The sequence below is a fragment of the Streptomyces sp. CNX435 genome (assembly GCF_059570575.1).
This window is the reverse complement of sequence record NZ_JCANTA010000012.1, coordinates 56279-113383: the sequence shown is the minus strand read 5'-3', so window position 1 is coordinate 113383 and position 57105 is coordinate 56279. Positions and strand designations below refer to the sequence as shown.

General features: G+C 72.9%; 52 protein-coding genes and 3 pseudogenes (1 of these 55 running past the window's edge). 31 read left to right on the top strand and 24 right to left on the bottom strand.

The annotated features are described in order from the left end of the window. Nucleotides 1-710 carry the final stretch of a sensor histidine kinase gene (locus T328_RS20770; RefSeq protein ID WP_496497610.1) on the top strand. 733 nt of this gene lie to the left of the window's left edge, so only the last 710 of its 1443 coding nucleotides appear in the window; its start codon lies beyond the left edge, outside the window; the stop codon is at nucleotides 708-710. A 161-nt stretch (nucleotides 711-871) separates the two neighbouring features. Here T328_RS20770 and T328_RS20765 read toward each other — a convergent pair whose 3' ends face one another. Continuing rightward, nucleotides 872-1402, bottom strand: coding sequence for an SUKH-3 domain-containing protein (locus tag T328_RS20765; RefSeq protein ID WP_496497609.1), 531 nt, complete (start codon nucleotides 1400-1402; stop codon nucleotides 872-874). A gap of 3 nt (nucleotides 1403-1405) precedes the next feature. Continuing rightward, nucleotides 1406-1909: a YwqJ-related putative deaminase gene (locus T328_RS20760; protein WP_496497608.1), complete on the bottom strand. Its 504-nt coding sequence runs from the start codon at nucleotides 1907-1909 to the stop codon at nucleotides 1406-1408. A 399-nt stretch (nucleotides 1910-2308) separates the two neighbouring features. Between T328_RS20760 and T328_RS20755 the strand changes: the two genes are divergently transcribed. From T328_RS20755 to T328_RS20740, 4 genes are all read left to right on the top strand, one after another. Further along, nucleotides 2309-3292: an HNH endonuclease gene (locus tag T328_RS20755; protein ID WP_496497607.1), complete on the top strand. Its 984-nt coding sequence runs from the start codon at nucleotides 2309-2311 to the stop codon at nucleotides 3290-3292. 7 nt (nucleotides 3293-3299) lie between these two features. Then, nucleotides 3300-6224 (top strand): SUKH-4 family immunity protein, encoded by a 2925-nt coding sequence (locus T328_RS20750; RefSeq protein WP_496497606.1) that lies wholly within the window; start codon nucleotides 3300-3302, stop codon nucleotides 6222-6224. 210 nt (nucleotides 6225-6434) lie between these two features. Then, nucleotides 6435-7409 (top strand): hypothetical protein, encoded by a 975-nt coding sequence (locus tag T328_RS20745; RefSeq protein WP_496497605.1) that lies wholly within the window; start codon nucleotides 6435-6437, stop codon nucleotides 7407-7409. Between the two features lie 357 nt (nucleotides 7410-7766). Next, on the top strand, nucleotides 7767-8396 hold the full coding sequence (locus tag T328_RS20740) for a hypothetical protein (protein WP_496497604.1): 630 nt from the start codon (nucleotides 7767-7769) through the stop codon (nucleotides 8394-8396). 204 nt (nucleotides 8397-8600) lie between these two features. Here T328_RS20740 and T328_RS20735 read toward each other — a convergent pair whose 3' ends face one another. Continuing rightward, on the bottom strand, nucleotides 8601-11186 hold the full coding sequence (locus tag T328_RS20735) for an ABC transporter permease (RefSeq protein WP_496497603.1): 2586 nt from the start codon (nucleotides 11184-11186) through the stop codon (nucleotides 8601-8603). 1 nt (nucleotide 11187) lies between these two features. Next, nucleotides 11188-11952 (bottom strand): ABC transporter ATP-binding protein, encoded by a 765-nt coding sequence (locus tag T328_RS20730; protein WP_496497602.1) that lies wholly within the window; start codon nucleotides 11950-11952, stop codon nucleotides 11188-11190. A 621-nt stretch (nucleotides 11953-12573) separates the two neighbouring features. Here T328_RS20730 and mfd point away from each other — a divergent pair. Both mfd and T328_RS20720 read left to right on the top strand, forming a co-directional pair. Next, nucleotides 12574-16200: a transcription-repair coupling factor gene (gene mfd, locus T328_RS20725; protein ID WP_496497601.1), complete on the top strand. Its 3627-nt coding sequence runs from the start codon at nucleotides 12574-12576 to the stop codon at nucleotides 16198-16200. Between the two features lie 125 nt (nucleotides 16201-16325). Continuing rightward, complete coding sequence (locus T328_RS20720; RefSeq protein WP_496497600.1) at nucleotides 16326-16898, top strand: class I SAM-dependent methyltransferase; 573 nt, start codon at nucleotides 16326-16328, stop codon at nucleotides 16896-16898. 96 nt (nucleotides 16899-16994) lie between these two features. Here the strand turns inward: T328_RS20720 and T328_RS20715 are convergent, their stop codons facing one another. After that, nucleotides 16995-17168, bottom strand: coding sequence for a hypothetical protein (locus T328_RS20715; protein ID WP_496497599.1), 174 nt, complete (start codon nucleotides 17166-17168; stop codon nucleotides 16995-16997). Nucleotides 17169-17201: 33 nt separating this feature from the next. Further along, complete coding sequence (locus tag T328_RS20710) at nucleotides 17202-17786, bottom strand: TetR/AcrR family transcriptional regulator (protein WP_496497598.1); 585 nt, start codon at nucleotides 17784-17786, stop codon at nucleotides 17202-17204. A gap of 99 nt (nucleotides 17787-17885) precedes the next feature. Between T328_RS20710 and T328_RS20705 the strand changes: the two genes are divergently transcribed. Together T328_RS20705 and T328_RS20700 are read left to right on the top strand one after the other, a co-directional pair. Beyond that, entirely contained in the window at nucleotides 17886-18809 is a 924-nt protein-coding gene (locus T328_RS20705; protein WP_496497597.1) for an SCO6745 family protein, read from the top strand. 69 nt (nucleotides 18810-18878) lie between these two features. Then, entirely contained in the window at nucleotides 18879-19640 is a 762-nt protein-coding gene (locus T328_RS20700) for an N-acetyltransferase (protein WP_496497596.1), read from the top strand. A gap of 86 nt (nucleotides 19641-19726) precedes the next feature. Here the strand turns inward: T328_RS20700 and T328_RS20695 are convergent, their stop codons facing one another. Continuing rightward, a complete protein-coding gene (locus T328_RS20695; protein WP_496497595.1) occupies nucleotides 19727-20215 on the bottom strand; it encodes a DinB family protein in 489 nt (162 codons plus the stop codon). 140 nt (nucleotides 20216-20355) lie between these two features. Between T328_RS20695 and T328_RS20690 the strand changes: the two genes are divergently transcribed. From T328_RS20690 to T328_RS20680, 3 genes are all read left to right on the top strand, one after another. Continuing rightward, nucleotides 20356-21549 carry an epoxide hydrolase family protein gene (locus tag T328_RS20690; RefSeq protein WP_496497594.1) on the top strand — a complete coding sequence of 398 codons (1194 nt, stop codon included), beginning with the start codon at nucleotides 20356-20358 and terminating at the stop codon, nucleotides 21547-21549. A 115-nt stretch (nucleotides 21550-21664) separates the two neighbouring features. Further along, entirely contained in the window at nucleotides 21665-22294 is a 630-nt protein-coding gene (locus T328_RS20685) for an HAD family hydrolase (protein WP_496497593.1), read from the top strand. A gap of 136 nt (nucleotides 22295-22430) precedes the next feature. Continuing rightward, nucleotides 22431-22997 (top strand): hypothetical protein, encoded by a 567-nt coding sequence (locus tag T328_RS20680; protein ID WP_496497592.1) that lies wholly within the window; start codon nucleotides 22431-22433, stop codon nucleotides 22995-22997. Between the two features lie 7 nt (nucleotides 22998-23004). Here the strand turns inward: T328_RS20680 and T328_RS20675 are convergent, their stop codons facing one another. The 9 genes from T328_RS20675 to T328_RS20635 all read right to left on the bottom strand — a co-directional run bounded on the left by T328_RS20675 (nucleotide 23005) and on the right by T328_RS20635 (nucleotide 30748). Then, a complete protein-coding gene (locus T328_RS20675) occupies nucleotides 23005-23508 on the bottom strand; it encodes an ATP-binding protein (RefSeq protein ID WP_496497591.1) in 504 nt (167 codons plus the stop codon). Nucleotides 23509-23859: 351 nt separating this feature from the next. Further along, nucleotides 23860-24504 (bottom strand): ATP-binding cassette domain-containing protein, encoded by a 645-nt coding sequence (locus T328_RS20670; protein ID WP_496497699.1) that lies wholly within the window; start codon nucleotides 24502-24504, stop codon nucleotides 23860-23862. Further along, nucleotides 24456-25745 (bottom strand): hypothetical protein, encoded by a 1290-nt coding sequence (locus tag T328_RS20665; protein ID WP_496497590.1) that lies wholly within the window; start codon nucleotides 25743-25745, stop codon nucleotides 24456-24458. The genes T328_RS20670 and T328_RS20665 overlap by 49 nt, the downstream gene beginning before the upstream one ends. A gap of 183 nt (nucleotides 25746-25928) precedes the next feature. Further along, nucleotides 25929-26336, bottom strand: coding sequence for a lasso peptide biosynthesis B2 protein (locus T328_RS20660; RefSeq protein WP_496497698.1), 408 nt, complete (start codon nucleotides 26334-26336; stop codon nucleotides 25929-25931). A gap of 5 nt (nucleotides 26337-26341) precedes the next feature. After that, nucleotides 26342-26629 (bottom strand): PqqD family protein, encoded by a 288-nt coding sequence (locus T328_RS20655; RefSeq protein WP_496497589.1) that lies wholly within the window; start codon nucleotides 26627-26629, stop codon nucleotides 26342-26344. After that, the gene (locus T328_RS20650; RefSeq protein WP_496497588.1) at nucleotides 26623-28350 is read right to left on the bottom strand and encodes an asparagine synthase-related protein; all 1728 of its coding nucleotides are present in this window, start codon (nucleotides 28348-28350) and stop codon (nucleotides 26623-26625) included. Before T328_RS20650 ends, T328_RS20655 begins: the two co-directional genes overlap by 7 nt. A gap of 107 nt (nucleotides 28351-28457) precedes the next feature. Continuing rightward, nucleotides 28458-28628 (bottom strand): hypothetical protein, encoded by a 171-nt coding sequence (locus T328_RS20645; protein WP_496497587.1) that lies wholly within the window; start codon nucleotides 28626-28628, stop codon nucleotides 28458-28460. Nucleotides 28629-28767: 139 nt separating this feature from the next. After that, nucleotides 28768-29961: a M20 family metallopeptidase gene (locus T328_RS20640; protein ID WP_496497586.1), complete on the bottom strand. Its 1194-nt coding sequence runs from the start codon at nucleotides 29959-29961 to the stop codon at nucleotides 28768-28770. 16 nt (nucleotides 29962-29977) lie between these two features. Continuing rightward, nucleotides 29978-30748, bottom strand: coding sequence for an XRE family transcriptional regulator (locus tag T328_RS20635; RefSeq protein ID WP_496497585.1), 771 nt, complete (start codon nucleotides 30746-30748; stop codon nucleotides 29978-29980). A 442-nt stretch (nucleotides 30749-31190) separates the two neighbouring features. Between T328_RS20635 and T328_RS20630 the strand changes: the two genes are divergently transcribed. From T328_RS20630 to T328_RS20590, 9 genes and pseudogenes are all read left to right on the top strand, one after another. Next, nucleotides 31191-32036 carry a helix-turn-helix domain-containing protein gene (locus T328_RS20630; RefSeq protein WP_496497584.1) on the top strand — a complete coding sequence of 282 codons (846 nt, stop codon included), beginning with the start codon at nucleotides 31191-31193 and terminating at the stop codon, nucleotides 32034-32036. Beyond that, nucleotides 32033-32278, top strand: coding sequence for a DUF397 domain-containing protein (locus T328_RS20625; RefSeq protein ID WP_496497583.1), 246 nt, complete (start codon nucleotides 32033-32035; stop codon nucleotides 32276-32278). The genes T328_RS20630 and T328_RS20625 overlap by 4 nt, the downstream gene beginning before the upstream one ends. A gap of 99 nt (nucleotides 32279-32377) precedes the next feature. After that, a complete protein-coding gene (locus T328_RS20620) occupies nucleotides 32378-33376 on the top strand; it encodes an ArsR/SmtB family transcription factor (RefSeq protein ID WP_496497582.1) in 999 nt (332 codons plus the stop codon). Nucleotides 33377-33620: 244 nt separating this feature from the next. Beyond that, nucleotides 33621-34346 (top strand): annotated as a pseudogene (locus T328_RS20615) (beta-L-arabinofuranosidase domain-containing protein); the annotation flags it as partial. After that, nucleotides 34238-34489, top strand: a pseudogene (locus T328_RS20610) (hypothetical protein); the annotation flags it as partial. The pseudogenes T328_RS20615 and T328_RS20610, both read left to right, overlap by 109 nt. Before the next feature lie 96 nt (nucleotides 34490-34585). Continuing rightward, a complete protein-coding gene (locus T328_RS20605) occupies nucleotides 34586-34801 on the top strand; it encodes a hypothetical protein (protein ID WP_496497706.1) in 216 nt (71 codons plus the stop codon). Between the two features lie 98 nt (nucleotides 34802-34899). Then, the gene (locus T328_RS20600; RefSeq protein ID WP_496497581.1) at nucleotides 34900-35628 is read left to right on the top strand and encodes a hypothetical protein; all 729 of its coding nucleotides are present in this window, start codon (nucleotides 34900-34902) and stop codon (nucleotides 35626-35628) included. A 51-nt stretch (nucleotides 35629-35679) separates the two neighbouring features. Beyond that, on the top strand, nucleotides 35680-36765 hold the full coding sequence (locus tag T328_RS20595; RefSeq protein WP_496497580.1) for a family 43 glycosylhydrolase: 1086 nt from the start codon (nucleotides 35680-35682) through the stop codon (nucleotides 36763-36765). A 98-nt stretch (nucleotides 36766-36863) separates the two neighbouring features. After that, nucleotides 36864-38261, top strand: coding sequence for a DUF6055 domain-containing protein (locus tag T328_RS20590; protein WP_496497579.1), 1398 nt, complete (start codon nucleotides 36864-36866; stop codon nucleotides 38259-38261). Between the two features lie 112 nt (nucleotides 38262-38373). Here T328_RS20590 and T328_RS20585 read toward each other — a convergent pair whose 3' ends face one another. Further along, nucleotides 38374-38523, bottom strand: a complete 150-nt coding sequence (locus T328_RS20585) for an ArsR family transcriptional regulator (protein ID WP_496497578.1) — start codon at nucleotides 38521-38523, stop codon at nucleotides 38374-38376. A gap of 23 nt (nucleotides 38524-38546) precedes the next feature. Then, nucleotides 38547-39878: an RNA-guided endonuclease InsQ/TnpB family protein gene (locus tag T328_RS20580; RefSeq protein ID WP_496497577.1), complete on the bottom strand. Its 1332-nt coding sequence runs from the start codon at nucleotides 39876-39878 to the stop codon at nucleotides 38547-38549. Here T328_RS20580 and T328_RS20575 point away from each other — a divergent pair. The 3 genes from T328_RS20575 to T328_RS20565 all read left to right on the top strand — a co-directional run bounded on the left by T328_RS20575 (nucleotide 39865) and on the right by T328_RS20565 (nucleotide 42568). After that, entirely contained in the window at nucleotides 39865-40032 is a 168-nt protein-coding gene (locus tag T328_RS20575; RefSeq protein ID WP_496497576.1) for an Arc family DNA-binding protein, read from the top strand. The two genes, T328_RS20580 and T328_RS20575, sit on opposite strands and share 14 nt — an antisense overlap. Nucleotides 40033-40152: 120 nt before the next feature. Beyond that, on the top strand, nucleotides 40153-41643 hold the full coding sequence (locus T328_RS20570) for a family 43 glycosylhydrolase (RefSeq protein WP_496497575.1): 1491 nt from the start codon (nucleotides 40153-40155) through the stop codon (nucleotides 41641-41643). Between the two features lie 97 nt (nucleotides 41644-41740). Beyond that, nucleotides 41741-42568, top strand: coding sequence for an HNH endonuclease family protein (locus tag T328_RS20565; RefSeq protein WP_496497574.1), 828 nt, complete (start codon nucleotides 41741-41743; stop codon nucleotides 42566-42568). Between the two features lie 7 nt (nucleotides 42569-42575). Here T328_RS20565 and T328_RS20560 read toward each other — a convergent pair whose 3' ends face one another. Then, entirely contained in the window at nucleotides 42576-44117 is a 1542-nt protein-coding gene (locus tag T328_RS20560; protein ID WP_496497573.1) for an MFS transporter, read from the bottom strand. 202 nt (nucleotides 44118-44319) lie between these two features. Between T328_RS20560 and T328_RS20555 the strand changes: the two genes are divergently transcribed. Beyond that, the gene (locus tag T328_RS20555) at nucleotides 44320-45246 is read left to right on the top strand and encodes an RNA polymerase sigma-70 factor (RefSeq protein ID WP_496497572.1); all 927 of its coding nucleotides are present in this window, start codon (nucleotides 44320-44322) and stop codon (nucleotides 45244-45246) included. 491 nt (nucleotides 45247-45737) lie between these two features. Here T328_RS20555 and T328_RS20550 read toward each other — a convergent pair whose 3' ends face one another. The 3 genes and pseudogenes from T328_RS20550 to T328_RS20540 all read right to left on the bottom strand — a co-directional run bounded on the left by T328_RS20550 (nucleotide 45738) and on the right by T328_RS20540 (nucleotide 47424). Continuing rightward, nucleotides 45738-46532, bottom strand: a complete 795-nt coding sequence (locus T328_RS20550; RefSeq protein ID WP_496497571.1) for an SAM-dependent methyltransferase — start codon at nucleotides 46530-46532, stop codon at nucleotides 45738-45740. Nucleotides 46533-46558: 26 nt separating this feature from the next. Then, nucleotides 46559-46764 (bottom strand): annotated as a pseudogene (locus tag T328_RS20545) (IS5/IS1182 family transposase); the annotation flags it as partial. Nucleotides 46765-46800: 36 nt separating this feature from the next. After that, complete coding sequence (locus T328_RS20540) at nucleotides 46801-47424, bottom strand: TetR/AcrR family transcriptional regulator (RefSeq protein WP_496497570.1); 624 nt, start codon at nucleotides 47422-47424, stop codon at nucleotides 46801-46803. Between the two features lie 92 nt (nucleotides 47425-47516). Between T328_RS20540 and T328_RS20535 the strand changes: the two genes are divergently transcribed. From T328_RS20535 to T328_RS20520, 4 genes are all read left to right on the top strand, one after another. Continuing rightward, nucleotides 47517-48644, top strand: a complete 1128-nt coding sequence (locus T328_RS20535) for a Gfo/Idh/MocA family protein (protein WP_496497569.1) — start codon at nucleotides 47517-47519, stop codon at nucleotides 48642-48644. A gap of 184 nt (nucleotides 48645-48828) precedes the next feature. Further along, on the top strand, nucleotides 48829-49971 hold the full coding sequence (locus T328_RS20530) for a DUF6183 family protein (protein ID WP_496497568.1): 1143 nt from the start codon (nucleotides 48829-48831) through the stop codon (nucleotides 49969-49971). Nucleotides 49972-50140: 169 nt separating this feature from the next. Further along, nucleotides 50141-51169 (top strand): glycosyltransferase, encoded by a 1029-nt coding sequence (locus T328_RS20525; RefSeq protein ID WP_496497567.1) that lies wholly within the window; start codon nucleotides 50141-50143, stop codon nucleotides 51167-51169. Between the two features lie 3 nt (nucleotides 51170-51172). Continuing rightward, entirely contained in the window at nucleotides 51173-52564 is a 1392-nt protein-coding gene (locus T328_RS20520; RefSeq protein WP_496497566.1) for a polysialyltransferase family glycosyltransferase, read from the top strand. A 72-nt stretch (nucleotides 52565-52636) separates the two neighbouring features. On the opposite strand, the gene T328_RS20515 is transcribed toward T328_RS20520, so the two are convergent. Then, nucleotides 52637-53767: an acyltransferase gene (locus tag T328_RS20515; protein WP_496497565.1), complete on the bottom strand. Its 1131-nt coding sequence runs from the start codon at nucleotides 53765-53767 to the stop codon at nucleotides 52637-52639. 158 nt (nucleotides 53768-53925) lie between these two features. Between T328_RS20515 and T328_RS20510 the strand changes: the two genes are divergently transcribed. Next, the gene (locus T328_RS20510; RefSeq protein WP_496497564.1) at nucleotides 53926-54579 is read left to right on the top strand and encodes a SurA N-terminal domain-containing protein; all 654 of its coding nucleotides are present in this window, start codon (nucleotides 53926-53928) and stop codon (nucleotides 54577-54579) included. A gap of 91 nt (nucleotides 54580-54670) precedes the next feature. After that, nucleotides 54671-55708 (top strand): nucleoside triphosphate pyrophosphohydrolase, encoded by a 1038-nt coding sequence (locus T328_RS20505; RefSeq protein WP_496497563.1) that lies wholly within the window; start codon nucleotides 54671-54673, stop codon nucleotides 55706-55708. Here the strand turns inward: T328_RS20505 and T328_RS20500 are convergent. Then, nucleotides 55695-56930 carry a cytochrome P450 family protein gene (locus tag T328_RS20500; protein ID WP_496497562.1) on the bottom strand — a complete coding sequence of 412 codons (1236 nt, stop codon included), beginning with the start codon at nucleotides 56928-56930 and terminating at the stop codon, nucleotides 55695-55697. The two genes, T328_RS20505 and T328_RS20500, sit on opposite strands and share 14 nt — an antisense overlap. Between the last annotated feature and the right edge of the window lie 175 nt (nucleotides 56931-57105).

Sequence of the window (57105 nt, the reverse complement as noted above, 5' to 3'; positions counted from 1 at the left end):
AGAAGGCGGCGCGGAACGCGGCGCTGGTCGGGGATATGGGGCGGCAGGCGCTGACGGAGCTGCGGGAGATGCTGGGCGTGCTGCGGATGCCGGCGGGGTCGGTGCCGGTGCCGGTGTCGGGGGGCGGGGTTGTGGGCGGGTCTTCTTCTTCGCCGTCGGCTGCCGGGGCTGCCGGTGTCGGTGCGGCGGCCGGGGTGGGTGCGGAGCGTGCTTCCTCCGGTGCGGTCGCCGCCGCGGCGGGCCGGGCCGGGGGTACGGGTACGGGTGCGGACGGCGGTGGCGCCCGGGGGGCGGCGTCGGGTGCGGGGGAGGGTGTGGGGACGGGGCTGGGCGACGTGGAGTCGCTCGTGGGCGAGTCCCGTGTCGCGGGCATGGCGGTGGACTTCGCGGTGGAGGGTGACCCGGGCCCGTATGCCGCCGAGGTGGAGCAGACGGTCTACCGGGTCGTGCAGGAGGCGTTGACCAATGTCCACAAGCACGCCCCGGGCGCCAAGGCCCGGGTGCTGCTTGCGCACCGTGTCGCGGAGGTGGCGGTGCTGGTGACCAACGGTCCGTCCGATGGTGCGCTGCAGAGCGCCGGGCTGCCGAGCGGCGGCAACGGTCTGGTGGGCATGCGGGAGCGTGTGACGGGCCTGGGTGGCGGCTTCGTCTCGGGTCCGACGGAGGGCGGCGGCTTCCGCGTCTCGGCGGTTCTTCCCAGTGGGACGTAGCACCGGCTGAGGCGGCGGCGAAGCCGGGTGCCATGCCTGTCCCGTACGGTGTGCCTGGCCGGTGCGGATGCGCTGCGTCTGGCCTCCGGTGGTGGGGGCCGCGGGGCCGAGCGCCCGCTACGACCCCGCGCCCGTACGGGCGTCCGCGCCGCCGTCCGCTCCTATCCCGCCTCCGGCGTCAGCCGCTGCGGCTCCAGCCCTGTCACCAGCGTCACCAGCGTTTCGTCGACGCTGCGGCCCAGGAACCAGTCCCCGGTGTGGTCCAGCGCGTACCCGCGGCCGTCCGCGTCGACGGCGAGCACCGCCTGTGCCGTGCTGCCGTCGGGGGCCAGTTCGGCGCCGAGCGGGCACAGCTCGGTCTGCAGCGCCCGGCCCAGGTCTGCGAGGGTCCGGGTCAGGTGGAGGCCGTGCATGGGGTCGACGTGCAGGTCGGCGGGGCCCAGTTGGCGGCCGGGGCCTTCGCCGACGACGCGTAGACCGCCGAATTCCGCCCACGCCTCGACCGCCGCGGGGAACACCGCGTGCAGATGGCCGCCGGGTGACACGTGTGCCCGTAGCGCGTCGGCCCAGCTTTCGGCCTGCACTATGTCCCATCGGCCCGGTTCCCAGCCGGCCGCGCGCAGTGCGCTGTCGACTTCGACGGGGAAGCGCGTGTGGTGCGCGGCCGGGTCGCGCGGGTCCGTGGGGACCACGGTTCAGTCCCTGGCGTGCGCGTCGCCGACGGTGCGCACGCCGAAGTGGGTGAGGAGGGCGGTGCAGGAGCGGCACGGTGGTGCGTACCGCCCGTGCAGGGGGTCGCCGTCCTCGCGGATGTGCCGGGCGGTGATCTTGGCGTTTTTCAGGGCTCGCCGGGCCTCTCCCGCGGACAGTGGTCTGCGCGCGGCGCGTTTGCCGCGGCCGGCTTCGACGGCGGCGAGGTGCCGCGAGAGCAGCACGGCTTCGGGGCAGCGTCCGGTGAACCGCTCGCGGCGGCTGCTGGTGAGCGTGTCGAGGAAGTCCTGGACGAGCGGGTGGAGCAGGGGGCCCTGGTCGGCCCGGCCCGCCGTGCAGGTCAGGGTCTGGCCGCGGACCGAGAGGGCGGCGCCGACGGCCGGCAGGACGCCGTCGCGCCGCCTGGTGAGGCGGGGCGCGCCGTCGCCGGGCGCCGCGTCGCGCCAGTCGGCGCGGGGGTCGGCCGCCGGGCCCGTCCCCGTTCCCATGTCCGTTTCCATGTGTCCGTACGGTGTGTCCGTGTCGCCGAAGGGGCTGCCCATACCGCCGTATGGATCGCCGCTGGCGAGCGGATCTGCTGTGTCTGAGCGTGCGTGCATAGCGGTAAGAGCCTCCCCCGTGAAACTCCGCTGTCTCGCGTCGTCCAGCTTGCCACATACGTACGACACGCCACCCGGGATGCCTTCTGTACCGGCGTGTGCACGCCCCGTGTGGTGCTCCGGCGCTACTGCGGTGCTGCTCGGTTGCTGCTTCGGTGCTGGGCAAGTCCGTCATTGCGGAGCAGATCACGCCGCTTGCCGGGGCGCTGTCTGACCAGGGCGGGACCGGCGGCCACGGCACCCCATAGGCTGTGTTTCGACGGAGACCAACGGCAGGGGGCATACGCGATGACGTCAGGTCGGCGAGGAACGACCGCCGCACCGCCGAACGCGGCATACGCCGGGCAGGTCGTGAACTTCCCGGACCCCGTCCGGGCTGCCAGACACCCCCGTGGCGTTCGGGTCGACGCCGACGGTTATCCGGACTTCTCCCCGTACGCGCGGGCGGCGGCGGAGATCGCCGAGCCGCCGGAGGGCTTCGGCATCGACGAGCTGCGGCTGACGGACTACGTGTCGGCGAACGCGGCGCTGCGCGCGCAGGGCCACGAGCTGTGGTCGACGCTGCCGCCGTCGGCGACGCCGCACGGCTGGACGTGGCATCACGTCGCCGGGACGCGCCGGATGGAGCTGGTGCCGGCCGATGTGAAGGCGCTGCTGCGCCACCATGGCGGGCTGGCCACCGCGGCCGTTGACCAGGACAAGCGGGGCACCCGTCCGTTGCAGGAGACGCGGCCGGTGCACTTCACGCTGCCGCGTGACGGTGCGGCGGTCACGGAGGAGCAGGTCCTGGGCATCGAGGAGGATCTCGGTTACGGGCTGCCGGGGGCGTACCGCGACTTCCTGAAGGCGGCGGGGGGCTGTGCGCCGGTCGGTGCGGCGCTGGATCCGGAGCTGGGGCTGCTGGTGGACCAGCCGTTCTTCACGGTGCGGGACGAGGCGGCGGTCAACGATCTGGTCTACGTCAACAAGTGTCTGCGGGACCATCTGACGAAGGACTATCTGGGCGTGGCGTTCCTGCAGGGTGGGGTGCTGGCGCTGAAGACGAAGGGCCGCAGGCGCGGCAGTGTGTGGTTCTGCCCGTACGACGACGCGCGGGACCAGGGCGACGCGGGCTGGTCGATCGAGGAGCGGGTGGAGCGGCTGCTGCTGTTCTGCGGGGAGGACTTCGACGCTTTCCTGGACCGGCTGGTCGGCGGCCCGCCGGAGCTGGAGACCGTGGCGAATCTGATGGTGGACGGCGGCTTCGCGCGCGCCGTGCCGGTGGAGGGGTGAAGGCGTAGTGGTCACCTTCGCACAGGCGCAGGAGCGCGCCGACTCGTGGATCAATGGTGGCGTGCCGGAGCAGCGGCGGCGCGAGGTCAAGGTGCGGGAGTTCGAGCTGGGCTTCGTGGCCTGGGCCGAGATCCCGGCCGGCGGGGGAGAGCCGGAGGGTTCGGGGGCGCGGCTGGTCATCGCCCGTGACTCGGGCGATACGACGCTGTGGCCGGCGTTGCCGGTCGGTGAGGTGATCCGGCGCTACGAGGAGGAGTACGGCGGCGAGGAGGCGGTGGCGCCGCGGGGGGCGCAGCCGGGTGAGCGGGTCGATCTGGGGGCGACGTCGTTCCTGTTGACGCCGCCGGAGTGGCTGCAGGAGGCGGCGGATCAGATCGGGATTCCGCGCCGTGGCGGCTCGGGTTCTTCTGGGTCTGCGGGTTCTGCGGGGTCTTCGGGGTCGAGGGGTAGGCACGCGGGGCCGTCGGGTGAGCCGGGCGGTGCCTCGGTGCCGTCGGGCTCCGGTGCGGGTGCGAGTTCCGGTTCGCCGTACGGATCGGGGTCTTCCGGTACGCCGTCGGCGCCGGGCGGGTCCGGTTCGCCGTACGCGGCGGGCGGCCCGGGTGCGTCGGCGGCGCCGTCCGGCTCGGTGGGTCCGCGGGTGGACCCGACCGCGCCCGCGGCGGCGGCGCCGGCGGCGACGCCGTGGAACGACACCAACTCGCGCGGCGGCGACGACGCGGCCTCCGTGCCGCTGCCGGAGACGGTCCTGTCGGCGCAGCTTCCGGACACCCCGCCGCCGAGCGGCCCGTACCCGCCCCCGCCCGGCTCGGGCGGCTACCCCGGCGTGCCGGGCGGCGCCCCGGGCGCCCCCGGCGGCCTGCACTCGGGCGCGGGCGCCCCGCCCGCCCCCGGCTCCGGCAACTACCCCGGCGCCCCGGGCACCCCGTCCGGCGCTCCGGGCGCTCCGGCGCCCGCCCCCGGCGCGCCGGCGCAGCCCGGCCCGCCCTCGGCCCCCGGTGCTCCGCCGGCCCCCGGCGGTACGCCATCCCCGGGCCCCGGCGCCCCGCCGGCGCCCGGCTCCGGTGGCTACCCGGGCGCGCCGGGCACCCCGCCCGCCGCGCCGGCGCCGGGAGCCCCAGGTGTCCCAGGCCCAGGCACGCCGGGAGCCCCCGGTGCACCTGGCGCCCCAAGCGCCCCCGGCGCTCCGCCCGCTCCGGGCGGCGGCCCCGTGCCGCCCCCCGGCGCCCCGGTGCCGCCCGGCCCGCCCTCGGCGCCCGGCGCCCCGGGAGGCCCCGGCGCACCCGGTGCACCCGGTGCACCCGGAGCCCCCGGCGCTCAGAGCGCCGCTCCCGCCGCCCCGCCCCCCGCCGGCGGGTCCGGCGGCGGGGCCGCCGACATCGCCGAGCAGGCCACCAGCAAGGCCACCCCGCTCGCGCCCCCGCCCAAGGGCAAGCGGAACCCCGCCGGGCAGGGCGTACCGCCGCCGCCCGGCGCCCCCGGTACGCCCGGGGCCGGGCGCGGCACCGGGTCCTCGGCGCCGCCTCCGCCGTCGGCGCCCGGCGCCCCGGGCGCCGGCAACGCGTACATTCCGACCCAACTCGTGTCGCAGGTCGACCCGGGCGCCGCGCCGGGCGGCGCACCCGCGCCCCCCGGCGCCCCGGGCGCCCCCGGAATGCCTGCAGCTCCCGGCGCGCCCGGAATGCCTGCAGCTCCCGGAGCACCCGGCGCCCCCGGCGCACCTGGAGCACCCGGCGCCCCCGGCGCACCCCCGCCCCCCGCCGCCGGCCTGGCCCCGCCCCCCGGCGCCCCGGGCGCCCCCGGCGCGCCTCCGGGAGCCCCCGGAGCCGCCCCCTTCCCGCCGGGCGCCCCCGCCCCCGGAGCCCCCGGCATGCCGCCCCCCGCCCCCGTCGGCCAGAACCCGGCCGGACCCCCGCCCCCCGGCTACGGCTATCCGCCCCCGGGCGTCCCCACCGTCGGCCCCGGCTACCTCGCCGTTCTCCGCTACCGCGCCCAGGACGGCTCCGAACAGCAGGTCATGCGCCGCTCCGCGCCCGGCACCCCGCACCCCGAGTGGCAGATCCTGCACGAGCTGCGCGGCATGGGCGTACCCCCGCAGCAGGTCCTGGAGCTGCACACCGAGCTGGAGCCCTGCGATCTGCCCGGCGGCTACTGCTCGCGCATGATCCGCGAGACCTGGCCGCAAGTGCGGCTGAGCCACACCGCCTCCTACGGCCGGGACCACGCCTCCCGCCAACTGGGCATGCAGCAGCTCATCGAGCACCAGGGCGAGCTGCACCAGGTCGCCGACGGTCCGGCCCGCCCGCGTCCGCAGCGCGTGCCGCTGCCGCCGCCCGGGCAGGTCCCGGTGCTGCCGCCGCTGCCGCCGGAGGCGCTGGGGCACGAGCTGTACCAGGCGTTCGGCCCGCAGGGCGTGTTCCGCTACGACCAGCGTGCCGTGGCCCGCCAGGGCGTGCCGGATATCGTGGGGCAGACCCTCGTCTGGGCGGGGCTGCCGATGGACTTCGGCCCGTTCTTCTGGGGGCAGGCCCAGCCCGGCCGGCCGGTGCCGACGCTGGCGGAGCTGGCGGCGGAGCGGGGCGTGCAGCCGGCGTCGGACGCCGGTTCGTACCTCGTCATGGGCAACGACTTCGGTCGGCAGCTCTGCGTGCAGTACGGCACGGCGCACATCGTCGCCGTGCCGCTGGAGGCGGCTCCCGGCGGCGGCAGTGCGCCGCCGCAGTTCGTGAACACGGGGCTGCCGGAGTTCGTGCGCTGCCTGGCGCTGCTCGGCCAGATGTGGCGGCTGCGCTTCGGGCTCACCCCGGACCAGGCGGGCCGCTGGACGGTCGACTTCCAGTCGCAGCTGGTGGCGATCGACCCGGCGGCGCTGGAGGGTCCCGACCACTGGTGGTCGGTCGTCCTCGAACAGCTCTGGGACGGCCTTCTGTAGTAAGACTCGTCAGTACGACTTATCCGTAGTACGACTCGGCCGCGGTACGACTCGTCCGCGAAACGGCCCCACCGGCCTCCCGGTGGGGTCGTTTTTTATGTTCTTCAACCGATGACCACCTGAAAGGGGCAGGTGTCTGATTGGACCGATTCGCGCGGGTCCTGAAGGATGAGCGCCGACAGTCGGCCGGGGACGAGAGGAGCTCATCACATGGGCGCCGTGAAGACGTCGACTCGGGGCTTCGACACCGTACGCGGTGGTCGCGGCTACCGCGTCGACCAAGTGGACGCCGCGGTGACCCGCGTGGGCGAGGAGCGCGACTCCGCCTGGGAGCGGGCCGCCCGCCTCACCGTCCTGGAGCGCGAGCTGAGCCAGGAACTCGACCGGCTCTCCGGTGAGCTGGCGCAGGTCAAGGAGCAGACGTACGCGGAACTGGGCGTCCGCGCGCAGGAGATCCTGCACCTCGCCCAGGACGAGGCCGCCGAACTCCGCGGCACCGCCGCGGAGGAGCTGCGCCGGGCGCGCGCCGAGATGCGCCGGTACGTCGAGGAGACCACCGCCGACACCCGCCGGGCGGCCCTGGCGCTGCGCGAGGAGGCCGAGGCCCGGCTGCGCGGCGCCATCGGCGCGGCCGAGCAGGAGGCCGCCGACCTCCTCGCCGCCGCGCACGCGGCGGTCGAGGACACCGCGGGCGAGGCGGCGGCGGCCCTGGCGGAGGTGAAGCGCCGCACGGCGGCGATGCTCGACGACGCCCGCCACGAATGCGGTTCCGCGGCGCGGCAGCTGGACGAGGAGGTACGCGAACGCCGGCACGCCATCGACGCCGTCCTCGACACCCGCACCCGCAGTGCCGAGGCCCACCTCGCCGAGCAGCAGGCGGCGCACGCCGAGGCGCAGGCGTACGCGCGCCGCTGCGGCGACGAGGCGGAGGCGCAAGGTGCGGAGCTGGTGGCGGAGGCGGTGCGGCAGGCGGAGCAGATCGAACGCGACACGCAGCGCGCGCTGCGCGACGCGGACGTCCGCCGCGAGGAGCTGACGGCGCACATGGAGCACGTCCGCGCGACGCTCACGGCGATGACCGGCCGCGCCCCCGCCGCCGACCCGGACCCGGACCCGGACCCGGAAGCGGCCACGGGCACGGGTACGGGCACGGTCCCCGGCCCCTCGCCGCACGCGGACGACTAGGGCACCGGACGACTGGCGCCCGCGGTCCGGGTCCACGCCCCGGAGCGTCCACCACGGTCCACGCCCCCGGCACCGCAACGCCGACCCGCGGTCCACCCCCTCTGCCCCCACGAGGCAGGCACCCGAGCCTGGAGCACGAGACGCGCACACCCCGTCGCAGTGCACGCATCGTCAAGAAAGTGTGCTCAGAGCGTCAATGACATTCCGCGACGCGGGGTGCAACCGTGGGTCGGGACACGAATATGCGTGCGCGGCACCGCTCGTGTCCTTCACGCATACCTGTCGTGCCCCGACCCGCGGGAGACCGCGCGGCACCGCGCATTTCCGAAAGGCATCACCGAAGTGAACCGAACTCGCATGACAGTGCTGGCGCTGGTCAGCTCCGCCGCGCTTGCCCTTGCGGGCTGCTCTGACGACGACTCCTCCGCGGCGGATCGGGAGTCCGAGACCTCGCAGGGCGTCTCCCCCGAGCCGGAGTCGGGGCCGGAGGGCATCGAGGAGGAGAGCCCGGCCGCCGCGCCGAAGGAGGTCGAGGTGACGCCGCCGGGTACGAAGCTGAAGATCGGCGAGACCGCGGTCGTCCCGTACGACGGGGCGGGCGCCGACGGCCACGTCGGGATCACCGTGACCGGTGTGTCGGACGTGGACAAGGCGGCCTTCGACGCGGCCCTCGGGGAGAACGGCGACGCGGACATCACGCCGTTCTGCGTCGAGTACACGATCGAGAACGCGGACGGCAGCGACCTCGGCGGCTCGTACCCGCCGAACCTGCGGGGCACCACCGCGGACGGCGGCGACCCGGGGGCGACGGTCTTCGGCGCGGACGTCGAGGGCTGCGAGGAGGGCCAGGCGCCCGACGAGTTCGCCGAGGCCGGCGCCACGTACGAGACGAAGCGGGTGCAGGGCGCCGGGCCGGGCGCCGCCGTCGCCGGCGCCTCGTACAACGAGGACGACTACGAGGACGAGCCGATCGTCTGGACGCCGTAGCCGGCGCCTCTCCGCAGGCCGCACTCCGCGGCCCGCTCTCGCGGCCCGCTCTCCACCGACCGCTCTCCACCGACCGCCCGTGACCGCTGCCCCCGTACCGGTCACGGGCCGCCCGTGACCGGCACCCCCGTACCGGGAACGGGCACGGGGCCCGGCGACGCCCACCAAGGTCCGCCGGGCCCCCCTTTCCACCGCGTACCGCCGCTACTCGGTCGCGATGGCGTTCAGGACGTTCATCCGGCCCGCCCGGAACGCCGGCACCAGCGCCGCGAACAGCCCGACGATCGCCGAGCCCGCGAACACCACCCCGATCGTCGGCCAGGGGATGTCCAGCACCTTCAGGCCCTCCAGCGCCAGCAGTTGCTGCGCCGCGGTCCCCCACGCCATCCCGAGCCCGAGCCCGAGCAGCGCGCCGAACAGGGCGATCACCACGGACTCCAGCCGGATCATCCGGCGCAGCTGCCGGCGCGACAGCCCGATGGCCCGCACCAGCCCGATCTCCCGGGTGCGCTCGATCACCGACAGGGCGAGGGTGTTGACGACGCCGAGGACCGCCACGATGATCGCCAGCGCCAGCAGCCCGTTGACGAGGTTGAGCATCTGGCCCACCTGGTCCTTCAGCTCCTGCTTGAAGTCGGTCTGGTCCCGGACCTTGTACTGCGGGTACGGGTCCATCGCCTTCTTCAGCGCCGCGTACGCGGCCTCCTCCTGGCCGTCCGCCGCCTTGCCGAACATGATCTCGTTGCGCGGCATGTCGCCCGGCTTGATGTGGTCGTTCGCCGTGCCCAGGCTCAGGTACGCCGCACCCGAGTCGAGCGTCGTGTCGGAGGTGGTGATCGCGCGCAGCGTCAGCTTCGCCGTGCCGCCGTCCTCGAAGTCGGCGGTGAGGGTGTCGCCCACCTTCAGCCCGTGTTCCTTCGCGAAGTCCTCGCCGACGGACATGCTGTTCTTCTTGTACGCGTCGGACAGTTCGCCGTGCACGGTCTCTGTACGGAGGTCCTGCGCGTACGTCTTGTTCGCGGCGGTCAGGCTGTACTCCTTCTCCGTCTCGCCGTCCGGCGTCGTCAGGTCGGCGCCCAGCGCCTTGTAGTGCGTGACGTGCTCCATGTGCGGGGCCTCGTCGAGGACCTTCGCCGCCTCCGGCACGATCGGCTGGCCCATGTCGGACTGGATGATGAAGTCCGCGCCCACCGACTTGTCCAGCTCCTCCGTCGCCGAGGCGACCATGGAGGACCCGACCACCGACAGGCACGCGACCAACGCAAGACCGATCATCAGCGCCGAGGCGGTCGCCCCGGTACGGCGCGGGTTGCGCAGTGCGTTGCGCTCCGCCATCCGGCCCACCGGACCGAAGATCCGCAGCACGCCGGCCGCGAGGGCCCGTACCAGCAGCCCGGCCAGCACCGGCGCGAAGACGATGAAGCCCAGCAGGGACAGCAGCACGCCGCCCGCGAGGTACATCGCGCCGTCCGCGGCCTCGCCGGCCCGAGCGGTGAGGAACAGCAGCCCGCCGCCGGCCAGGGTGAGGACCAGGCCCAGCGCGGTCCGTACGGCACCGGCCCGGCGGTCGCCCGGCGTGCCGGCCTCGCGCAGCGCGGCCATCGGGGAGACCTTGCCGGCCCGGCGGGCCGGCAGCCACGCCGCGAGGACGGTGACGACGACGCCGAGGACGATGCCGGTGATCGGGGTGGCGGCGTTGATCGTGAGGTCGGAGGTGTCGAGTTCCATGCCGACCGCGCCCATGAGCTTCATCAGCCCGACGGCGATGCCGATGCCCGCGCCGACGCCGAGGACGGAGCCGACGACGCCGAGGAGCAGCGCCTCGACGAGCACGGAGCGGTTGACCTGGCGGCGGCCGGCGCCGATGGCCCGTAGCAGACCCAGCTCGCGGGTGCGCTGGGCGACGAGCATGGAGAAGGTGTTGACGATGAGGAAGATGCCGACGAGGACGGCGATGCCGGCGAAGCCGAGCATGGCGTACTTCATGACGTCGAGGAAGCCGCCGAGGTCGTCCTTGTTCTCCTCGACGACCTCGTCCTTCGTCTGCACCTTGATGGGGTCGGTGAAGTCGGCGGCGACCTTCTTGACGTTGGCCTTCAGCTCGTCGTTGGTCACGCCGGCGGCGGCGGTGACGTTGATCGAGGAGTAGACGCCTTCCTTGCCGAGGAGCTTCTTCTGCGCGGTCGCGTTGTCGAAGTAGACGACTGTCGCCCCGGGGTTGGTCATCTTGAAGGTGGCGATGCCGACGACCTCGGAGCTGAACGAGCCGGGGTCGGCGATCGTACGGATCTTGTCGCCGATCTCCACGCCGTGCTTGTCGGCGGCGTCGGCGTCGATGACGACCTCGGTGGGGCCGCGCGGCTCGTGGCCGGTGGTGATCTCGGCGGTCGTCAGCTCCCGCCGGTCCCAGTTGGTGCCGATGGTGGGGGCGCCGGTGTCGGAGCCGAGGTTGTCGTTGTCGGCGTCGGCGACGGTGATGGCGTCGTTGGACACCTCGCCGTCCGCGGACTCGACGCCGTCGACCTTCTCGACGCGCGCCAGGTCCGCGGCCGGCAGCGTCGGCTGCGGCTTGCGGCCCCATTCGTTGTCGTCGTTGTTCGCCGCCTTGGGGCTGACGCGCACGTCGGAGGCGGAGGCGTTGAACAGCCGGTCGAAGGTGGTGGTCATGGTGTCGGAGAAGACGAGCGTGCCGCACACGAACGCCACCGACAGCACGACGGCGACGGCGGAGAGCGCCATACGTCCCTTGTGGGAGAAGAAGTTGCGCATCGAGGTCTTGACGACGGTCATCTCACGCCACCCGGCCCCGGGTGTCGAAGGACTTCATGCGGTCGAGGACCTGCTCGGAGGTGGGGTTCCACATCTCGTCGACGATGCGGCCGTCGGCGAGGTAGAGGACGCGGTCGGCGTAGCCGGCGGCGACCGGGTCGTGGGTGACCATCACGATCGTCTGGCCCAGCTCGTCCACGGAGCGGCGCAGGAAGCCGAGGACCTCGGCGCCGGAGCGGGAGTCGAGGTTGCCGGTCGGCTCGTCGCCGAAGATGATCTCGGGCCGGGAGGCGAGCGCCCGGGCCACGGCGACGCGCTGCTGCTGGCCGCCGGAGAGCTGGCTCGGGCGGTGCTTGACCCGGTCGGCGAGGCCCACGGTCTCCACCACGCGGCGCAGCCATTCGCGGTCGGGCTTGCGGCCGGCGATGTCCATGGGCAGCGTGATGTTCTCGATGGCGTTGAGGGTGGGCAGGAGGTTGAACGCCTGGAAGATGAAGCCCACGCGGTCGCGCCGCAGCTGGGTCAGCTTCTTGTCCTTCAGCCCGGTGATCTCGGTCTCGTCGATCCAGATGCGGCCCGCCGTCACCGTGTCGAGGCCGGCGAGGCAGTGCATGAGGGTCGACTTGCCGGAGCCTGAGGGCCCCATGATGGCGGTGAACTGGCCCCGGGCGATGTCCACATCGACATTGTCGAGAGCGAGGACCCGCGTCTCCCCCGAGCCGTACGCCTTGGTCACCTGTCGCGCTCGTGCGGCGACGGCCGTGCGCGTCGCTACAGCCGTGGTCACTGTGGTGTCTCCTTCGTCTGCGGATTCGTCTGCGGAACCTGTCCGTCGTGCTTATGAGTCTGGTGAGCGGGAGCCGTGAAATCCCTGGTGCCTGGCGCCGTATCCGGTGTGGGGGTATCCCCACCTCCGTACTGGGGAAGGACCCCCGCCGGCCCCCCGTTATCCCGCTGGCTTCCCGCCGTCGACCGGCCTGACCAGGCTAGAAAGCGCGGCGGCCGGTCCCGTCGGCCGCGCGGAGGGCCCGGCCCCTGCTTTCGGGCCCCGGCGGGCCCTTAGGGGGGTGCGGGGGTGGTACGGGGCGGGGGTCGGGGTTCCGCGGCGGTAGCTGCGGGTTCCGGCTCGGGGGCGGGGCGTGGGGGTACGGCACGGGGCGGGGCGGGTCCGGCGGCGCGGGGGAGCGGGGCCGGCGGATGCGGCGGGGCCGGCGGGGGCGGGTCGGTGGTGGCCGATGTGGGCCGCCGCGGCAGCGGGGTGTCGGCGCGGCGTCGTACGCTGGAGACCCCCGGGGCGTTCGCCGTCTCGGGCCGTTCGCGTTGCCCATGCGAGCTGCCTGCCAAGCCAGCCCTCTGCCAGCCAGCCCTCTGCCCAGTCACCAGCTCACACCCGGAGCGGATTGTCCCCATGAGCCTGCACGGCCTGCTCGACGCCGTCGTCCGCGACCCCGCCCTCGCCGAGGCGGTGACGGCCGCCGACGGCGGCGCCCGGCCCCAGGTCGACCTCGTCGGCCCGCCCGCTGCCCGCCCCTTCGCGCTCGCGGCGCTGGCCGCCCGTACCCGGCGGCCCGTGCTGGCGGTCACCGCCACCGGACGCGAGGCCGAGGACCTGGCCGCCGCCCTGCGCTCGCTGATGCCGCCGGGCCGCGAGGACGCCGTCGTGGAGTACCCGGCGTGGGAGACCCTGCCGCACGAGCGGCTGTCACCCCGCTCCGACACCGTCGGCCGCCGCCTCGCCGTGCTCCGCCGGCTGGCGCACCCGGATCCGGACGACCCGGCCACCGGCCCCGTCTCCGTCGTCGTCGCGCCCGTACGCTCCGTGCTGCAGCCCCAGGTCAAGGGGCTCGGCGAGCTTCGGCCGGTGGCGCTGCGCAGCGGCCAGACCGCCGACCTGGAGGAGACGGTGCAGGCGCTGGGGGCGGCCGCGTACAGCCGGGTGGAGCTGGTGGAGAAGCGCGGCGAGTTCGCGGTGCGCGGCGGGATCCTCGACGTGTTCCCGCCCACCGAGGAGCATCCCCTGCGGGTGGAGTTCTGGGGCGACGACATCGAGGAGATCCGCTACTTCAAGGTCGCCGACCAGCGCTCCCTGGAGGTCGCCGAGCACGGCCTGTGGGCGCCGCCCTGCCGCGAGCTGCTGCTGACCGCGTCGGTACGGGCCCGGGCCGCCGACCTCGCCGTACGGCACCCGCAGCTCGGCGAGCTGCTCGGGAAGATCGCCGAGGGCATCGCGGTGGAGGGCATGGAGTCCCTGGCGCCCGTCCTCGTCGACGACATGGAGCTGCTGCTCGACGTGCTGCCGTCCGGCAGCATGGCGGTGTCCTGCGACCCCGAGCGGGTGCGCACCCGCGCCGCGGACCTGGTCGCCACCTCGCAGGAGTTCCTCCAGGCGTCGTGGGCCGCGTCGGCGGGTGGGGGTACCTCCCATGCCGAAGGCTATGGGGGAGGCGAGGCGCCGATCGACCTGGAGCTGCTGGGCCGGGCGTCGCTGTGGGGCATCGCCGACGTCCGCGAACACGCGCGCGACCTGGGCATGATGTGGTGGTCGGTCAGTCCCTTCTCCGCCGACGCGGAGCTGGAGGACGAGTCCCCTGGGCCCTGGGGGCCCGGGGAGGCCCCATCGCTGGAGCTGGGGCTGCACGCCCCGGAGGTCTACCGCGGCGACACCGCCCGCGCGCTCGCCGACACCAAGGGCTGGCTCGCCGACGGCTGGCGCGTGGTCTATCTCACCGAGGGCCACGGCCCCGCGCAGCGCACCGCCGAGGTGCTCGGCGGCGAGGGCATCGCCGCCCGCCTCGACGCGGACCTCGGCCCGGACGCGCTCGCGCCGTCCGTCGTGCACGTCTCGTGCGGCGAGCTGGACCACGGCTTCGTCGCCCCGGACCTGAAGCTCGCGGTCCTCACCGAGACCGACCTGTCCGGGCAGAAGACCGCCGGCCGCGACGGCGCGCGGATGCCCGCGCGGCGGCGCAAGCAGATCGACCCGCTGACGCTGCAGGCCGGCGACTACATCGTGCACGAGCAGCACGGCGTCGGCCGCTACCTGGAGATGGTGCAGCGCACGGTCCAGGGCGCCACCCGCGAGTACCTGCTGGTGGAGTACGCCCCCGCCAAGCGCGGCCAGCCCGGCGACCGGCTGTACATCCCCACCGACCAGCTCGACCAGGTCACCAAGTACGTCGGTGGCGAGGCCCCCACGCTGCACCGCCTCGGCGGCTCCGACTGGGCGAAGACCAAGTCCCGGGCGAAGAAGGCCGTCAAGGAGATCGCCGCCGACCTCATCAGGCTGTACTCCGCGCGCATGGCCGCCCCCGGCCACGCCTTCGCGGGGGACACCCCCTGGCAGCGCGAGCTGGAGGACGCCTTCCCGTACGTGGAGACGCCCGACCAGCTGTCCACCATCACCGAAGTGAAGGAGGACATGGAGAAGCCGGTGCCGATGGACCGCCTCGTCTGCGGCGACGTCGGGTACGGCAAGACGGAGATCGCGGTGCGCGCCGCGTTCAAGGCGGTCCAGGACGGCAAGCAGGCCGCCGTCCTCGTACCGACGACGCTGCTGGTGCAGCAGCACATGGGCACGTTCTCCGAGCGGTACGCGCAGTTCCCCGTGGTGGTCCGGGCGCTGTCCCGGTTCCAGACGGACGCCGAGGCCAGGGCCGTGGTCGACGGGCTGCGCGAGGGATCCGTCGACATCGTCATCGGCACGCACCGGCTGTTCTCGTCCGACACCCGGTTCAAGGACCTGGGCCTGGTCATCGTGGACGAGGAGCAGCGCTTCGGGGTGGAGCACAAGGAGCAGCTGAAGAAGCTGCGCGCCAACGTCGACGTGCTGACGATGTCCGCCACCCCCATCCCGCGCACGCTGGAGATGGCGGTCACCGGCATCCGGGAGATGTCGACGATCACCACGCCGCCGGAGGAGCGGCACCCGGTGCTGACCTTCGTCGGCCCGTACGAGGAGAAGCAGATCGGCGCCGCCATCCGCCGCGAACTGCTGCGCGAGGGCCAGGTCTTCTACATCCACAACCGGGTGGAGTCCATCGACCGCGCCGCCTCCCGGCTGCGGCAGGCCGTGCCGGAGGCGCGGGTCGCCACGGCGCACGGGCAGATGTCGGAGTCGGCGCTGGAGCAGGTGGTCGTCGACTTCTGGGAGAAGAAGTTCGACGTGCTGGTCTCCACGACGATCGTCGAGAACGGCATCGACATCTCCAACGCCAACACCCTCATCGTCGAACGCGGCGACACTTTCGGCCTCTCCCAGCTGCACCAGCTGCGCGGCCGGGTCGGCCGTGGCCGCGAGCGGGGCTACGCGTACTTCCTGTACCCGCCCGAGAAGCCGCTGACGGAGACCGCGCACGAACGGCTCGCCACGATCGCCCAGCACACGGAGATGGGCGCCGGCATGTACGTGGCGATGAAGGACCTGGAGATCCGCGGCGCGGGCAACCTGCTGGGCGGCGAGCAGTCGGGGCACATCGCGGGCGTCGGCTTCGACCTGTACGTCCGGATGGTCGGCGAGGCCGTCGCCGACTACCGCGCGACCCTGGAGGGTGCCGACGGAAAGGCAGCGGAGGCGCCGCCGCCGGAGGTCAAGATCGAGCTGCCGGTCGACGCCCACGTCCCGCACGACTACGCTCCGGGCGAACGGCTGCGCCTCCAGGCGTACCGCGCGATCGCCTCCGCCACCGCGGAGGACGACGTCCGTGCGGTCCGCGAGGAGCTGACCGACCGCTACGGCCCGCTGCCGGAGCCGGTGGAGAACCTGCTGCTGGTCGCCGGCCTGCGCATGCTGGCCCGCGCCTGCGGCGTCGCGGACGTCACGCTGCAGGGCTCGCGCATCCGCTTCAGCCCGGTGACGCTGCGGGAGTCGCAGGAGCTGCGGCTGAAGCGGCTGTACCCGGGCGCGGTGGTGAAGCCGGCGCTGAACCAGATCCTGGTGGACCGCCCGAAGCCGAAGCAGCTCGGCGCGCAGCCGCTGAAGGGCCGCGAACTGCTGGCGTGGGTGGGGGAACTGCTGACGACGGTCCTGGACTCGTAGCCGCGGCGAACGACATGGAGCGCTATCGCCGGGTGCGGAAGTACGCGCCCGGCGTGACACCGGTCTCGCGCCGGAAAGCCGCGACGAACGCGCTGACGGTGCCGCGGCTCTCTAGCGTTGCCGTCATGAACAGCAACCACGCAGAGCTGTGCGCGAGCCCGGAGTGGGCCGCGCACCTCCAGAAGGACGTGCTTCCCGACGCAGTCGCCCGTGCTGAGTTGGGGAGGGATCTGCTTGAGGTCGGGCCCGGGCCCGGTGCCGCGACCGAGTGGCTGCGCACCCGGGTCGACCGTCTCGTGGCCGTCGAGGTCGAGGCCGGGGCGGCCGCACGCCTTGCCGACCGCTATGCCGGGACGAACGTCGTGGTCCGCCACGGGAACGGGACCGCGCTGGAGTTCGGCGACGGCTCCTTCGACTCCGCGGCGTCGTTCACGATGCTGCACCATGTGCCGACGGCGGCGCTTCAGAACCGCCTGCTCGCGGAGATCCTGCGCGTCCTGCGGCCGGGCGGCGTACTCGTCGGCGCCGACAGCCTGCCGAGCACGTCGCTGCACGAGTTCCACGAGGGCGACACCTACAACCCGGTGGAACCGGCGGCGTTCCTGGTGCGCCTGCAGACCTTGGGCTACGTCGACATCAGCCTCCGCGTGGGGGACCGCCTGACCTTCTCCGCGCACAAGCCTGCGGCGCAGCGCTAGAAGGCTTTACGGGCCTTCCCCGCCGAGGCGGTTGCGCACCCGGATGCGGGGAACCGGCGGCTTGGGCGTAGACGAGCACGTTGGTGTCGGGGGCCTTCACGCCCGGTCCCTGTAGGCGAGGTCACGGACCTCGTCCCACACAGCCCCGCGCACGTCCCGCTGCAGACCGTCGCCCGTCACGCTGGTGTCCCGCAGGGCGAAGGCGGGACGGCCGGCCCTCTCGTCCAGCACGGTGCGCTGCGCGTCGGAGATGTCGACGGTCGTCTTCATATGGCTCACCGTACCCATGGAGCCATAGGGCGCTCAGCCCGACGCGGAGTTGAACATCAGGTGGGTGAACCCGCGGAAGACCTCCGCCGGGTCGTCGCGTCCGGCGAGAGCCGCGTCCAGGCTGCCGCTGAGGGCCAGGGTGGCGAAGCCGTGGGCCGCCGACCAGGCGGCCAGGCGGGCCGGTTCCGGGTCGGGGCCGCGCTGCGACTCGGGGAGGGCGGCGATGGCGGCGCGCAGCGTGCGGTCGACGCGGTCGCGGGCCGCCGCCAGCTCGGGGGTGTCCGCGTGCAGCAGGTGGGGCTGGTACATCACCTGGAAGTGCGCCGGGTGCGCCAGCGCGAACCGTACGTAGCGCACCCCCAGGTCCTCCAGGTCCGCCGCCGCCTCCAGCGACTCCGCGAGCAGCCCGTTGCCCTCCGTCGCGACCGCGGTCAGCAGCCCGGCCCGGTCCCCGAAGTGGTGCGCCGGCGCCGCGTGCGAGACGCCCGCGCGGCGGGCGAGGTCGCGGAGGCTGACGGCGCCGGGGCCCTGGCCGGCGATGACGTCGAGCGCGGCGTCGAGGACGGCGCGGCGCAGATTGCCGTGGTGGTAGGGGCGGTCGGGACGGTGATCGGTCATGGGCCCATCCTCCACGACGTATCTAGCCATTGACAAGTTGTGGGTCGGCGAGGCAATCTAGTCAATGGAAAGATGCGGTACGAGGGCAAGGAGCACGCCATGTCGGAAGAACTGAGCCACCAGCGCGTACGACAGCTCTGGCACCTGCTGGAACCCCTGCACGCCGTCCTCTACTACGCGCCCGAAGCCTCCGAGGAAGCCGCCGCCCTCGGCTACGGCATTGCCACCGGCGCCACCGGGGACCGCTGGCCCTCCTACTTCGCCTGGCGCGCCGCGCCCCTCGGCCCCGTCGGCGAGGCCGTCGTCTCCGCGGCGTTCTACAGCTTCGACCCCGCCATGGTCGGCCGCTACGTCCCCGTCGCCTGGGACGTCGCCGACCCGGCGAAGGTGCTCGCGGCCCGCGAACGCGCCGTCGACCGCGCGTACCGGTCGATCTTCGGTGAGGACCCCGACGACCCCGCCGGCCTCGAAGGCCTCGACGGCCTCGACGGCCCCGAGCTCGCCGAAGCCGCCCGGCTCGCCCGCCGCGCCGCCGAGGCCGCGCACACCGCCGGCCGCCCCCTCGCCGCCGCCAACGCCGCGCTGCCCTGGCCCGAACCGCCGCACCTGCAGCTGTGGCACGCCGCGACGATCCTCCGCGAGCACCGCGGCGACGGCCACCTCGCGGCGCTGCTCACCGCGGACCTGGACGCCGTGGAGTCGCTGGTGTCCTTCGCGTCCGTCGGCGCCGCGTCCGAGGAGACCTTCGCAAGCCGCGGCTGGAGCGACGCCGAGTGGACCGCGGCCCGCTCGCGGCTCGCCGCCCGCGGGCTGGTGACGGAGGACGGCGCCGCGACGGCCGCCGGCCGGGCGCTGCGCGCGGCGGTGGAGCGCCGTACGGATGAGCTGGCGACGGCCCCGTGGCGCGCGATCGGCGCGGCCGGCGCCGAGCGGCTGGCGGAGCTGCTCGGCGGGCCGTGGGTGACGGTGCTGGGGACGGGGATGCTGCCGGCGGAGAACACGCTGGGCATCGGCAAGGGGTGAGCCGCCCGCCTCGCTGGACCCGCCTCGCTGGACCCGCCCCGCTGGACCCGCCTCGCTGCACTCCGCCGCATGGAGCCGATCCGCGTCACCAGCCTCGCCGAACGTCCGGAACTCCGCGCCCGGCTGTGGGACATGGCGGACTCCTGGCCGGTGTTCATGACCCAGGACCACGTCGCGACCGCCCTGCACGAGCGCATCGCCGAGGTCTTCCCGGAGCACGTGCACGTCGGCACCGACGACTCCGGCGCGGTGGTCGCCCGCGCGTTCGCCGTGCCGTTCGCGCTGCGCGGCGCGGGGCGCGACGGCACGCTGCCGGGCCGCGGCTGGGACGAGGTCCTCGTCTGGGCGTTCAACGACCAGCGGTACGGCGTCGAGCCCGACACCGTCAGCGCCATAGAGATCGCCGTCGACGCGGGGCAGCAGGGTCGCGGACTGTCCGCCGTCATGCTCGGCGCGATGCGCTCCGCCGCCGTGGACGGCGGCTTCACCGAGGTCGTCGCCCCCGTACGCCCCAGCGCCAAGCACCGCGAGCCGCACACCCCGATGCCCGAGTACGCCACCCGCACCCGCGAGGACGGCCTCCCGCACGACCCCTGGCTCCGCGTCCACGTCCGCGCCGGCGGCACCGTGGCCACCCCCGACCCGGTGGCCCCGGCGTCGATGGTCATCGGCGGCACGCTGCCGCAGTGGCGGGACTGGACCGGTCTCCCCTTCGACCAGGAGGGCTGGACGACGGTCCCGGGCGCCCTGGCCCCGGTCCGCTGCGAGCCGGACCACAACTGGGCGGTCTACGTGGAGCCGAACGTCTGGGTCCGCCACCGCCTGAGCTGACGAGGGAACAGGCTGACGGAAACAGACTTGCCCCCCGGGCAGCGCCGCCGCCCGGGGCCCCGGCTCGTGTCGGCTCGTGTCGCCGGTCAGCGGCCCGTCGTGCCGTCCATCTGTTCGCGGAGGATGTCCGCGTGGCCCGCGTGGCGGCCCGTTTCCTCGATCATGTGCGTCAGCGCCCAGCGGACGCTCGGCGCCTTGCCGCCCCGACGCGGTACCTGCGCGCCCAGGTCCTCGCACCCGTCGAGGACCCGGTTCGCGCGGTCGACCGCCTCGCGGTAGCGGGCGACGACCTCCGCCACGGAGTCCTGCGCCGGGGCCTGGAAGGTCGCCTGCCAGTCGGTCACCTTCTCCCCGAGGAACATCGCGCGCTCGACGTGCGTGAGGTGGTGGAGCAGGCCCAGCAGGTTCGTACCCGACGCCACTCCGGCCGTCCGCACCTGCGGTTCCGGGGCGTCCTCGACCTTCGCGGCGACCGACGCCCGGAGGTAGTCGAGGAACCCGCGGAGCGTCGCGGCCTCGGTGCCTCCGGTGCGGGGCGGCGGGGTGTCCCTGCGGCGGGATGCGGCGGTGGCCATGGTGGGGTCCTGCCTTTCACTGGCGTAGAGATCCAGTCTCGGCACACACCACCCGATCCCGCGAGAAAGCTTGCCGTTCCGGCAACAGCGCCCCGTGCCCGTACGGGATCCGCCGCGGGCGCGGCGCTAGGGTGCGTCCCATGCCGGCTGCTCCGTCCCGCCCCGAGCCGTTCACCCCGCACACCGAGGCCGCAGCGCTGGCGGACCTCCGCGCGAGGCTGCGCGCGACCCGCTGGCCGGACGCGCCCGAAGACGCCGGGTGGTCGCTCGGCACCGACCTCGGCTATCTCCGCGAACTCGCCGGATACTGGGCGGACGGGTTCGACTGGCCGGCGCAGGAGACGGCGCTCGCCCGGCACCCCCGCTTCCGGGTCCGGCTCGGCGGCCTCGGGATCCACTTCGTACACGCCCGCGCCGCCACGCGCACCGGGCCCGTCCTGCCGCTGGTCCTCAGCCACGGCTGGCCGGACTCGTTCTGGCGCTACGCGAAGGTCATCCCACTCCTGACCGATCCCGGGGCACACGGCGCCGACCCCGCCGACGCGTTCGACGTGGTGGTGCCCGACATGCCCGGCTACGGCTACTCCGACCGCCCCGGCGGCCCGCCCCTCGACTCCATCGCCGTCGCCGGCCTGTGGGCCGATCTCATGGGCGTCCTCGGCTACCCGCGGTTCGGGGCGGCCGGCGGGGACATCGGCAGCCACGTGAGCCGCTACCTCGCGCTCGACCACCCGGACCGGGTCGTGGCCGTACACCGTACGGACGCGGGCGTGCCCGTCCTGCCCGGCGACCCCGCAGACCTCGCCCCCGAAGAGCGCGCCTGGTTCGAGGACGTCGCCGCCTGGGGCGCGAGCGAAGGCGCCTACGCCGCCATGCACCGTACGAAGCCCCAGACCGCCGCCTTCGGGCTCACCGACTCGCCGGCCGGGCTCGCCGCGTGGATCGTCGAGAAGCTCCGGGCCTGGAGCGACTGCGGCGGCGACGTCGAGCGTTCGTACACCAAGGACGAGATCCTCACCAACATCACGCTCTACTGGCTGACGAACACCATCGGCTCGTCGATGCGCATGTACCGCGCGAACGGTGCGATTCCGCCCGCGCAGCTCGCCCGCCGGGTCGAAGTGCCGTCCGGCTTCTCGCTCTTCCCCGGCGACATCGCCCGCCCGCCGCGGGCCTGGCTGGAGCGCACCGCGAACGTCGTGCGCGTGACCGAGCCGGCCCGCGGCGGGCACTTCGCGCCGTTCGAGGAGCCGGAACTCTACGCGGAGGAGCTACGCGCCTTCTTCCGGCCCTACCGGGCGACGGCGACTTCGCCGAACCGGCCGACGCCGTGAGCCACCACTGCTAGCTTCTGGCCACGCCGGCCCGCCCCCTCGGCGCGAGAGGAAACCCGTGTCCCCGCCACCCCCACCCCCATCCCCGGTCCCAGCCCCGGTCCCGGCCGCCGCCGTGCTATTCGACCTCGGCAACGTGCTCTTCTGCGACCCCTGGGAGTCCCTGCTGCTCACCCCGGGCACCGGGCTGGCGGACCGCCGCGGTCTCGACCGGGAGTACGTACGGGCCGCGGGAACGGAGCTGTGGGCCCGGTACAGCCTCTCCGCGACCGACGAGGAGAGCTACTGGGCCGAGCTGTCCGCCGCCCTGCGGACGCCGCTGACCGGCGAGTTCGTCCGGTCGCTCGAAGAGGAACTGCTCCTGCCGCACCCGGAGGCCGACCGCATACTGACCGCCGCCGCGGCGTCCGGCCGGCGGATCGGCATCGTCTCGAACAACACCACCTTCTGGTACGCCAAGCAGTCCGCGGCGCTCGACCTGCCCCGCTTCGTGGACCCCGGGCTGGTCTTCCTCTCCTGCACCGCAGGGGTGAGCAAGGGAACGCGCCCCGGGCTGCTGGAGACCGCCGCCGCCGCCACCGATCCGGGCCGTACGCTCGTCGTCGAGGACCGGCCGGCGCACCTCCGCCGAGCCGCCGGACTCGGCTTCGAGACGCTGGAGTTCTCCCTGGCGGCGTCGGTAGACGACCCTTCGAGTCAGTTGCTGGAGAAGCTGTCACATGCCCCAGGCCGCCCCCACCGGTGACCATGTTCCGCCGCCCGTTCCGGGCCCCCGCGACGAGTCCGCAAGTCCCGCAAGTCCTGCTAGTCCCGCGAGTCCCGCAAGTCCCGCGAGTCCCGCCGAGCGCGGCACGGGCGCCGACCCCGCCAACCCCGCCGCGATGAACGCGCTGCTCGCCGAGTACAACTCGCTGCGCCAGGAGAGCCTGCAGGCGATCACCAACCGCATCCAGATCATGAACTTCGCGTTCACCTCGCTGGCGGTCGTCCTCGCGGCCCTGCTGACCTCCTCCGTGTCACCGGCCGTGCTCATCCCGGTCAGCCTCGTCTTCGTACCGGCGGCGGCGAAGGCGAGCCTGCTGATCTGGCTGGGCGAGTACCACCGCTCGCAGCGCGCCGGACGGGGAGTGGCGCAGATTGAGAGACGGATCAACGCGCTGCTGGGCGCCGCCGACCACGTGGGGTGGGAGTCCCGGCTCATCTCCTCCAACACGCACATGGGCTACCCGTACGTCGCGACCTCGCTGTTCATGCTGAGCACGGGCGTCCTCGGCGAGGTGCTGGGCGGGTACTACCTCGTCGACTGGGTGGGGGAGAAGGGCCCGAATCTCGCGATGGCCGGTGCGGTGACGGCCGTCGCCGTCTACGCGGTGGTGGCGGAGGTGCTGTTCGTACGGTTCTTCCTGCGCCGCTGGCGGGCCATCCGCTCGGCCTCCCACAGCGGTTGAGCCGACGTCACTCCGGTCGTACGGACCAGGCGCGCCGACCCGCCGCCGCCGACGCGTCCCCGCCCAGGTCCAGCTCGGCGCGGACCGTCTTGCCGACCGGCACGCGGTCCAGCACCGCCCACCGGTCGGCCAACTCGTCGACGAGAAGCAGCCCGCGCCCGGACTCCCCCTCCGGCGCGGACCGCCCGCCCACCTGCTCCGGCCCGGGCGGGCGCCGCTTGCCCCGCGCGTCGGAGACCTCGATCCGCACGGCGCCGCAGAGCAGGGAGAGCCGCAGCTCGAAGTCCCGCCCGGGTACGCGCCCGTGGGTCACGGCGTTCGCGGCCAGCTCGGCGACGATGGCTGCGGCGTCGCAGACGGTGGCGGTGTGCGGGACGCCCCAGGAGTGGAGCTGGACGATCGTGAGGTGCCGGGCCAGCCGGGCGCCCAGCGGGGTGGAGCTGAAACGCTGGGAGAACACACGTACGGTGACGGGCTGGGGTAGTGGCCGTGGCGTGGAGGGTGCGGTCATGCCCTGAATCTGGCCCGAGGTGTGGGTGGTTGACCAGGTCAGACGCGCGTACGTGTCTAATGGTACGTGGCGGCGGGGTGGACGGTATCGGTCACTACCCGTAACCGCACGGGAGGGTGGTGAACGCACATCCTTGCTTGCCGACCAGGACCGATCATTGACTCCGACCGCGCACGGACTGCGCTATCCCGCCGGCATCTGCTCTGACCTCGCCCACCACCACGGAGGACAGATGTGAGAAGGCCGTTGAGAACATCGAGAACACGCTGCAGTCACACGAACGGGCACGCCTGACGCGACCTCGCCCGGCCGCTCGCGGCCGTCGGTCACGGTCATGCCCCAGGTCAGGGGCTACCGGTCTTCCTGGAGCTTGAGCAGCTCGAAGAAGATCGAGGTTGCACCTTGGTTGACGAGTTCGTCGAAGGTGCCGGTCTCGGCGATGCGCCCTTGGTCGAGGACGATGATGCGGTCGGCGAGGCGGGTGTTGGCCAGCCGATGGGTGACGAACACGGTCGCGCGGCCCGTTGCCAGCGCCCTGAGCCGGGTGTAGATCCGGTGCTCGGCGCGGGCGTCGAGCGCGGCCGTCGGCTCGTCCATGACGAGGACGTGGGCGTCGCGATGGAAGGCGCGGGCGACCGCGACGCGCTGCCACTGCCCGCCGGACAGGTCGTGTCCTCCCCACCAGGAACGGGCCAGCGAGGTGTCCAGTCCGTGGGGCAGCGCAGCGATGACGCTGTCGGCGCCGGCCGCCTCGGCGGCGGCGTGCACGTCGGCGTCGCCGTCGGGGCGGGGCTGGCCGAGGGTGATGTTCTCGCGGGCGGCCAGCGGCCACCGGGTGTAGTCCTGCGGCACCAGCGCGACCTTGGACAGCACCCCGGCCGGGTCGGCGTCCGCCAGGTCCACCCCGTCCCACCGCACCGAACCGCTGGCGGCCAGGAAGAGCCCGGTCAGGACGCGGGCGAGGGTGCTCTTGCCGGCGCCGTTCTCGCCGACCAGGGCGATGACCTCGCCGCGCTTGAGGTCCAGGTTGATGCCGTCGAGCGCGGGGCTGTCGGCGCCGGGGTAGGTGAAGGAAACGTCCGGGCGGTGATCACCTGCGGCCCGTCCTCGGCGACCGGGACCGAGCCGCGGCGGGTCGTCCACAGCTCGGCCACGGCCAGGAACCGGGCCCAGTCGTCCAGGGACAGCGAGGTGCGGAACAGCCGGGCCCCGGCACGAACCGTCGTCGCAAGAGCCGCCATAGAGGTCCGTACCGCTAAGGCTGCGGTCCCCGCGACCGCAAGCTCCATCCGGCCGCTCGACACCAGGAGCACGAGCACGGCCCAGGTCGCGGCGGTGCCCACCGCGGTGAGCGCGTCACCGATCCCCTGCGCCACCAGAGCCTGCCGGGTGGCCTTGAGCTGCTCGGCCTCCAGGCGGCCGGAGACGAGGCGGTACTGCCGGATGAGGAAGTCGGTCATGGTGCCCGCGCGGACCTCGTCGGCGGTGTTCCGCTCAGTCGTGTACGACCGGAACACGCTGCGGAGCCGGGAGTCGGCCAGGTTGCGGTGGTGGGCGGCGTGCTCGATCCGTGCACCCCGTACGGCGCCCCAGGCGCAGGGGATGACCGAGGCGAGCAGCAGAGGCAGCATCACAGGGTGCAGGACGGTGATGACCGTTGCCGCGGCGGCCATCTGGGCTGCTGCGGAGGTGAGGAGCTGGGCGTGGCGGATGAGGTCGCCGGTTTTCTCCGCGCCGTCGGAGGCGGCAGCATAGGCGTCGGCGAAGTCCGGGTCCTCGTACGCGACCAGCTCGGCGGCGGTGGCGGCGGTGATGACCTCCAGGTCGGCTTCGCGTACGGCCTTCGGCGCAAGCTGGGCGGCTGACGCGCGGGCGCAGGCGTCCAGCAGGTAGCGGCCACTGGCGGCGAGGGCGAGCACCACCACAGCGGTCAGGTTCTCGCGAAGGCCGGCGGCGACGTCGTCTCCGGTGAAGACGGCGGCCAGCACGCGGGTGGTGGCCGCGAGCGCGATCGCGGTGAGGGCGGCGGCGCCGATCTGGCAGGCGAGCAGGGCCAGGACGGCACGGCGGTCGGTGCGCCAGCCCAGCCGTGCGGCCTGACCGAGCGTGCGGGGCAGGCGGCGCGCTATTGCGGCGGTGGACAGGTTGACGCTCGCATCGAAGTGCCGGTCGGAGGCCAGACGCATGACCGGCGGCTGGCCCGCGGCGGCGGGCGGGGAGGACGCGGAAGAACTCACGAAGCCCATCAGGGCGCCGAACCAGGCAGTCGGGCAACGGGATTGTTCCGTCCGCCCGGTATCGCTCCTGGTCGCCCCGATCGAAGGTCAACAGCACTGCCGGCATTTCACCCGTTCGAGCGAGCCGTGGTCCAGGGCGGGGAGGCTCGGGCCAGGCCCCGGGCCATGGCGGCCCGGGGCCCTCTACGGCACGGACAGGACCGGCATCCACGGCCGGTCGACGGCGTCGCCCATGTCCCGGCCGACCGCCCCGTCGGGTGCCTCGGCCCAGGCGTGCGCGGCGTCGGGCAGGAAACGGGCGCCGAGCACCCACCGGGCCTGGCGGCCGGTCAGGGCGGTGGCGATGACAGTGGCGAGGCTGATCTCCATGCACGCGATCCGGCCCGGCCACCACGACGGGATCACTGCCTGTACCGCCGTGTGGAGGGCTTCGAGGCGGGTGAGCCGTGCGTGGGGTAGGCCGTGCAACAGGCGGACGGCCGCGATCTGCCCACGCAACGGCAGCCGGCTCAGTGCCAGAGAGAGCGCGAGGCCGACGGCGGCCACCAGACGGTCGCGCCACGGCGCGGTGGGCCGGGCGGCCGGGACCATGACCGTCACCGCCACCACCTCCGCCGCCTGGGGCGGTCGGTCTCGACGAGCACGCCGATGTCCACCAGTTCGTCGACGAACGCGGCGACCTGGCCGCCGACGGCCAGGGGGTCCTGGCCGGTGGGCACGGCGATCTCGTCTGCGAGCCCGGCGGTGCCGCCGCGGACGGTGACGGCGTGCCAGATCTTTGAGGCGTCCGGATCGAGCATCAGCCACCGGCCGCGCCGGACGTCGAGTACCGCTGTGCCGTACGGGCCGGTGGCGTGGTGGACGTGAGCGGCGGGGGTCAGCATGCCGCCTCCGGCTCGGTCGTCTGGCCACTCAGCCACCAGCAGGTCACGGCCAGCTGGTGTAGGTCGGCGATCAGCGTGGCGCTCTGGCCGCGGGCCGCCTGCGCGAGGGCGGAGCGGACGGCCGTGGGGTCGATGAGCCCGTCATGCACGAGCGGACTTGATGCGATCAGCTCGTTGAGCCGGACTTGGTGGCGGGCGAGTCCGGCGATGCGCTGGGCGGTGAACGAGCCCTTCGAGCGGCGGGAGGTCAGCCAGTCGGGCAGTTGCGGGAGCGCGGCGCGCAGCAGCGGCTTGTAGGCCACCAGCCCGCGCCGGGCGAGGGCCGGGACGGCGAATGCGGCGCGGACGACCTGGTTGTCGAGGTACGGGTACACCGGCGTCACGCCAAGTGCGTCAGCGCACGGGGCCCAGCCTCTCGCCGAGGTGCCCACCGACCGCAAGGCCGCCCACTGGTCGAACTCGTCCGCGTGCCCGGGCTGCTGGTCACAGGCCGCCTGCCGCAGGAGTGCGGCGACCTGGTGACGGCCGTGCCCGGTCAGCCATGACGCACCCGCCCCAAGACGGCACCACGACCAGCCGCTCACTGCGGCATCCGGTGTGACGGGGGCGCGCTCCAGGGCTTGGGCGGCGCGTTCGAGGGAGCCGGCCCGGCCAAGGGCGGCGGCTGCTTTGAGGGCCTTCCAGTACGGGCCCGGCGCGGTGTTGCGCAGCCGGGTGAAGGCCACGACCTGGCGGTGGGCCTCGCGCCGCCGGCCGTCTTGGAGGAGGCGGACCCAGCAGGAGCTGGAGGCGTCCAGCACGATGTCCCCGCCGTGCCCGGTCAGATGCAGCGCCAGCCCGGCCACCGGATCCAGGTAGCAGGCGTCCATCGCGTACATCGCCGCATCCAGCACCGGCTCCGTCCCGGTCGGCTGCCCAGCCGGGAAGCCGAACGGCAGCTGCTCGGCGCTGCCTGCAGCAACCGTGTGCGTGATGCCGGTGTGCTCGGCGACGCGGGCGGCGTAGGCCACGTCCTCGCCGCTGGTGTAGCCGTCGGTGTAGGTCACCGCGTGCACACGCCCCGCGCCGGCGGCCAGGACGACGGCCGCCGAGGAGTCCAGGCCGCCGGACAGGTCCGCCCCCACAAACCCGCCCGCCGCCTCGACGCGGTGCTGGACGGCACCGGCGAGCGCCTGCCCGAACCGCACGGCGCCCTCGCGCAGCTCGGCCACCGGCTCGACGCCGCCGACGTCGATGAGTTGCGGCGGTGCCGCGGGTGCGAGCAGCAGCCCGAATCCGCCGGGTACGAGGCGGACCTCCTCGTATGCGGTGCGGTGGGGCCAGTGGTGCTCGCCGACCGTGAGCCGGGCCGCGAGCAGCGGCAGGTCCGGGGCAAGCGGGCGCCCGAGGAGGCGGGTCTGGGTCGCCCACGCCGTGCCCTCGCCGCGCAGCGTGTAGTACACGGCCCGGATACCGGCCAGGTCCCCGCACACGAACCGGTGCCGCCCGTTGTCCGCGACCACCCAGTATGAGCCCGGCCACCGGGTCAGCTCGGTCCACCGGCCCGCTCGTACGGCCGGCAGGGCGGCGTGCATCTGCTGCTCGGTGACCTGGGCGTCGCCCGCCACCGCGAGGCCGACCGGCCCCCGGTACACCGTCCGCACCCGCGCACCCGGGGCCCGCCGGACCCCGTCGAGTCCTTCGAGTTCTGTTCCGTTCCCGGCGGTGACGCTGCCGGTCATCCACTCCTGTTGCATCTGTCCGTTCGCCTCCCGTGATCGGACCTGTGACGTGCCCGTGGGCCGACCTTTCGGCCTGCCCCCGGGTTGCTCGGTCAGTCCCTTCGCGGTCAGCCCTCGAAGTAGTTGTCCTTGTCCGAGTCGTTGAACGTCTGACGGCCCAGGGTGAGGGTCGCCACCGGGTGGGTGCTGACCTGCGGCGCGAAGCCGCCGGTGCTCGGCGCCGCGGCGGGCTTGTCCGCGACGGCGGGCTGGGTGGTGACGGTGGTCTGCTCGGCCATGACCGGCCTCCCTTGTCATCGGTGGATGTGAGGTGGTGCTGCCTCTATGTCACCGCGATCCAAGAGCTGTTCCCAGAGACGGAGTTGGGGTCTTGCTGGGAGTGGATCTGGGAGGAAGTTGGGACGTGCCTGGGACGCGTCAGCCCGCCTGGAGAAGGTTGAGCACAGCCCGCTGGTAAACGGCATACACCGTGGGGAGTTCCGCGAGGTGGGCGCGTTCGTCGATACCGTGCAGCCCTTCGTACGGCACCCCGAATCCGGCGGTTGCCCGGATTCCCTCTCCTGCGAGCAGGTTGCCGATGTTCGACGGCCCTGCGGTCTTCGCCCGCGCTGTCAGCCCGGCCTCGGCGGCGGCGTTCAGCAGGGCGGCGGCCGGCTGCTCGTCCTCGGCCAGGCGGAAGGGCGGCCACGTCGCGACGGGGGTGACCTCGGTGGGCGCCGGGGTTGGCAGTTCCGCGTCGAGTTCGGCGACGGCTTTGCGGACGAGCGTCTCGGCGTCGTGGGCGTCGAAGGTCGGGGTGGTGCGCACGTCGACCTTGAGGTCAACCCGATCGGGGGTGGTCGAGAAGCCCTGGCCGCCGTGGAAGGAGGTCACCGACAGCTTCGGCGGCAGCGGGAACGCCGAGGCACCGTCGATGCCGGGCAGGTCGGCGGCGTCCAGCAGCCGTACGAGGTGGGCGGCGCGGGAGATGGCGCCGACCACGGTCTTGCTGGACCCGGAGTGTCCGGAGGGGGCGTGCACGGCGAGACAGGCCCGCCACAGGCCCCGGCCGCCGATCACGACGTTGTCCAGTCCCGGGTAGCCGATCATCACCCCGGCCGGGCGGGCTGTGGCCTCATCGGCGAGGTAGGCGCGGGCGCCGCCGAAGCCGCCGGTGTGCTCGTCGACGTCCAGCAGCACGGCGAGCCCGCCGCGCAGATCCGCGGCACGGGGCAGCAGGTCGGCGGCGATGTGGCAGAACATCGCGGCGGCGAGCTTGGAGTCGGCCGCCCCGCGGCCGAGCAGCCAGCCGTCCACGATGTCGCCGCAGGCCGGCGGGAAGGACCAGGCACTCTCGTCGCCGTGCGGGGCGGTGTCCACGCAAGCGTCCAGCGCCCACCAGGGCCCCGGGTGCCCGCCGGGGATCTCAACGAGCAGTCCCACCAGGGCGTCCTCGTCGTCGGTCAGGCGTCGGTGCGGCAGATCACGGGCGGCGAGCCAGTCCTCCAGCACGGTAAGGACGGGCCCATAGTCGTCGATCCCGCCCCGGCTCGGGCGCCGGATCAGCTCGCTCGCCAGCTCGACCACGGACACCGTGCGGGCCTCATCCGCCTGCTGGAGGTTCTCGCTCACGCCTCTCCCCACCACGTCAGTTGTGCCGTACCGGCAGCGCACGGACGGCTTCGACCGTCTCCACCGGCCGCGCGGACGCGCATGCCTCCCGCCCATGGTGGACCAGACCCACCGCCGCCTCGCGGCCGAGTAAGACGCCGCAGTCGAACCCCTCGGCCCCGTGGAACGACGGCAGCGGCACCACCGCGGCGGTCTCCGAGGCGACGAAGAAGCGTTCCAGCGCCTCCGCCGGCTCCACCATCCCGATGCGCAGCGTCTTGACGCCGTTGCGGCGCGCGGACGGGTCGCGCAGCTCCAGCAGCCGCGCCAGGTGGCCGGCGAGCGCCCGATGCCGAGGAGGGCCGTACAGCACCCGGTGGTGGACTAGGTCCGGGTGCTGGGCAACTGCTGTCTCAATCGCCGCCAGATACGCCTTCTCCCGCGACCGGGAACCGGTGACAACCAGGTGCTCGCGCGCCCCGGCGGCGACATCGACCATCGCCTCGACCAAGTCGGTCCAGCGGGTGAGCACCTTGACCACCACGGCCGTGCCGGAGGACTCCAGCACGCTCGTGGCTGCGGCTCCGTCCTGATGGGCGAACAGTATTTCCGGGCGCTCACGGTAGAGCCGGCACAGCCCGGCCCGGTTCCGCTTGCCGGTTCGGCGGCGGCCGGACTCCCACGCGCTCATCAGGCTCGCGTCCGCTGCGCCTCCGGTGATGGCATTCAGGGCGTCGGCGGCCTCCTCCAGCGTCATGTTCCGCGCCACCCGGGCCCGCTTGAGCGCCGAATCCGCAACCCCGGCCACGGACACCGCCCCCTCCCCATCCGCTGGCGTATACCGGCAGTCTTCCCCGCCGGCGGGGGTCCAGCGAGGCAAAGGTCTGGCCGCTTACAGCCCGGGCCCCCGGGTCGTCGGGGGCCACGGTGCGCAAGGAGGCGGTGGCCCTGCTCGTCGAGCTGGGCGAGTTCGCGCTCGTAGTCGACGGTGATCGAGCCGTAGTAGTTGACCGCCGAGCTGCGGGCCGGGGAGATGTGCGTCAGGACCTCAGCGTCCTCCTCGCGCCCGGCCTCGCGCAGCTGGCCGACGGCCAGCCCCATGTACTCGGCGAGTACTACCGAGGCCCCTGGGCTGAGCGCGTACGTGTCCAACTGTACGCAGTGACGGGATGGACAGTATCCGTCACTGTGTGTAACCATTTCTGTGCAGGGAGTTCAAGGCGGGCCAGGTGAGTGGGAGGTGGCCGCTGATGGCCGGGGATGTGAGCGGAGCGGGTGGTTCCGGGAGTGAGCCGGAGCCGTCGGACAGCATGCGGACGTTCGGGGCGATGGTCCAAGCGCTGCGTGAGCATGCGGGGTTGAGTCGGGAGCAGCTCGGGGAGCATGTGCGGTTCTCGAAGCACACGGTGGCGGCGGTCGAGGTCGGCCGCCGGTTGCCGCCACCGGACTTCGTGGAGCGCGCGGAGCCGGTGCTCGGGGATACGGGTGCGCTGCGGAAGTCGGTGCCGCACGTGGTGCGGAAGCCGGGGCTGGCGCGGTGGTTCCGGGAGTGGGCCCGGTTGGTGAGGGAGGCGATCAGTCTCTATACGTACGAGTGTCGGCTGGTCCCGGGACTGTTGCAGACGGAGGCGTACGGGCGGACGTTGTTCGGCAGCCGCCTCCCCCCATTGGGGGACGAGGAGATCGAGGCTCGCTGGGCAGCCCGGGCAGAGCGGCAGGTGCTACTGCAGGAGCGTCCGAACACCGCGTTCAGCTTCATCCTGGAGGAACACCTGTTTCTGAGGCGTCTCGGTGGCATGGCGGTCACGCGGGAGCAGGTCGACCGTGTGCTGGAGGTGGCCGGGCTGCGGAACGTCGAACTGCAGGTCATGCCCCTGGTGCGGGAGAAGCACGTCGGGCTGGCCGGGCCGATGGAGTTGCTGGAGACCTCGGAGAACCAGTGGTATGCCTATAACGAGGGCCAAGAGAGCGGGCAGTTGATCTCTGACCCGAAAGTGGTCAGCGTGCTCCAACGGCGGTATGCCAGGATGTGCGCGCAGGCTCTCACCCCCGAGGATTCCGTGAGCCTGCTGCAGCGGATTAGAGGAGCGCTATGAGCACTTCCAACCTGGCCTGGTACAAGTCCAGCTACAGCAGCAGCGATTCAGGCGACTGCGTCGAGATCGCCGTCTCCTGGCGCAAGTCCAGCCACAGCAGCGGCTCCGGCGACAACTGCGTCGAGGTCGCCGCCTGCCCCTCCGTCGTCCACGTCCGTGACTCCAAGGACAAGACCGGCCCTCAGCTCGCCTTCACCCCCGACGCCTGGGCCGACTTCGTCGCCTTCGCCCGGGGGCTCTGACCCCCGACCGCATGACCCCCGTGGCGTACGGGGCGGTGTGAACGGGAAGTTGCCCTGCAACTGAGACCGTGCACCACTCGTCTCATTCACGGGGGAATCATGCTGCACATCGAGTTCACGTCTGCCGACCTCAACCGGCTGCGGGCAGCCGGGGACGTCAGTCCCATGTGGGAAGTCGTCCTCAGCCTCCAGGCGTTGCAGACCCACCACGCGGCGCTCGCCCTCGACCCCTGGCGGCGGCGGGTGTGGGGCGATCTGGGGGCCGTCGGGCTCGGGGAGACCGTGGAGTCGTTGCAACGGCTCTGCCCTGAGGCCGCGTACTTTCCGGACTTTCTCACGCCCAGCGCCGGCGGTGGGCGGACCCTGGACGTCGAGCTGGACCAGGTGCTGCGCACCCCCAAGACCCGGCTGCGCAAGGAGATCGGGCGGCTCTGCGCCAACGGCCAACCGCCCCGCGGCGCACGGCGGTTGGCCGACGGGGACTCCGCCGCCCTGCGGCGGCTCGGGGACGCGGTGCAGCGGTACTACGACGTCGCCGTGGCGCCGTACCGGGAGGCGATCCGGTCGGCTGCCGCCGCTGATCGGCCCGTACGCGCCGAGGCCGCGTTGCGGGAGGGGGCGGAGGGGCTGCTGGCCAGTTACGCGCCGGAGGTGACCTGGCGCGGGGACCGGCTGGAGTGTGCGTACCCGGTGGACAGGGGGTTCGCGCTCGACGGGCGGCCGCTCACGCTGATCCCCTCGTTCTTCTGCACCCGCAGGCCCGTCGCCCTCGCCGATCCCGATCTGCCGCCCGTGCTCGTCCATCCGCTCACCCCCGCGCCCGGCTGGCTGCCCGCCCCCGCCCCCGGCGCCGAACCCGCCCATGCCGCCGACTCCCTCGTACGACTCATCGGCCTCACCCGCGCCCGCGTGCTGGAACTGCTCGACCGGCCGATGTCCACCGGGCGCATCGCGGACGCCCTGTACGTCGCACCCGCCAGCGCCAGCCGGCACGCGGCCGTCCTGCGCGAGGCCGGGCTCGTACGCTCCGAGCGACGCGGGCAGTGCGTGATGCACCGGCGTACGGACCTGGGGGAGGCCCTGCTCAACGGCGGGTGAGGCTGCGGCCACCCGGCTCACGGCTTCCGACCTCGGCTCCCGACCTCGGCCGCCGACCCCCGGGACCTCGCCCCCGGTCCCGGCTCCCGATTCCCCGCCCTCGCCCCCGCCCCGCCCTCGCCGCGGGCGGATTCGCGGGGCTTTCCGGGTTGACGCATTCCGCATCGAGAGTAGTTTCGATTGGTGCCAAATCCCGTACGCCGTCCGATACTTCGAACGCCCCCCTCGAAGGTGACCACCCCCCATGACCCAGCACCCCAGTAGACAGCGCTTACTGGCGAAAGTCACCGGCAGCGCAGCCACCGCTGCGCTCGGCGCTTCCGGAGCCGCGGCAGCGCAGACCGGCGCCGGCGCCGGCGCCGGCACCAGCACCGCCAGTCCGCGCCGGGCGGTGCCGGCGGCGGTCCGCGCCGTCTCCCTGCTCGGCGGCCCCTTCCGGGCCAACCAGTCGCGCAGCACCGCCTACCTGCGCTTCGTCGACATCACCCGCCTGCCGCACACCTTCCGCCGGAACGTCGGCCTGCCCAGCAACGCCCAGCCCCGCCGCGGCTGGGAGTCGCCGACCACCGAGCTGCGCGGTCACAGCACCGGCCATCTGCTGTCCGGTCTCGCCCTCACCTACGCCGACACCGGCGACGACGCCGTGCGCGCCAAGCGCGGCGAACTCGTCGCCGCGCCCGCCGAGCGCCAGGCCGCCTCGCCCGCCGCCCGCTACGGACAGGGGTACCTGTCCGCGTACCCGGAGAGCTTCTTCGACCGGCTGGAGGCGGGGAGCGGCGTCTGGGCGCCGTACGGGCTGGTCGACCAGCGCCGGCTCGCGGGCAGTCAGCAGGCACTCGACGTCGTCCTCGCCCAGGCCGAGTGGCTCGACCGGCGCACGGCGGCGCTCAGCCCCGCACACCTGCGGCGGGTGCCGCAGACCGAGTACGGCGGGATGAACGACGTACTCGCCGACCTGTTCGCCGTCACCGCCGACGCCCGCCGGCTCGACGTCGCCGAGCGCTTCACTCACGACGTCGACGTCGACTTCGCGTCCGCATCCCGGCCTGGACCGAGGGCGCCGTCGTCACCGTCAACGGCGAAGAGCCGCCGTATCGTCCGGCGCCCGGCGGCTGGGCGACCGTGGAGCGGGAGTGGCAGGCCGGCGACACCGTCGAGGTCTCGCTGCCGATGCGCATCGCGCTGGAGCCCACCCCCGACGCCCCGGCCGTGCCGGCCGTGCTCCACGGCCCGGTAGTGCGCGCCGGGCAGTACGGCGACCGCAGCGGCTTCCCCATGTCGCAGGTGGCGGCCGGGTGGGTCGAGCGGCAGGCGGCAGACACCGTGACCTTCGCCGCCCGCGCGGACGGCGAGGACGTCACGCTGCGGCCCGTCGACCGTACGCACCACACCCACTTCAACGTCCACTGGCGTACCGGGGGATAAGCGTCGGGATTCGGAATCCCGAACGTAGTTCTCCATATCGGAGAAGAATCCGGCAGATCTGTCATGTGCACGACTCTCAACGAGCAAAGGAGAAACAGGTGAAACGACGTGCGGTGGTAGCCGCGGCGGCGGGAGGCGTGGCGACGCTTGGTTCGTGGGCTCTGGCCGGGCCCGCGGGAGCGGCCGGGACGGCCGAGGCCGCGGCGAGGCCGAGGGCGGGGAAGCGGGCCGCCGAACCGCCTGCCGGGACGGTGCGGGTGTTCTGGCTCCGGCCCACGGACGTGCCGTTCGACCAGCGGTATCCCGACGGCATCGCCGGCGTGCTGCGGGAGTCGCAGCGCTACTACGGACAGGAACTCGGCGTGACGTTCACGCTGAACGACCCGGTGGTGGAGGTGGTCGACGGTGATCACGACCAGGCGTGGTACGAGAACACGCCGCACGACGCCGAAGAGTACTGGTGGGTCGTGTTCAACATGCAGCAGGAGCTGATGGCCAGGTTCGGCCTCAGGTCGCCGGACGAACGCTGGCTGTGCGTCGGCGAGATCAGCGCCGAGAAGGACGGCGTCTCCGGTGGCGGCGGCGGTTCCGGCTGGGTCATCCTCAGCGGCCACGACGCCGACGGCGCGGCCGGGACCAACGGCCCCATGAACCGGTGGTACGGCGGCATGGTGCACGAACTGGGCCACGCCTTCGGGCTGCCCGACTCCACGTACACCGACGGCACGCCGATGTCGGCGTCGTTCTACGACTACCCGAACTGCCACTTCAACCAGCAGCAGAAGGACGGGATCCGGAACGGCCGGTACGGCAGCTTCCTGTCCTGAGCCGCCCCCGGGTGGCTTCGTGCACACACCAGCCAAGAAGGAGGCACCACGATGACGTATCGGAGACCGTTCATCCGACTGGTCTCGGCAGCGGCGGCCCTGCTCCTCACCGCCGGCGTGGCCGCGGCGGCAGACCCGGACTCCGCCCAGCAGTCCGGGTCCGCCGCAAGCGCCGGCAGGGCCCAACCGTCCGAGCCGCCAGCAGCCGTGCCGGAAACCCCGGTCGGCGTCGAGCGCGCGGCCAACCCCATCGTCACCGACATCTACACCGCCGACCCCGCCACGCTCGTCGTCGACGGCACCGCGTACGTCTTCACCGGGCGCGACGAAGCGGCGCCCGGTCAGCAGGAGTTCGTCATGCGCGAATGGCATGCGTTCTCGTCGCAGGCGCCCTCGAACGAGTCGGCAGACTGGGAGCACCACGGAGCGGTCCTCTCGCTCGACACCTTCGCGTGGGCCGGCGCCAACGCCTGGGCCTCCGAGGTGGTGGAGGGCCCCGACGGCCGGTTCTACTGGTTCGTCTCGGTCGACGGCCATACCGACAACGGGTGGATGAACATCGGGGTCGCGGTCGCCGACAACCCGCTCGGCCCGTACCGGGACGCCATCGGCGGGCCGCTGATCTCGGACTCCACCCCGGGCTCCTCCGCGCTGAACATCGACCCGACGGTGTTCATCGACGGCGACGGCGAGATCTACCTGTACTGGGGCTCGTACTGGGAGCCCCGAGCGGCGCGGCTGCAGGACTCCATGACCGCGCTCGACGGCGGGGTCTTCGAGCCGGAGGGTCTGACGGGCTTCTGGGAGGCGCCCTGGCTGTTCGAGCGTGACGGCGTCTACTACATGGCCTACGCCTCCAACTCCGGCGCCGACTGCGTCACCGACTCGGCCTACGCCTGCATCAGGTACGCCACCGCCGATAGCCCCGCGGGCCCCTGGACGCACCGGGGAGTCGTGTTGGACCAGGTGAGTTCGACGACGAACCATCCGGCGATCATGGAGTTCGGCGACCGGTGGCACATGGTCTACCACACGGCCGGCGCTCCCGGCGGCGGCAACTTCCGCCGCTCCGTGGCCGTCGACGATCTGTTCTTCAACCCGGACGGCACCATGCAGAAGGTCGTCCAGACGCCCTGAGCCGACGCCCTGAGCCGACGGCAGCCCCCGCTCCGCCGCGGGCTGCCGTCTCACCCCCCACAGCACTCGCACGGCCCTCCCACAGAAAAGGTGATCCCATGTTCCGCAGACGACACACGCCCGGATTACGGCGCCGGTGGCGGCGCGGCCTCGCCGTGGCCGCCGCGTCAGCGGTGGCTTTCGTGCTCGCGGGCCCGGTCGGCGCCACGCCGACCGGCGCGGCGAGCCCGGCCGCCGCGGCGCCGGACGCACAGGTCCAGGCGAAGCAGACGCGAATACCGCAGTTCATGATCGACGCGGGCGCCTCGACCCAGAACGTCGCCGAGTCCGAGCACTTCGCCGTCCGCTGGGGCGACGCCGTCGACGCCGTCGCGTGGGGACGCGAGCACCGCGGGATCGACAACTACCCGCAGTGGGTCGCGGACCACATGGACGACATCTACGACTACTACGTGAACGAGGTCGGGTTCGTCGATCCCGCCGACCACGACGCCGGGTCCCAGTACAGGATCAATCTCTACCTGTGCGGGACCTGGTCCGGCGACTTCCTGCCGCCCGCCAACTGGGCCGGCCGCGACGACATCGGGCTGGGCCACATGTGCCTGCCCTACGACAAGATCTGGGACGACTGGGTCGAGTCGCACGAGTTCAACCACGTCCTCCAGAACTACGCCGTCGACCTCAACATCGAGGCCGGCCACGGCGGCGGCTGGGGCGCCGGCAACCCGGTGGCCGGGCCCGTCTGGGAGGCGCACGCCAACTACATGGCCCGGATGAAGCGCCCCGAGGTGACCGTCGGATCCGGCTACTACGTCGACCGCCAGCACCGCCGGTGGCTGTCCCAGGAGACGTACTACGGCGACTGGATGCTGTTCAACACCATCCGGGACCTCTACGGGCCGGAGACGATCGACCGGTTCTGGTACGAGGCCGAGCAGGGCGAGCACCCGATCGACACCATCAAACGCGTCCTCAGCCTCGACCACCAGGACTTCGCCCAGCTGATCGCGGAGTACACGTCCCGGCAGGTCGTCTACGACTTCGCCGACGGCGCCGCGATCCGCAGCGACCTCTGGCCCGGCGGCGGGAGCTACCGCCCCCTGCACACCGATCCCCTGCAGAGCCTCGGCGGAAACCAGTACCGCATCGCCGACAGTGACGCCCCGCACCAGTACGGGCACAACGTCATCCAGCTCAATCCGGGCGGCGGTCAGGTGTCCGTCCAGCTGCAGGGCCGGTCCGACCTCTCCGGTGCCGACTGGCGGTTCCGGCTGGCGGCGGTGTCACCCGACTTCTCCGTCCGGTACAGCGACGCCTTCGCACCCGGCCAGACGGCGAACTTCAGCCTCCAGGGCAGCGAGACGCACATGATGCTCGTCGTCGCGGCCACCCCGTCGCAGCACCGCAACTACCCGATGTGGGAGGTCGGGGTCGGAGACCCGTTCCCCTACGAGCTGTCGATCCAGGGCGCGTCTCCGGCACGGGCTGTCGAGTAGCGCCGGTACGGGAAGCAGTAGTAAGCGCGGGTCCGTCCGCCGCCACGCGCCAAGCGGCGGGCGGGCCCGCACACCCCCGGCGGACGACGGGGACGAGGTCGCGCGGCGCGGGTCAGGCGGAGCCCGCCGGGTGCCGGGAGGCGCCGTTGAGCACCGAGTCCAGCAGGCCCGGGAACCGCTCGTCCAGGTCGTCCCGCCGCAGCCGTACCAGCCGCGTGCGGCCCTGGACCGTCGTCCAGGTCACGCCCGCCTCGCGCAGCACCCGGTATTGACATCCTCCCCTTCTTAAGAGAAAGGGATTCCAACCCGGATGGGTTGAGGTTCACGGACGCTCGGATGGCCGGTGGCCGTTGTCGTCCCTCCGGTACCGGCTGTGCGCCGGGGGCGGGGAATCCCGCCCTGTCCTACCGCGACGTTGGTTGCAGCATTGGTGTCCGCGTTGCAGGTGAAGCCGCACTCGGTGCATCGGAACTCGGCTTGGCTCTTGCGCGAGTTCTTGTCGATCCATCCGCAGGCACTGCACCGCAGGGAGGTGTACGGGGCGGGTACGTCCTCGACCCGTCCGGGGGCCTTGTGCTCGGTGCGCTGCCTCAGCAGGCCCCAGCCCTGGGCGAGGATCACCCGGTTCAGACCGGCCTTCTGGCGTACGTTCTTGCCGGGCTGTTCGACCGTGCCCTTGGCGGAGGCGGTCATGTTCGTGATGTTCAGCTTCTCGAACCGCACCACGTCGTAGGTGCGGGCGAGCATCGTTGAGGTCTTCTCGCACCAGTCCTTGCGCCGGTCCGCCTCACGCGCCTTGAGCCGCGCGACCTTGCCGTAGGCGGCGGTCTTCTGCGGGCTGCCTTTCGGGGCTCGGGCGGCGCGGCGCTGGTGTTTGCGGAGCCGGGCGCGTTCCTTGACGGTGAGCTGGGGGCAGTTCAGTGTGCGGCCGTCGGAGAGGGCTGCGGTGATCTTCACGCCCCGGTCGATACCGATGACCTCGCCGGTGCCGGGGGCGTCGATCGGCGCGGGGATGACGGCGAACGCGATGTGCCACCGGGCGTTGCGGAAGGTAACGCGGAACGTCTTCGCGCTCGGCGGCCCGGCGCAGGTGAGACGGAACTTCACCCAGCCGCAGCCGGGCACCTTCACCTGCGCCCACCGGCGGTTGAGCTTCTGTGCCACAACTGAGCGGCCCATGACCTGCCTGCCGGTCCTGGCGTTCAGCTTCGGGGAGCCGTCCGGCTCGTATTCAGGGATGCGGTCGGTGCCGATGACCCTAAAGCCCTCGTGCCGGTACTTCTTGCGCCAGGTCGGCTCGCCGAACCCGGACGTGAAGCGGGCGTTCTTGGCCCTGGCGAAGTCCTTGAGTGCCTGCTGCTGCACGTCCGCGTTCCCGGCGCCGAGCCATTCGTTGTCGCGGCGGGCTTCGGTGAGCTGGCGGCACTGCTCGGCGAAACCAGGCGCGGACTTGCGCCACCTGCGCCAGTGCGCATGCTGCTCGACCGCGAGGTTCCACACGTACCGGGCGTGCGCGCAGTGCACGAGCATCTGCTCAGCCTGTGCAGGCGTCGGGTACATACGAAACCTTGCCATGGCCCCATTGTAGGGCCACACTTGACGGGTGATCAAGTTCAATCTCCGCATGCCCGAAGACCTGTACGACCGTGCCAGGGCTGCCGCCGAAACGGACGACCGCTCCCTGAACTCATGGCTGGTGGCACTGGTGCGAGGGGCGGTTGCGCCCGACGAGACGCCGAATCGCCCCGACGACGGGCGTGGTGAGCCGTAGCGCGACCTCCAGTCGCAACGGGTTGTACAACGTTGAAATCTTCGCTAGAAACCTCTTCAGGCCCGCCCGGCACCGTTCTGCGCACCACATCCCACAGGCACCGCACGGAAGGTACACACCGTGACCCACGCCGTACGCAGACACCGCCGCCGCCCCTGGGCGGCCTTGGCCGCGACGCTGCTCGCCGTCGCCGTGGTGGCCGGCCTCGGCCCGGCGGCGGCCGACCAGGGCCCGGCGGCCGAGCCCCCGCCGGCCGACGCCCCCGCCGACCCGGCAACCGCCCAGCCCGCCGCCGCCGGCCAGTTCCGCAACCCCGTCAACACCGGCGCCGACCCCACCCTCGTGACGTACGAGGGCAACTACTACGTCGCCACCACCCAGGGCGACGCCCTCCGCATCTGGAAGTCCCCCTCCGTCGCGACCCTCCTCACCGCCTCCCCGCACGAGGTGTGGCGCGACAGTGATCCCTCCCGCAACCAGCAGATCTGGGCCCCCGGCCTCTTCCGGGACGGCGGGCGCTGGTACCTCTACTACACCGCCAGCGACGGCAACGACCCCACCCACCGCATGTACGTGCTGGAGTCCAAGGGCGCCGACCCGCTCGGCCCGTACCACTTCAAGGCCAAGGTCGCCGACTTCGCCAACGACCGCTGGGCCATCGACGGCGAGCCCTTCCGGCACGACGGCAAGCTCTACTTCGCCTGGAGCGGCCAGCGCAACGACGGCGTCGGCAACCAGCTCTTCGTCGCCCCCATGTCCAACCCCTGGACCCTCTCCGGCGGCCGGGTCCACATCCCCGCCGACGGCAACTGCCCCGAGGTGCGCGAGGGCCCCACCCCGCTGCACAACGCCGCCGGCCGCCTCTACCTCACGTACTCGGCCTGCGACACCGGCAAGCCCGACTACTCGATCTGGGCCAAGTCCCTGGCCCCCGGCGCCAACCCGCTCGACCCCGCCGCCTGGCGGCAGGAGCCGGGCCCGATGTTCTCGCGCAACGACGGCAGGGGCGTGTACGGCCCCGGGCACCACTTCTTCTTCAAGTCGCCGGACGGCAGCGAGGACTGGATCGCGTACCACGCCAAGAACACGACGACGTTCACCTACAGCTGGCGCACCACCCGGGTGCAGAAGATCGGCTGGACCGCGGACGGCCGCCCGGACCTCGGCACCCCCGTGGCCGCCGGCGCGACCATCGACCTGCCGGCCGGCGACCCGGGCCCGGGCACCACGGCGATCAACGACACCGACCCCGCGGTGACGTACACCGGCAACTGGAACTCCGGCAGCGGGTGCGCCGTGCAGTGCTTCTGGGGCAACGACCACTGGAGCGCGGAGGCCGGCGCCACGGCGACGTTCCGCTTCACCGGGACGCGGCTGGCGCTGCTGTCGGTCAAGGACACCGGCAACGGCATCGCCGCGATCTCCGTCGACGGCGGCGCGGAGCAGCGCGTCGACTTCTACGGCAGTCCGCGCGTGGGCGAGCAGCTGCAGTGGGTGAGCCCCGAACTGCCGCGCGGCGAGCACACGGTGCGGATCCGGGTGACGGGGGAGAAGAACGCCGACGCGAGCGCGGCGTTCGTGTCCGTCGACCGGGCGGAGGTCATTCCGTAGCGGGCGGTTAGCATGCGGAGCCGGGACCCGGCCGGGTCCCGGCTCCGCCGCGCCGACGCCGCGACCGTCCGACGCTCCGACGTGAACTGCGAGTGCCGTGATACGAATACGCCTGCTGCCGCCGCTCCTCGCCGCCGCCTCGGCCGTGACCGTGATGCTGACCGCCGCCGGCTGCGACATCGCGGAGGACCCGGCCGGCAAGCCGCCCGCCGACAACGCCCCCGCCGACCCCGGCCCCTCCGGCCCCAGCTCCTCCGGCCCCGCCTCCGACGAGCCCGCCCCCGGCCGCGCCGCCTCCCCCCTCGACAACCCCGACGGCACCGCCCCCGGCCTCGCCCCCCTCATCACCGCCGCCGACCGCGAGGCCGCACTGCGCGTCATCGACCGCCTCGCCACGAAGTCCCGCGGTCCCGGCACCGGTTACGACCGCGACGAGTTCGGCTACGCCTGGCTGGACACCGCGGCCGGGGTGCCGCTGGCCGGGAACGGCTGCGACACCCGCAACGACCTCCTGCGCCGCGACGGCACGGACATACGGCTGGAGAGCGGCGACGACTGCGTGGTCGAGGCCATGGAGCTGGCGGATCCGTACGCCGGCCGGGACATCGCGTTCGCACGCGGTCCGTCCTCCTCGATGGAGGTGCAGATAGACCACGTGGTGCCGTTGTCGTACGCGTGGCAGCTGGGCGCCGCGCGGTGGGCGGAGGACCAGCGCCGGCAGCTGGCGAATGATCCGCTGAACCTGCTGGCGGTCGACGGCGGCACCAACTCCTCGAAGGGCGACTCCGGTCCGGCGGAGTGGCTGCCGCCCGACGAGGAGGTGCGCTGCGCGTACGGCGTGCGGTTCGCGCAGGTCGCGCTCAAGTACGAGCTGCCGGTGACGGCGGCGGACAAGGAGACGCTGCGGCGCCAGTGCGGTACCTGACCGCGGGTCAGGTACGTGACGGCGAGACATCGGCGTCCAGCACGTCTCCGGAATCCCCGGCGTCCTTCGCCCCGTCCTCGCCGCCGTCCTGCGCGCCGTCCTGCCCTTCGGGGCGCGGGGCGTTCAGCAGCACCGCGACGACCGCCGCACCCACCAGGACGATCCCCGCCGCCCAGGCGCCCGCCGATATGAACCCCTCCAGCACCGCCTCCCTCGCCAACGCCGGGCTCCCGCCCCGCGCTGCGTGCTCGGCCAGGTAGTCCGCGGTCGCACCGGCGGCGATGGCGTTGAGCAGCGCGGTGCCGATCGAGCTGCTGACCTGCTGCGCGGTGTTGACGCTCGCCGAGGCGACGCCCGCGTCGCGCTCGTCGACCCCGCGGGTGGCGCAGTCGAAGGCCACCGGCATGATCATGCCCGCCCCCCAGCCGAGCAGCAGCCCCGCGACCAGCACGCCTTGGACGTAGGGCGTGTCGGTCTCCATGGTGCGCAGCCACAGCATGCCCGCGGCGACCAGCAGCAGCCCCGGCACGATCAGCACCCGCGGCGGCACCTTGGGCAGCAGCCGGGAGGAGAACCCGCCGGCCGAGATCAGCACCACCACGGTCATCGGGAGGAAGGCCACGCCCGTCCTGATCGGCGAGTACCCCTTGACGGCCTGCAGGTAGTACGTCATGAAGAGGAACGCCCCGAACATGCCGACCAGCGTCAGCCCCACGCTCAGATAGGCGCCGCCGCGGGTCCGGTCGGCGACCAGGCGCGGCGGCAGGATCGGGGCCGGTACCCGGCGCTCGACGAGGGCGAACGCGGTGAGGAGCACCGCGCCCCCGGCCAGCAGCCCCAGGACCGGCGCCGAGTCCCACCCGTCGGACTCCGCCCGGCCCGTGCCGTACACGATCGCGACGAGGCCGCCGGTGACCAGCAGCACGCCGGGGATGTCGAACCGGGCCCGGCCCTCGTTCCGCGACTCCTTCAGCAGCGCCTGCCCGCCGACGGCGGCGACCAGGGCGACCGGGACGCTGACGTACAGGCACCAGCGCCAGTTCAGGTATTCGGTCAGCGCCCCTCCCGCCAGCAGCCCGATCGCTCCGCCCATGGCGGTGATGGCGCCCCAGGCGCCGAACGCCTTGGCGCGCTCCTTCGGCTCGGTGAACGTCACCGTCAGCAGCGACAGCGCGGACGGCCCGAGCAGCGCCGCGAACCCTCCCTGCAGGGCGCGGGCGCCGAGCAGCATCCCGAAGCCGTCCGCGGCGCCGCCGAGGGCCGACGCGCCGGCGAAGCCGAGCAGCCCGACGAGGAACGTCCGCTTGCGGCCGGCGTAGTCGGCGATCCGGCCGCCGAGGAGCAGCAGGCTGCCGAACGCCAGGGTGTACGCGGTGATGATCCACTGCCGGTCGCCGTCGGAGATCTCCATGTCCTGCTGGAGCGACGGCAGTGCGATGTTCACGACCGTGCCGTCCAGCACGATCATGAGCTGGGCCAGTCCGATGAAGAACAGCGCGGCCCAGCGGCGCGGATCGGCCTCCGGGGCCTGCGCCTTCGTGGTCTCCATGGCTTCGTCCTCACTCGTGGTGGTGCGCGCCGGCGCGAGTGGTGCGCGCGGCGTCCTGACGGTCACGAGACGACGCCGCCCCGGGTCCCGTAACAGCGCGGGGCGTATGACGCGGGTCACTGCGCGCGGGGTGTGACAAAGCGGCGGCGGGCGGCGTCTAGTGGGTGTGGCGGAACCGGGACGGAACAGGTGGGAGCACGGCATGGGCCGGCGCGGCGCAGGCACGACGGAGGCGGCGGACCGGGCGACGGAGGTGTTCGTCGCCCACCGGAACCTGCTGTTCACCGTCGCGTACGAGATGCTCGGCTCGGCCGCCGACGCCGAGGACGTGCTGCAGGAGACCTGGTTGCGCTGGGCGGGCGTCGATCTGGCCACCGTCCGGGAGCAGCGCTCCTATCTGGTGCGGATCGTCACCCGGCAGGCGCTCGACCGGCTGCGGACGCTCGGCCGCCGGAAGGAGTCGTACGTCGGGCCGTGGCTGCCCGAGCCGCTGCTGACCGCGCCCGACGTCGCCGAGGACGTCGAGCTGGCCGACAGCGTGTCGATGGCGATGCTGCTCGTGCTGGAGACGCTCGCGCCGGTCGAACGGGCGGTGTTCGTGCTGCGCGAGGTCTTCGCCCTGCCCTACGACGAGATCGCCGACGCCGTCGGCAAGACCCCGGCCGCCGTGCGGCAGACCGCCTATCGGGCCCGTGCCCATGTCGCCGCGCGCCGGCCGCACGGCACGGCCTCCCCGGCGGAGGCCCGGGCGGCACTCGAAGCCTTCCGGTACGCGGTGGAGACCGGCGACGTCCAGCGCCTTCTCGACACCCTCGCGCCGGACGTCGTCGCCCTCAGCGACGGCGGCGGCATCCGGCACGCCCTGCCCAGCCCGGTCGTGGGCGCCGACAAGGTGGCCCGCCTGGTGGCCTCGGGGTGGCGGAAGCACATGGCGGGGTGGACGGTCGACGCGGTGGAGATCAACGGCGGCCCGGGGCTGATCTTCCGTCTCGACGGGGAGATCGACGGGACACTGGCGGTCCGGGTCGACGGCGGGTACGTCACCGGCATGTACTACGTGCGCAATCCGGAGAAGCTCTCGCGGGTGGAGCAGGAGACGGCCGTGAGCCGCGGTGTGCTGTTGGGGTAGGGCGGCGGCGGGAGAGCGCCGCTGGTGGGCAGGTCAGGATCCGGTCGACGGCGCCTGCGGTCGTGGACCCCGGTAGGTGCGGCCTCCGCGGCGTGGCAGTGCGGCGGGTACGTCGTCGGGGCCGGCGACGGTTTCGACGGCCACCTGGTAGGCGGGGTATGTAGCGCGGGGGATTGCTGGTGAGCCGGTACATCGTGGCGTGCATGGCGGTGATGCCGCCCAGCACGTCGGCGGCCAAGCGGTGCTCGCCGCGGAGCAGGAGGCGTAGCACGGCCGTGTGCATCCGCTGCTCGATGCCTCGCGCCTTGTCCGCCTGTTGTGCCCGCACTCTCAGCAGTTCGACGGTGGTCCGCGCGATCACCGCTACTCGGGAGGCCGGCACCGATTCACCGGGACCGACGACGAGGACGGCAGCACCAACCCGACGAATCGTCAAGTGCGGGCGATCCCCGAGGTGCTGCGCCTGGTCCGCGCTGTTCGTCGTCATGGGATCACGGGATGCGTGCCACGCCACCCCACCCCGCGCGCTCGGTGGTGCGGCCGGTATTCGCGTCGGGTCGCCAGTTCGGCCAGGACACGAAGCCGGGTTCGACCAGATCAAGGCCCTCGAAGAAAGCCTTCGTCACATCCGGTTCACGCATAATGTAAGGAATGGCGCCAGAGTTGTTGTATTCGTCCTGCACCTTACGATGTTTGGCATCGCTGGCGGTGGAGTGGCTCAGGGACAAATAGCTCCCCGAGGGGACCCGGGCCACGAGGCGGCGTACCAGGCCCAGGGCTTCGTCCCAGTCTACGATGTGCCCTAGCACGTCATTGCTGATCAAGGCGATGGGCCGGTTCAAGTCCAGGGTTTTCGCGGCGCCGTCCAGGACGAGGTCCGTGTCGCGCATATCCGCGAGCACGTAGTCCATAGCACCCTCTAAGGTGCTGTCACCCATGGAATGGACATGCAACAGGACGAGGGGGTCGTGGTCGACGTAGACCACGCGGCTCTCGGGCGCGATGCGCTGAACGATCTCGTGAGTGTTGTTGGCTGTGGGCAGTCCGGCACCTACGTCGAGAAATTGGTGCATCCCGCACTCTCGGGCAAGGTAGGTGACGGTGCGTACCAGGAAGTTCCGTGATTCCCGGACCATCTGCGTCATATCAGGGTACTTGGTGCAGTACGCATCGCCGGCGGCCTTGTCGGCGGCGAACCAGTCCTTGCCGCCCAGCCAGTAGTTCCAGACGCGCGCGCTATGGGGGACGGATACGTCGATGTGGTCGGGTTTTGTCGGCTCGGTCATGACAGTTCCTCTTTCGGCTTGTGGGGTATCAGGGTCCCGTTGACCTGTTCCACGATCCACCGCTTCGGCTGCGGGAGGAATCCTTTGCCCTGGTCGGCCCGGTTGCGGCGGACGACTTCGACGTCCATAGGGCGCCGTGGATGACGACCTCGTCCTTGAAGCCCTGGTCCACCAGGGCCTTCTCCAGACGCCTCCCGTACGTCTCGGCGGCCTGGTTGAGCAGGGCGGTGCCCATGACCCGGCGGAAACGCCGCTCGCGGCATGCCCCTCACTCCTGGCGCGTGCCTGCCGAACCGTCCTCGGCCGGGCGCAGGCCGTCCAGCACGATGCGCAGGTTTCGGCGCCACTGGTCGGTTCTCGCTTCGAGACCGACGGTGTGGTCGGGGGGTATCGCGGTGGCGAGCGCGAACGGGACATCACGCCAGTCGAGGTCACCGCGGATCACGTGCGCGTCTTGCGCCCGCTGGACGAGCTGACGCACCGACTGCTGGAGACGCTTGATCCGTGGGCCCAGATCCAACTGGTCCCCGGCACCGGACAGTGCATCGTGGAGACCGCAACTCGACGCCCTCAACCGTACGTAAAGCTCGGCGAACTCGATGAAACCCCGCCACGGGTCGGGCTCGTCGAGCGCACGACGAGCACGGTCGGTCATCTCGTCGATGGTGTCCATAAGGATCGCCGCCAGTAGTGCATCCAGAGACGGAACCCGCCGATAGAGCGTCCCCAGGCCCACTCCGGCGCGTTGTGCGACGTCGCGGGTCGTGAGGGCGAGCCCTTGCGCATCGAGTGCCTGCCGCGCCGCGGCGATCAGCCGCTCGACGTTGCGTTGCGCATCCGCCCGCGGGCGGGTCTCGCCCTGCGCGAGGAGCGCATCCACTGCGGAGTCCATGCCCGAAGTCTAGCCAACCGGGTCGCCATGCTCCGCTTCTGGTACGCTCCAGAAAATGGAACAGGTTGACCCGCTTATGGGGAGGTGTGGGAATGCCCAAGCAGATCGGCGTGGGGATCCTGGGGGCAAACCCTGACCGAGGGTGGGCCACGCGTGCGCACATCCCCGCGATCACCGCGTCACCCCACTTCGCGCTGACCGCGGTCGCGACCACCCGCAAGCACAGCGCCGAAGCCGCACGCGCACGGTTCGGCGCACGGTACGCGTTCACCGATGCCCGCAGCCTCGCCTCGCACCCCGACGTCGATCTCGTGATCGTCGCCGTGAAGGTGCCCGAACACGTCGAGTTGGTCACCACCGCGCTCGACGTCGGCACACATGTGTACTGCGAATGGCCACTGAGCACCACGGCCGCCGAAGCCGGCACACTGGCCGCCGCCGTCCGCGCCAGCGGGATCCATCACGTCACCGGCTTGCAGGCACGTTTCAACCCGGCGGTCCGCCACGCGCGTGGGATGATCGCGGAGGGTCGCCTCGGGACCGTGCAGTCGGCCACCGTCTACAGCTCCCGCAGCAAAGGGAGCACGCGCGAGGTTCCTGCCTGGACGGCCTACACCTACGATCAAGGAAACGGCGCGGGACTCGTCGAGGTCCTCGGGGGACACACCCTCGACCTCATGCAGCACCTGCTCGGACCCATCCGCGACCTCTCCGCCAGAACAGCCATCCGCACCCCCGAACACCGCCTTGCCGAAACCGGCGAACCCGTCACCGTCACCTCACCCGACCACTTCCTCGCCAGCGCCGAACTCGACAGCGGGGCCGTCATGTCCGTCCATCTGCATGACGGCGAGGCCGCCGCGCCCAGGACACGCATCGAGATCGCCGGCACGGAAGGCAACCTCGCACTCACCTCCGCACCGGAAACCCATCCATGGGCGGCACAGCTGCAGATCGGCCGACTCGATCTCCACGAGTCCCGACCCGACAGCCCGGAGTGGACACCCGTCCCGGTGGGCACGGACGACGCGAGCGCACTGCCGACAGACGCGGCCAACGTCGCACGCCTGTACCGGCACCTCGCGACAGACCTCCGCGAGGGCTCGCACACCACCCCTGACTTCCACGTCGCCCACGAACTGCACAAGCTCATCGAGCAGGCGATACCGCCGAACCACCATGCCGAGTCCGGCCGAAGCAACGAGCACGACCGCATCTGAACATCGCCGCCCTCACCGGCCCTGTCCCTGGACGCGGCCTTGCACAACACTCTTTGGGGTCGCCCGTATGTGGGAGGGCACAACTACGGGTCCGCTGCGGACCGCCTCGCCGTCGCCGGGCTGCTCGACGCGACGGCGTGAAGCCGCCACGTACGCGGCCGGCCGGGCACGTAGGCTCGACGCCGTGACCGACCGGATACAGAAGATCGTCGCGGACCTGCCGACCCTGGACAGCGTCGGGGCCGTGTGGGCGGAGGCGGACGAGCGGCTCGCGCAGGGGGACGCCGTTTTCGCCGCGGACCTCGGGGTCGCCCTCGCCGGGGTGTACGGGAGCGGGGCCGGCGGGGACGTCTGGCAGTACCGCAGCGTCTTCGACCACCTGCTGCGGCTGCTGGCGACGACCCCCGGCCCCGGGAACTGCGCCGCGGCGGTGCGGTTGGTGGCCGCCGCGGCGGACGCCGGGCGCCCCCTGGACCGCCACGCGGCCTCGCTGCTGGCCGGCGGCCAGCCGTCGGGGGAGCTGGCCGCGGCGTTCACGGGGGACGCGCCGGACGAGCTACGGGCCTGCCTGCTGCACGAGATGGTGCTCAGGGGCATCGCCGTCGCCGAGAAGCCGGGGATCGCGGAGTGGGCGGCGGCGTCGCCGTACCTGAGCGGTCATCCGCTGGGCCGGCTGCCGCTGACGCTGTCCGGCACGGAAGGCCGGCCGGCGCTGCCGAGCCACGGGCGCACCGGCAGCGGCAACGCACTGCCGTACGGCGCGCTGGGGCCGGGAGCGGCGGGCGCGCTGCCGGCCGGCGGCGGGGGACACGCACCGGCGGCCGAGGAGACGACGACGGACGCCGGCGCCCGGCTCCTGGCCGCGGCCGTGGCGAACTGGGCGGAGGAGTCCAACGGGCGTGTCGAGGCGCGGGAGTTCCGCCTCGCGGAGCCTTTGGCAGCCCGCGCGGTGCCGGCGGCCCTGCTGTCGCTGGGCCTGGACTGCCTGCGGGAGCCGTCGGCGCGCAACCCCTTCGCCGCCGTGGCCTGTTCGCCGGCCGAGGCGTGGGGGATGCTCTTCGCCGCCGCGTCCACCGGCGGGGCGTACAACTCCGGCCGCGCGGGCGCGTACGGGCGGCTCGCGGCGTGGGAGTCCCTGGCGGCCCTCTCCGGGGCCGCGGAGGGCTCGCCCATGGGGGAGGTGGAGGCACGCGCGGGGGAGTGCGCTTGGTACGGGTTCGTCGCCGACACGGCGTGGTTCGAGCTGGTGGCCTGGGACCTCGCACTGGCCGCGGTCGGCGCGGACGGCCGCCGGCTGGCCGTGCTGGCGGCGACCGACACCGACTGAGCGCACCGAGCGGGCACGCCGACCGAAGCACACAGGCCGGGCACACCCACTGAACACACCGACTGAACGCGCCCGCCACCGCGCACGTTTGCGCGTCGGGCACCGAGAATTCACCCGCCGGCCTCCTGCGCGGCAACCGTTTAAACGATTGCCCTTCTAGCCTTGCGAAGTGCCCAAACTGTCAGTCATCGTGCCCTTTCACAACGTGCAGGACTTCGCCCAGGACACTCTGCGCAGCCTGGCCCGCAACGCCAGACCCGACCGCGAGTTCCTCCTCGTCGACGACTGCTCGACGGACGCCACCCCGCAGATCGTCGACCACGCGTCGCGGACTCTGCCCGGCGCGCGGGTGATCCGGCACGAGACCAACCAGGGCATCGCCCGCGCCCGTAACAGCGGCATCGACGCCGCCCGCGGCGACTACCTGACGTTCCTCGACGGCGACGACTGGTACGCCCCCGGCTACCTGGACGACCTCATCGCCGCGATGGACCGGTACGGCACCGACTTCGTCCGCACCGACCACGTCCAGTCCAACGGCCGCGACCGCGTCGTACGGCGCGCCCCCGCCCGGCGGCGCGACGCGATACTCGCGGCCCGCGACGGCATCGGTCAGGCCAACCTCGAAACGATGGTCGACTACCCCTTCGTCTGGGCCGGCATATACCACCGCCGCCTGTTCCAGGACGGCGCCGGGCGCTTCGCCGACGAGCTGCGTACCGCCGAGGACCGGCTGTGGACCTGGACGCTGCACCTGACCGCGGAGACCTTCGCGGTCACCGGCCTGCTCGGCGTCTTCTACCGGCGCGGCGTGAAGACCTCGCTGACACAGATCAGCGACGACCGCCAGCTCGACTTCATCCCGGCGCACGACGCGATGCTCGACGCCGTCAACGCCCACCCCGAGGCCGCCCGCTTCCTGCCCAAGGCCGTACGCACCTACTGCGCGCTCATCGCCTTCCACCGCGGCAACTCCGACCGCCTGGAGCCCGGCCTCGCCCGGCGCCTGGAGCGTGCCTCCGCCGCGGCGCTGCGCCGCATGCCGCAGGACGTGCTGGACGAGACGCTGCGCGGCATGGACGAGCAGCGCGGCCGCATGCTGCGGCAACTGCGCGCGTCGGGGCGAGGGAAGCCCGGGCGGACGGGCCGGCCGGGGAAGCAGGACAGCAGTACGGGACAGCCGGAAAGGGTCGCCTGAGCCGTGCACGAGCACCGCACCCAGATTTTCGAGGTCTCCACGCTGTACGGGGCGGCGACGCTCGCCGCCGCGCTGGACGCCGGGCAGTTCGGGCCGCGGGCCGGGGCCCGCCGCATCCTGCTCGTCGCCAACAACGCGGCCGTCCCGGAGACCGCGACCCAGCTGTCGGAGATGCACGGCTGGACCCCGGTCGCCGCCCGCTTCGACGAGGTGCTGGACTACAACCGCGAGATCCGCCCGCACCACCCCGCCGCATGGCACCCCCGGGGCGCCGACGCGCCGCTGCTGCAGCGGCTGCTGCGCGCCGCCTGGGACCTCGGCGACGGGCCGCTGGACCTGGTGGTCGAGTCGGTGACCGCGCCGCCCGCGAAGGCGCTCGTCGCGATCTTCGCCGACGCCGACGTGCACGTGTACGCGGACGGCCTGATGAGCTACGGCCCGACCCGCGAGCGGCTGCCGCAGCACGTGGCCTGCCGGGTCCAGCGGCTGCTGCACCTGGACCTGGTGCCGGGCCTTGAGCCGCTGCTGCTCACCGAGTACGGGGTGCCGGCGGAAGTGGTGCCGAACGAGGCGTTCCGCACGGTGCTCGACGAGGTGTCCGCCGCCGCGCCGGGGCTGCCCGCGAGGGCGGACGGCGGCGGTGACGACGGGGGTGGCGGCGACGGCGGGGGCGACGGCGACGGCGGGGGCGACGGCGGCGGTGCGCCCACCGCCGTACTCCTCGGCCAGTACCTCGCCGCGCTCAACATCCTCAGCCAGGCCGAGGAGGAGGCGCTGCACGAGCGGATGCTGCGCGGCGCCGCCGCGGCCGGCCACACCTCGGTCCTCTTCAAGCCGCACCCCACGGCCCCCGCCCGCTACTCCACGGTGCTGCAGAAGGCCGCCGCGGACGCGGGCGTCGCGCTGACGGTGCAGGAGGAACCGATGCTCGCCGAGGCGCTGTACGGCACGCTGCGCCCGCGGCTCGTCGTCGGCTGCTTCTCCACGGCGATGCTCACCGCCGCCACCTGCTACGGCATCCCCGTCGCCCGGGTCGGCACCGAAACGCTGCTGGAGCGGCTGACCCCGTACCAGAACAGCAACCGGATCCCCGTCACCATCGTGGACTCGATCGTGCCGGAGCTGGGCGGCTCCACCGCCGCGAGCGGCCCGGCGCGGGACACCGCCCAACTGGCCGGACTGCTCACGGCGGTGGGGTACTGCATGCAGGCCGACAACCACGCGCGGCTGCGCCCGAGCGCGCAGGAGTGGCTGGCGGTGTATCTGGACGCCGACACGCGCCGGTACTTCAAGCGCAAGCGGCTGACCGCGCTGGGGCTGCCGGGCGGCAACCTCGGCCGGGTGCCGAACGCCCGCAGGGCGCTGGGGAAGGTGCGCAGGGCGCTGACGAAGTAGTAGTAGGAGAAGTAGTAGTAGGAGAAGGGCGCCCGCCCCTGCCCCGGCGGGCGGGGCAGGGGCGGGGTCGCCCTACCCCAGCAGCCGCCGCAGGCCCAGCCGTTGCCACAGCAGCGCCGCGCCGAACGACAGCACCACGCTCGCCGCCCAGATCCCCGCCGTCAGCGCCACCGCCTCGACGCCGCCCAGATCCGCCGACACCACCGGCTCCGCCAGCGTCCGGATCACCATCAGGTGGACGAGGTACGCCCCGAACGCCGCCCCCGCGACGCGCTTCAGGCGCGGGCGCCACCGCTCCGGTACCCGCACCCGGGTCAGCGTCAGCAGCACCGCGCCGGTGAACGCGGCGACGAGTACATGGGCGTTGGGGATCACGTAGCTCACCTGGGTCTGGTAGACGAGCACGCCCGCCGTCGCCGCCGTCGCCACGCCCAGCCACAGCGCCCTGGTGCCCCGCCCGCTCCGCGGGCGCAGCGAGAACAGCAGGGCGCCCCCGGCCGCGTAGACGATCGAGTAGACCCCGAAGCCCCAGCCGAACGACGGCGTCCCCCAGCCGGTCGCCCGGCCCGCGTCGGCCAGCAGGCCGGGGCCGAGGGCGAAGCCGAGGAGCACTGCGCCGAGCCACCACGGGCGCCGGCCGGCGCGCAGCAGGACGACGAAGCCGAGGAGGAGGACGACGGGGACGTAGGCGTACAGGTACCAGAGGTGGTAGGCGGGGCGTACGGTCGCGAACGCCGCGTCCACGGCCAGGTCCCGCAGGGGGTCCTCGTTCGTCTCCCGCAGCTTGCCCCACAGCAGGTAGACGACCGTCCAGACGCCCATGGGGACGACGATGCGCACCATGCGCTGTGCGAGGCGCCGGCCGTCGCGCGGCGGGGCGCCGACGAGGACGGCCCAGCCGGCGATCGCGAAGTACATGGGGACGGCGAACCGGCTGATCGCGTCGGCGGTCATGCCCGCCCAGTACGCGGCGGCGCCGTTCGCCTCCTGGCGGCCCACCGCGTTGATGAACTCCGAGCCGGTGTGCCCCAGGATGACGCCGCACGCGCACAGCAGCCGGATGACGTCCACGTCGTAGCGGTGGCCGGGCGGCCGGGCGGGCGCGGGGCCGGAGCGCGCGGCGTCGGAGCGGGTGGCGCCGGCGTCCTTCGGCGGGGAGGTGGAGGCGGCTGCCGACTGCGTCGGCACGTCGGATACGGTCACTGCCGAACCTTCTTGTGCCGCGGTGTACGGAACATGAATGAAGGCCGAACAGACAAGTCACGGCTGAGCAGTGGTGGCGCCGCGCGCCCCTTGCGTAAGATCGTGATCCGTATCACGAAGTGGCACGCCGCCGCAGAAAAGCAGCCCAGGAGGCCGCCATGCGCAGGACCGCGCTCGCCGTAACCGTCGCCGCGATCGTCGTGGCCGTGCCGCTGCTCAGCTCGTGCGGCAGCGAACCGCGCGCGGGAGCGGCGGCCGTGCTCGGCGACGACGAGCGCATCACCGTCTCGCAGCTGCAGAACCGGGTCGCTGACGTACGCGAAGCGCAGAACGCCAGCCCCCAGGCCGACGAGATGATCAAGCAGAGCGGCGACCTCAGCGTGGACACGCTGAACTCGATGCTCCAGGGCCGGGTCATCGAGCAGGCCGCGGAGAACCACGGTGTGACGGTCCCCCGCGGCGAGGTGCAGCGCACCCGCCGGGACGAGGCGGAGTCGGTCGGCGGCGAGAAGCAGCTGCAGGCGATGTACCTGCAGCAGTACGGCATCGCGCCGGAGGCGCTCGACACCCACTACGAGCAGCAGCTCAAGGTGCAGGGGCTGGTGGAGAAGCTGGGCATCAACCCGCAGACGCAGGAGGGTCAGGCGCAGCTCGGGCAGCTGCTGATCGACGCGTCGAGGGACCTGGGCATCGACGTCAGCCCGCGGTACGGCGAGTGGGACAACGAGCAGGTGCGGCTGTCGCAGGCCGACACCCCGTGGATCAAGCAGGTCAGCGCCACCGCGGAGGGCGACGTCGCGCCCCAGGGGTGAGCCGGCGGCGCGGCCGGGCCGAGGGCCGTAACAAGATCGTGTACGGGCCGGCGGTGCGGGAGTGTCAGTGGCGTCGGTTACGGTCGGGGACGTGACCGGCCGCATCGTCCTGTTGACCACCACCCACCGCATCGCCCCCGGGCTGCTGTCCTGGCCCGCGTGGGAGGTGCTGCGCGGCGCCGACCGCGTGCTGTGCGCCGACGCCGCGCACCCGCAGCTGCCGTATCTGCGCGAGGCGGGCGTCGCGGTGGAGACCGCCGAGCCCGACGCGCGCGAGCTGGCCGACGCCTGCGCCGCGGGCGCCACCGTCGTCGTGGTCGCCGGGGCGGAGGGCGAGCCGCGGCTGACGGACGGACTGGCGCGGCTGGCCGGGTCGGGGCGGGTGGAGATGCCGTCGCTGGAGCTGCTGCCCGGGTCGTACGACCTGCCGGGGGCGCGCCTGGTCGACGTGGTGCAGGTGATGGACCGGATCCGGCGCGCGTGCCCCTGGAGCGGCGGGCAGACGAGCGAGGGGCTGGTGAAGTACGGCCTGGAGGAGGCGTACGAGCTGGTCGAGGCGATCGAGTCGGGGGACGCGGAGGCCGTCCGCGAGGAGCTGGGGGACGTGCTGCTGCAGGTCGTCTTCCACGCGCGGATCGCGGAGGAGGACCCGGACGCGCCGTTCTCCGTCGACGACGTGGCGGGCACCCTCGTGGAGAAGCTGGTCCGCCGCCACCCGCACGTCTTCGGCGACGCGGTGGCCGAGACCCCGGCCGACGTCAAGGCGCACTGGCTGCGCGAGAAGGCCGTGGAGAAGAGCCGTACGTCGGTCACCGAGGGCGTGCCGCCGGCCCAGCCGGCGCTGTCGCTGGTGGCGAAGCTCGCGGGCCGGGCCCGCACGGCGGGGCTGGACGTGCCCGCGGGCCCCGCGGACGGCTTCGGCGCCGAGCTGCTCGCGCTGGCGCTGCGGGCCGAGGCGCAGGGCGTCGACCCGGAGACGGCGCTGCGGGCGGCGGCGCGTACGTACCGGGAGGCGATCCGCGCCGCGGAGGCCGCGGATGCGGGGGATGCGGCGGACGGGGCGGATGCGGCGGATGCGAGGGACGGGGCCGCCGAAGGCACCGAGGGCTCCCCGGTCAGCGAGGAGTGAACTCCACCGGCAGCGTCCGCAGCCCCCGCATGATCAGCCCGCCGCGCCAGCGCAGCTCGCCCGGGTCGCCGGCCGGCCGCAGATCCGGCAGCCGGGTCAGCAGGGTCGCCAGCGCCGTCTGACCCTCCAGCCGGGCCAGCGGCGCGCCGAGGCAGTAGTGGATGCCGTGCCCGTAGCCCAGGTGCGGGTTGTCCCGGCGCGCCAGATCGAGGGTGCCGGGGGCGTCGAACCGGGCCGGGTCGCGGTCCGCCGCGGCGAGGACGACGAGGACGGGATCCCCTTCCGCGACGGCGACCCCGCCGATCTCCAGCGCCTCGGTCGCGTACCGCCACGTGGCCATCTCCACGGGCCCGTCGAACCGCAGCAGCTCCTCCACGCCCGTCTCCAGCAGCCGGCGCTCGCCGCGGGCCAGGGCGGCCTGCAGCGCGGCCCGCTGCCCGGGGTGGCGCAGCAGGGCGTGGGCGCCGTTCCCGATCAGGTTGATCGTGGTCTCGAAGCCCGCGAAGAGCAGCACGAAGCACATCGCCACGACCTCTTCCTCGGTGAGCTGTTCACCGTGGTCGGAGGCGCGGATGAGGGCGGAGACGAGATCGTCGCCGTCCCCCAGCCGCTTCTTGTGGATCAGCTGGGCGAGATAGCCGCGGATCTTCTTCACCGCGCGGGCGACGCCGCCGCGCGGCCCCTTGCCGTGGCGGATCATCATGCCCGCCCAGTCGCGCAGGTCGTCCTGGTCCTCGCGGGGGATGCCGAGCAGGTCGCAGATCGCGTAGATCGGCAGCGGGAACGCGAACTCGTGGATGAGGTCGGCGCTGCCGCGGCCGGCGAACCCGTCGATCAGGCCGTCCGTCAGCTCCTGGACCCGCGGGGCGAACCCGGCCACGCGCCGGGGCGTGAACGCCTTCGACACCAGGCGGCGCAGCCGCGTGTGGTCGGGCGGGTCGATGTTCAGCAGGTGGGGCGTCAGACCCGCGCTGCGCTCGCCGGGGATGCCGGTCTTGCTCTTGCCCTGCGCGTCGTCCGCGTGGTGCACCGGGTTCTTCGACAGCCGCGGATCCGCCAGCGCCTGGCGGGCGTCGGCGTAGCGGGTCACGAGCCACGCCGCGACGCCGCTGGGGAGCGTCGTCCTGCGTACGGGGGCGTGCTCGCGCAGCCACGCGTACGCGGGATAGGGGTCGGTGGCGAACTCCCAGCCGAACAGCTCGGGGACGGGCGCGGTGGTCACGACCCGACCGTACCCGGGGGCGGTTGGCGGCCGACGGGTGGCGGTCACGGGACCGAACCGGTGCGCTTCGGACGTTCTCTGTGATCTGCGCGTGACTCTCAGGCGATCAACTTGTGATCGCGGGTACTTCGGTATTAGGTTCGGCCACTGGTTCGAACACACAGGGAACGAAAGG

What these genes read in the sequence shown, in the direction of transcription:
- mfd (WP_496497601.1), top strand. Translation starts at nt 12,574, where the DNA reads ATGAGCCTGCACGGCCTGCTCGACGCCGTCGTCCGCGACCCCGCCCTC.
- T328_RS20720 (WP_496497600.1), top strand. Translation starts at nt 16,326, where the DNA reads ATGAACAGCAACCACGCAGAGCTGTGCGCGAGCCCGGAGTGGGCCGCG.
- T328_RS20595 (WP_496497580.1), top strand. Translation starts at nt 35,680, where the DNA reads ATGACGTATCGGAGACCGTTCATCCGACTGGTCTCGGCAGCGGCGGCC.
- T328_RS20590 (WP_496497579.1), top strand. Translation starts at nt 36,864, where the DNA reads ATGTTCCGCAGACGACACACGCCCGGATTACGGCGCCGGTGGCGGCGC.
- T328_RS20630 (WP_496497584.1), top strand. Translation starts at nt 31,191, where the DNA reads ATGGCCGGGGATGTGAGCGGAGCGGGTGGTTCCGGGAGTGAGCCGGAG.
- T328_RS20715 (WP_496497599.1), bottom strand. Translation starts at nt 17,168, where the DNA reads ATGAAGACGACCGTCGACATCTCCGACGCGCAGCGCACCGTGCTGGAC.
- T328_RS20745 (WP_496497605.1), top strand. Translation starts at nt 6,435, where the DNA reads ATGGGCGCCGTGAAGACGTCGACTCGGGGCTTCGACACCGTACGCGGT.
- T328_RS20560 (WP_496497573.1), bottom strand. Translation starts at nt 44,117, where the DNA reads ATGGAGACCACGAAGGCGCAGGCCCCGGAGGCCGATCCGCGCCGCTGG.
- T328_RS20760 (WP_496497608.1), bottom strand. Translation starts at nt 1,909, where the DNA reads ATGGGAACGGGGACGGGCCCGGCGGCCGACCCCCGCGCCGACTGGCGC.
- T328_RS20540 (WP_496497570.1), bottom strand. Translation starts at nt 47,424, where the DNA reads ATGGACTCCGCAGTGGATGCGCTCCTCGCGCAGGGCGAGACCCGCCCG.
- T328_RS20680 (WP_496497592.1), top strand. Translation starts at nt 22,431, where the DNA reads ATGAACGCGCTGCTCGCCGAGTACAACTCGCTGCGCCAGGAGAGCCTG.
- T328_RS20690 (WP_496497594.1), top strand. Translation starts at nt 20,356, where the DNA reads ATGCCGGCTGCTCCGTCCCGCCCCGAGCCGTTCACCCCGCACACCGAG.
- T328_RS20700 (WP_496497596.1), top strand. Translation starts at nt 18,879, where the DNA reads ATGGAGCCGATCCGCGTCACCAGCCTCGCCGAACGTCCGGAACTCCGC.
- T328_RS20555 (WP_496497572.1), top strand. Translation starts at nt 44,320, where the DNA reads ATGGGCCGGCGCGGCGCAGGCACGACGGAGGCGGCGGACCGGGCGACG.
- T328_RS20510 (WP_496497564.1), top strand. Translation starts at nt 53,926, where the DNA reads ATGCGCAGGACCGCGCTCGCCGTAACCGTCGCCGCGATCGTCGTGGCC.
- T328_RS20660 (WP_496497698.1), bottom strand. Translation starts at nt 26,336, where the DNA reads ATGGTCCCGGCCGCCCGGCCCACCGCGCCGTGGCGCGACCGTCTGGTG.
- T328_RS20645 (WP_496497587.1), bottom strand. Translation starts at nt 28,628, where the DNA reads ATGGCCGAGCAGACCACCGTCACCACCCAGCCCGCCGTCGCGGACAAG.
- T328_RS20755 (WP_496497607.1), top strand. Translation starts at nt 2,309, where the DNA reads ATGACGTCAGGTCGGCGAGGAACGACCGCCGCACCGCCGAACGCGGCA.
- T328_RS20550 (WP_496497571.1), bottom strand. Translation starts at nt 46,532, where the DNA reads ATGACCGAGCCGACAAAACCCGACCACATCGACGTATCCGTCCCCCAT.
- T328_RS20535 (WP_496497569.1), top strand. Translation starts at nt 47,517, where the DNA reads ATGCCCAAGCAGATCGGCGTGGGGATCCTGGGGGCAAACCCTGACCGA.
- T328_RS20705 (WP_496497597.1), top strand. Translation starts at nt 17,886, where the DNA reads ATGTCGGAAGAACTGAGCCACCAGCGCGTACGACAGCTCTGGCACCTG.
- T328_RS20650 (WP_496497588.1), bottom strand. Translation starts at nt 28,350, where the DNA reads ATGACCGGCAGCGTCACCGCCGGGAACGGAACAGAACTCGAAGGACTC.
- T328_RS20655 (WP_496497589.1), bottom strand. Translation starts at nt 26,629, where the DNA reads ATGCTGACCCCCGCCGCTCACGTCCACCACGCCACCGGCCCGTACGGC.
- T328_RS20710 (WP_496497598.1), bottom strand. Translation starts at nt 17,786, where the DNA reads ATGACCGATCACCGTCCCGACCGCCCCTACCACCACGGCAATCTGCGC.
- T328_RS20620 (WP_496497582.1), top strand. Translation starts at nt 32,378, where the DNA reads ATGCTGCACATCGAGTTCACGTCTGCCGACCTCAACCGGCTGCGGGCA.
- T328_RS20735 (WP_496497603.1), bottom strand. Translation starts at nt 11,186, where the DNA reads ATGACCGTCGTCAAGACCTCGATGCGCAACTTCTTCTCCCACAAGGGA.
- T328_RS20675 (WP_496497591.1), bottom strand. Translation starts at nt 23,508, where the DNA reads ATGACCGCACCCTCCACGCCACGGCCACTACCCCAGCCCGTCACCGTA.
- T328_RS20740 (WP_496497604.1), top strand. Translation starts at nt 7,767, where the DNA reads ATGACAGTGCTGGCGCTGGTCAGCTCCGCCGCGCTTGCCCTTGCGGGC.
- T328_RS20625 (WP_496497583.1), top strand. Translation starts at nt 32,033, where the DNA reads ATGAGCACTTCCAACCTGGCCTGGTACAAGTCCAGCTACAGCAGCAGC.
- T328_RS20695 (WP_496497595.1), bottom strand. Translation starts at nt 20,215, where the DNA reads ATGGCCACCGCCGCATCCCGCCGCAGGGACACCCCGCCGCCCCGCACC.